This window comes from Lentzea fradiae (assembly GCF_900100955.1).
In the GTDB taxonomy this organism is placed as follows: Bacteria; Actinomycetota; Actinomycetes; order Mycobacteriales; family Pseudonocardiaceae; genus Lentzea; species Lentzea fradiae.
Window position 1 is genome coordinate 168,596 of the sequence record NZ_FNCC01000011.1, and the last position, 56,055, is coordinate 224,650.

Below are 56,055 nucleotides of genomic sequence, written 5' to 3' on the forward strand. Positions count from 1 at the left end.
CTCACCGTGCGTCAGGACGCGGCGTTGCTGCTCCACGACCGGGGTGCCGACCAGGACGACGTGGTCGCGCACCTGCGCAGGTGGCTGCTGGTGCCCGAGCGCCGCGCCCGGCAGATGGTGCGCTTCCTGGCCGACCCGCTGTGGCGCGCGTACACCACGACCTACGTCGAAGGGGTCCGTCTCGTCAGGGCCTGGCTGGACGTCCGCGCGCCGGGAGAAACGCTCGACTCCCGGTACCTGAGACTTCTCGACGAGCCGCTGGTGCCCGCATCGCTTGAGAAACAGGTCAGGGACGGACTTTCCTGGCTCTCGGCCAACGCCCACGAGAACAGCATCTGACCAGCGAATACACGGCTGCGGTCACGTTTCGTTCTTCTTTCGGGGAGATGACGAGTTCGGATTCACCTGTGTGGCTTCGTGCCGTTGGGGCACTTCCACAGGTAACTTCGAAACCGGCGGGACGCGACCACTGCGGACCGCGCAGGGAGGCTCTGATCGTGGCAGACGACGTCGCGAGGGGGCCGGCACCCGGCCCTCGTGGTCGACCTGCCTGACGCCGCACGGCGGAAGGTGAGACGACCGATCAGGGTTGTGCCTGGCCCAGCGAGGAGCGGACGCGGGTGCCGCGTTCGTGAGGGAGTTGCCGTGAACGCACGACGTCCCGCGAGCCGTTCCTCAGGCTCATCGCGCAGTTCTTCTTCCTCCCGGCGCAAGTCCGCCGCACCGGCCATCACGACATATGTGCTGGACACGTCGGTACTGCTGTCCGACCCCCTCGCCGCCACCAGGTTCGCCGAGCACGAGGTCGTGCTCCCGCTCGTGGTGATCAGCGAGCTGGAGGGCAAGCGCCACCACCCCGAACTGGGCTGGTTCGCGAGGGAGGCCCTGCGCCTGCTCGACGACCTGCGCTTGCGGCATGGTCGCCTCGACTCGCCGATCCCCATCGGGGATCTGGGAGGCACCTTGCACGTCGAGCTCAACCACTCCGACCCGGAGGTGTTGCCATCAGGTTTCCGAACGGACTCCAACGACGCCCGAATCCTCGCGTGCTCCCTCAACCTCGCTGCTGAGGGGCGCAACGTCACCCTGGTGACCAAGGACATGCCGCTGCGGGTCAAGGCCGGTTCGGTCGGCCTGCCGGCGGAGGAGTACCGGGCGCACGACGTCACCTTGTCCGGCTGGACCGGGATGTCCGATCTGGACGTTCCGCAGTCCCTCGTGGACGGCCTGTTCAAGGAGAACGTCGTCGACCCGGCCCAGTACGAGGGCCTGGAGCACATCGCGGAGCTGCCCTGCCACACCGGACTCCGGTTGCTGGCGGGCACGTCGAGCGCTCTGGGCAGGGTGACCGCGGACAAGCAGATCAGGCTGGTGCGCGGGGATCGGGAGGCGTTCGGACTGCACGGGAGGTCCGCTGAGCAGCGGATCGCGCTGGACCTGCTGCTCGACGCCGATGTCGGCATCGTCTCGCTGGGCGGACGTGCGGGCACCGGCAAGTCGGCACTGGCGCTGTGCGCCGGTCTCGAAGCGGTGATGGAACGCAGGCAGCACCGGAAGGTCGTGGTGTTCCGGCCGCTCTACGCGGTCGGCGGCCAGGAGCTCGGGTACCTGCCGGGCAGTGAGAACGAGAAGATGGGGCCGTGGGCGCAGGCGGTGTTCGACACCCTCGGCGCGCTGGTGAGCCAGGCGGTGCTGGAGGAGGTGCTGGACCGCGGGATGCTCGAGGTCCTGCCGCTCACCCACATCCGCGGCCGCTCGCTGCACGACTCCTTCGTGATCGTCGACGAGGCGCAGTCGTTGGAGCGCAACGTGTTGCTGACCGTGCTGTCCCGCCTGGGCAGCAACTCGCGGGTGGTGCTGACGCACGACGTGGCGCAGCGCGACAACCTGCGGGTCGGCCGGCACGACGGCGTGGCGGCGGTGATCGAGAAGCTGAAGGGCCACCCGCTCTTCGCCCACATCACCCTGACGCGCTCGGAGCGGTCGCCGATCGCGGCTCTCGTCACGGAGATGCTGGAGGACTACGCCTCGTAGGTCCTCTGTGAACGAGACCGGCCCCGCGCGGCTTCCGTTGCGCGGGGCCGGTTTTCACGCTAGTCGAGCGCTCGCTTCATGAACCCGCGCAGGCCGAGGCCGCCGAAGCCCGCGATGGCGACGACGAGAACGAGCAGCACGACCGGCAGCGGCATGTGCGGCACGTCCGGCACCAGCTCCGCGCGCATGCCCTCGCTGACGTACGTCAGCGGGTTGAGCGCGCAGACCACCTTGAACCACAGCAGGTCGTCGCTCAGCGACCGCCACGGAAACTGCGCGGATCCCGTGAACAGCAACGGGGTCAGGATCACCGCGAACATCACGTTGACCCGCCGCGCCGGCACGGACGTGCCGATCACGAGCCCGACCGAGGCTCCGGCCAGGCACCCGAGGACGATCACCAGCAGGGCTCCGGGAATGCCGGACCACGCCCAGGAGACGTCGAGCATCACGAACCCGACGGGCACCATGAGCACCGCCGCGACGAAGCCGCGGACCGCGCCGAACACGATCTTCTCCACCCCGACGAGCGGGATGGACATCGGTGCGAGCAGCCGGTCCTCGATCTCCCGCGTCCACGAGAAGTCGAGCACCAGCGGCAGCGTCGTGTTCTGCAACGCGCCCAGGAACCCGTTCATCGCGATGATGCCGGGCAGCAGCACCTGGGCGAAGTCGTCCTGCACGTACCCGATGTCCCCCAGCACCTTCGCGAAGATGAAGAGGATGAAGAACGGCTGGATGATCACCTGCGCGAGGAAGCTCGGCAGCTCCCTGCCCGTGACGAACACGTCGCGCCACAGGATCGCCCGGAACGTCGTCAGCTGGCTCATCGCAGCTCCCTGCCGGTCAGGTGGATGAAGACGTCCTCCAGGCTGGGCTTGCCGATCGCCACGTCGCTGACGACGACGTCCAGGTCCCGCAACACGTTCAGCACCGCGGGAAGCGTGACCGCGGTGTCCGCGTCGGTGTAGACGCGGAACATGCCGCCCACCTCCTCGACCCGCTGCACGTCGTCCACTTCGGACAGCACCTGGACGATCTTCTCCGGCTCGTGGCCGTTCGGGCTCACCGTGACGCTGACCGTGTTGGCGCCGGGCAGGCTGCGGGTGAGCTCGGCCGGGGTGTCGAGGGTGAGCAGCTTGCCGTGGTCGACGATGCCGACCCGGTCGCACAGCTTCGCGGCCTCGTCCATGTCGTGCGTGGTCAGCACGACCGTGACGCCCTCCTCGTGCAGGGCCGTGACGCGTTCGTGGACGAAGAGCCTGGCCTGCGGGTCCAGGCCGGTGCTCGGTTCGTCCAGGAACAGCACCTTCGGGCGGTGCATGAGCGCGCGAGCGATCATCAGCCGTTGCGCCTGGCCGCCGGAGAGCGTGTCCACGAGCGCGTTCTGGTGGTCCCGCAACCCCATCCGCTCCAGGATGTCGTCGGCGAGCTTCTTGCGTTCCGCGGGCCCGATGCCGTGGTAGGCCGCGTGGAACAGCAGGTTCTGCCGCGCGTTGAGCGAGCGGTCGAGGTTGTTGCGCTGCGGCACGACGGCGAGCAGCTGCCGTGCGCGCTTGGAGTCGGCGACCACGTCGACGCCCTCCACGAACGCCTGCCCGCCGCTGGGGCGGACCCGCGTCGTCAGCACGCCGACCGTCGTCGTCTTGCCCGCGCCGTTCGGGCCGAGCAGGCCGAACACCTCACCGCGGCGGACGGTGAAGCTCAGTCCGTCCACCGCTGGTTTTTGCCCGGATTTGTAGACTTTGCGGAGATCTCTCACTTCGACCGCGTCGTCCATTGGTCACCATCCCCCTGGCAGGGGCCGCCCCTCCGCGAAGCCAGCCGCCGACTGGATGCCGAGAACAGCCCTGGTGTGGAACTCCTCCAACGAGGTCGCGCCGGCGTAGGTGCAGGCCGAGCGAACGCCGGAGGTTATCGCATCGAGCAGGTCCTCGACGCTCGGGCGGACGGGGTCCAGGCGCATCTTCGACGTGGAGATGCCCTCCTCGAACAAGCCCTTCTTGGCGCGGTCGAAAGCGTTGTCGCTGCGCGTCCTCGCCGTCACGGCGCGCTTGGACGCCATGCCGAACGACTCCTTGTAGAGGTTGCCGCGCTCGTCGCGCTGGAGGTCGCCGGGAGACTCGTAGGTGCCCGCGAACCAGCTGCCCACCATGACGCTGCTCGCCCCGGCCGCCAGCGCCAGCGCGACGTCACGCGGGTGCCGCACACCGCCGTCGGCCCAGACGTGCTTGCCGAGCTTGCGCGCCTCGGCCGAACACTCGGCGACAGCGCTGAACTGCGGCCGTCCGACGCCGGTCATCATGCGCGTGGTGCACATCGCGCCCGGCCCGACACCGACCTTGATGATGTCCGCACCGGCCTCGACCAGGTCCCGCACGCCTTCCGCGGTGACGACGTTGCCCGCGGCGATCGGCACGTGCGGGTCCGCCTCCCGGACGGCCCGGAGCGCGGTGATCATCTTCTCCTGGTGCCCGTGGGCGGTGTCCACGACGAGAACGTCCACACCGGCCTTCAGCAACGCCTCGGCCTTCGCCCGCACGTCCCCGTTGACCCCGACCGCCGCGGCGATCCGCAGCTTGCCGTCGTCGTCCGTGGCGGGCTTGTAGACCTCGGCCCGCAGCGCCGTCAGCTCGGTCAGCACACCGCTGAGCCGCTGCTGCTCGTCCACGCCGAGCGCGATCCGGTGGGTGCTGTGGTGGAGCTTCTCGAAGACGTCCTGCGGCTTCGTGCCGAGAGGCAGCTTCAGCACGTCGGTGTTCATCACGTCGCCGAGCCGTGCGAACCGGTCGACGCCCGTGAGCGCCGCCTCGTCGACGACCCCGAGGGGCCGCCCTCCGTCGTCGACGACGACCACCGCGCCGTGAGCCCGTTTGTGGATGAGGTTCCACGCGTCCGCCACCGCGTCGCCCGTGGTGAGGGTCAACGGGGTGTCCCAGACCGGATGCCGCTCCTTGACCCACGCGGTGATCTCCGCGACCGCCTCGGTCGGCACGTCCTGCGGGATGACGACGATCCCGCCGCGCCGCGCGATGGTCTCCGCCATCCGCCGCCCGGCCACCGCCGTCATGTTCGCGACGACGATCGGGATCGTGGCCCCGGTGCCGTCCGAGGTGGAGAGGTCGACGCCGAACCGCGACTCCACGGCACTGCGGCCGGGGACGAGGAAGACGTCGTCGTAGGTCAGGTCGTAAGAGGGTCGATGCCCTTCGATGAACCGCACGTGCTTTCACGATACGCGCGAGTCGGCCGGTGGGCTCTACGGTTTCCAGACGTAGGCGGTGGTCGTGGTGACCGGGACGAACCCGAGGCGCTCCAGGATCGGCCTGCTGTTCTCGGTGGCGTCGACCTGCAGGTACTTGACGCCCCGGTCGAGCGCCACCCGAGCTCGGTGCGCGACGAGCGCGCGGTAGATGCCCCGGCCGCGGTACTCCCGGAGCGTGCTGCCACCCCACAGGCCGCCGAACTCCGTGCCCGGCACGACCTCCAGCCTCGCTGAGGAGACGATCCGGCCCTCCGCCGTCTCCGCCACGACGACGACCGTGTTCGGATCGTGCTTCTTGTCGATGAGGTAGCCCGCCAGGTAGTCGACCTCCATGCCGAACGCCTCACCGGCGGACGCCACCATCTTCTCGATGTCGCCCTCGGCCTTCGTCTCCCGCAGGGTGATGCCGTCCAGGTGGACAGGGGCGGTCATCTCCTCGGCCCTGCCGATGAGGACGGTCTCCGGGCCCTCCGCCTCGAACCCCGCCGCCAGCAGCTGGTCCGGCAGGTCCTCCGGGAGGTCGTGGCCCCAGGTCTTCCACTCGAACGGCTGGTTCCTGGCGGCGAAGAACGCCTGCTGCCTGGCGATCAGGCCGGCCAGCTCCTGACCCGTGATGCCGAGGGTGGGCGGGCCCGCCACGAATCCCCGCCTGCTCGGCCAGGCGAGGCGGTGGACCGGGCCGTCCCGGTCGACGGTGGCCTCCGGGTCCGGGGAGGTCCACTCGGCGGGGCGGGCCTGGTGGTCGAAGGCGTGGAGGAGTGCGGCGGGGTCGGTCATGGGACGGACGGTATGGGCTGGTCAGGCGGGGAGCACGCCAATTTCGGCCGGGGTCGGTGTCGGCCTGGGGCGTGGTGGGGGCGACAGGGCGGGCACGGCCGGGCGAGGTGGCAGCCCTTCGGGGCAGGTGATCGGTGGGGACCCCTCGGGCTGGCGCGAAGGGTGGTGGCCGCCGCGCCTCGCCACCCCACCGGCCACGGCCCGGCCGACCGCCGGTCACGTCTCCGCTGTCCGGTCACGCCTCCCCGGCCGACGCCGTCGCCCCCTCCTCCGACTCCGCGACCGGGCGGGCCGCGGGCAGGAGGGCCCTCACCTCGTCGATCGTCGTCGCCTCCGACGGGTCCTTGTCCGGGCGGTAGCGGACGACGCGGGCGAAGCGCAGGGCCACGCCGCCGGGGTAGCGCGGGGAGACCTGCACGCCGTCCAGCTCGATCTCGATCACCAGCTCGGGGCGGACCGTGACGACCCAGTCGTTCTGGTCCGTCGCGATCTCCTGGAGGGCCTTGGTCTGCCACTTCAGCAGCTCGTCGGTGAGGCCCTTGAACGTCTTGCCGACCATCACCGGCGGGCCGCCGTCCGGGTCGCGGGCGCCCAGGTGCAGGTTCGACAGCCAGCCTCGGCGGCGACCGCTGCCCCACTCGACGCCCAGGACGACCAGGTCGAGGGTGTGGACCGGTTTGACCTTCTGCCAGGCGCGGCCTCTGCGGCCCGCCGCGTAGGGGGAGGCCAGCGACTTCACCATCACGCCCTCGTGGCCCGCGTCGAGGGACGCCTTCACCACCTCGGCGGCCTGGTCGGGGGTGGGGTCGAGGACGCCGGGGATGACGTGGGCGCCCGCTACGCGGCGGAGGGCGGCCAGGCGGTCTCGCAGGGGGTTGTCGAGGAGGTCCTCGCCGTCCAGGTGGAGGCAGTCGAAGAAGTACGGGTGCAGGAGCAGCTCGCGTTCGTCCTGCGCGCCGAAGCGGCTCATCGTCTCTTGGAACGGCCTCGGCCTGCCCTCGTCGGTGAGCGCCAGGGTCTCGCCGTCGAGCACGACGGACGTGCACGGCAGGCCGCGGACCAGGTCGACCAGTTCGGGGACGGTCTTGGTGATCTCGCGCAGCGTGCGGGTGTAGACGTGGACCTCGTCGCCGGAGCGGTGGACCTGGATGCGGGCGCCGTCGAGCTTGTGCTCGACCACGCAGCCGCCCAGCTCGGCGAGCGCCTCGTCCAGCGACTCCGCCGGGGACGCCAGCATGGGGCGCAGCGGGCGGCCCACCTCCAGGCGGAACGCCTCCAGCGCCTCGGCGCCGCCCTCCAGGGCCGCCGCCGCCGTCTCGGGCAGGCGGCCGGACAGCATGAACGCGCGGCGGACGGTCTCGCCCGGCACGTCGGCGGCGGAGGCGATCGCGTCCAGCATCACGCCTTCCAGCGCGCCCTGCCGCAGCTCGCCGGTGAGCAGGCGCCGCAGGAAGTCCTGCTCGGCCTCGGTGGAACGGGCGAACAGCGCCGTCAGCAGGTCTGCTCTGCGTTGCGCGGAGCCCTTGCCGGACGTGCCGGCCACCTCGGCCAGCGCGGCGTCGACCTCGGCGACCGTGAGACCGGCCGCCGGGGCGGGCGGCACCGCGAGGTCGAGGATCGTGCGCCAGCCCGTGCCGATGCGGCCCTGGCGGGGCGTGCCCACCAGGAACGACACGACCGCGAGCACGACGTCGCCCGCCGCCGGGCGCAGGAGCGCGGACAGCGCCTTGACCTTGGCCAGGCGCGACCGGGTGGCCGCCACCGCGGCTGACGTGTCGACCACTTCGGAGAAGAGCACGAACTCATGGTGCACCCGAGCACTGACATTTTCTCGAGACGCGGGCTAGGCTGGCCGGACCAGTCGGTCTACCCGGGGGTCCGGATCGCCATGCGCGCACTCGTCGCTGCCGCCCTGCTCTTCGCCGCCGTTCTCACGGGTCCCGCCACCGGCGACCGCGAGCACATCCTCGGCGACGTCGACACCAGCTCCAAGCGCGAGCACATCCTCTGAAGCGCTGCGCCGGAGGTCCTGCCCCGCCGTCATCCGCCACGCACACGCTCGTGTGTCATCCGCCAGTGGTCCCCGCCTCCTCTGCGTGACGCGGCTTTCTCACGCGGGAGCCCCGCGTACCAACTACGCGGACGAAGGGTCCCCGCGTGCGGCAGGGAAAACACAGAGGAGAGTTGTGAGTGGGGCGGGGCGTTACGGACAGTAGTGCTGGAAGCGGGCTTGGACCGCGTCGGCGATCTCCTTGACCGCTTCGTGCAGGCGGTCGGGTGAGAGCGACGCGTATCCCACCACCAAGCCGGGCCACATCGGCGTGCGCGTGTACTGGGCCAACGCCCACACGTGCACCCCTCGCTCCTCAAGCTTGCTCTTCAACGCGAGGTCGTCCGTCCCGTCCGGCATGCGCAGTACGACGTGCAGCCCGGCTGCCACGCCGACGGCCTGCCATCCCGGCAGATGCTCCGACACGGCCTCCAGCAACGCGTCACGCCTCTTCCGGTAGAGCGCGCGCGTTCGCCGCAGGTGCCGGTCGTAGCCGCCCGTCCGCAACAGGTGCGCGAACGCCGCCTGCGGGATCGTGGCGGTGCCCATGTCGTTGTACTGCTTGCGTTGCACGATGTCGTCGCGCAGCCGTTCCGGCACGACGAGCCAGCCGAGGCGCAACGCGGGTGCGAGCACCTTGCTCGTCGTCCCCTGGTACACGACGTGGTCGGGTGCGAGTGCCTGCAACGCGCCCAGCGCGGGCCGGTCGTAGCGGTGTTCGGCGTCGTAGTCGTCCTCGATGATCAACCCGTTCCGCTCCCGCGCCCATTCCACGAGCGCGCGTCGTCGTTCCGGGTGCAGCACCACGCCGAGCGGGAACTGGTGCGCGGACGTCACCATCACCGCACGGCAGTCCGTTTCGGACAGAAGATCGACCCTGATCCCCTTGTCGTCCACCGGGATCGGCACGGGTGTGAGGCCGTGTGCGCGCAGCAGGCTCTCGCCGCCGACGTGGCTGGGGTCCTCGATGGCGATCTTGCCGTCCAGCAGCCGCGCGGTGAGCTGCAACCCGTCGGCCGAGCCGTTGGTGATCACCGCGTCCTTCGCGACGACTGCGCGCACGCGGGCGAGGTAGTCGACGATCTCCTTGCGCAGCCCCAGAAATCCCGCAGGGTCGGGGTACGCCAGGTCGTCGTCGGGCAGCTCGGCCAACGCGGCCCGGTGCGCGGAAACCCAGTCGGCGCGCGGGAAAGCGCCCAGCGCGGGCAGGCCGGGACGCAGGTTGTAGCGCCACCGCCGCGGCGGCTCCGGCACCCCGGACACACCGGCGGGGCCGAGGCTCGCGACCGTCGTCCCCGAGCCCCTGCGCGACGTCAGGTACCCCTCGGCGACGAGCTGCGTGTACGCCGACGTCACCGTCCCGCGGGCCACCCCGAGCTGGGCCGCGAGGTCCCTGCTCGACGGCAGCCGCGTGCCCGGCACGAGCCGCCCGTCGCGGATCGCCCTGCGCAGCTCGGCCTCCACGCCGCGCCGCCGCTGGTGACCCGGCAACAACAGCTCGCGAAAAGTGGTCCAGTTCGAGGACATGGAAGTGGAGCTTAAAACTGGACCAGTCAGGCGTGAAGCTCGGAACCATGAAACTCGGGGTGGCCGCGGGAGCGACAGCGGCAACGATCGTCGGCGCGTCGGTCCCGATCACGGGAATGCTGGAGGGGTACCCGGTCCTGACCGGTCAGGCGATGCGCTACGCACTGGGCGCGGCCGTGTTGTTGCTGGTCGCACGGCGTCTGCCCATCCCGTCGTGGCGCGACGTCCCGCCGCTGCTGGGCGTGGTGGTGTCGGGCATGCTCGGCTTCAACGCCCTGCTCATCGCCGCGCAGCAGTACGCGGAACCGGGCTTCGTAGCCGCCGTGATGGGCGGCTCCCCCATCGTGATCGCCCTGCTCTCCCGCCGGCGCACCACGTCGGCCCTGGTGGGTGCCGTGGTCGTGGCGGCGGGCATCGTGCTGTTGTCCGGCGGCGGTTCGTGGCACGGCCCCGGCCTCGTGCTGGCGTTGCTCACGATGGCGGGCGAGGTGGGCTTCACGCTGTTCGCCGTCGGTGTCGTGCGCCGGCTGGGTGTTCTCGGCGTGGCCACCTGGTCGTGCCTGCTCGCCACGGCGATCGGCGCGGTCGCCGGCACGTTCGTCGGCGGCTGGCAGGTCCCGGACGCGCGGCAGGCGTCCGCGCTGGCGCTGCTCGCGGTCGTGGTGACCGCACTGGCGTTCGGGCTCTGGTACTTCGCCGTGAACCGGCTGGGTTCCGACCGCGCAGGAGTCCTGATCGGCCTCATGCCGGTGGCAGGTCTGGCCACGTCCGTGCTGCTGGGCGCACAGAACCTCACGGTCGTGGCCGTCCTCGGCGTCACCACCGTGACCCTCGGCTGCGTGATCGGCCTCCGCAAGCCACCCGCACCGCAGGAGCCGCCCGTCCCCGCACACGCGACTCCGCCGCACGCGGGGTCCCTTCGTACTGTCACATAGTACGAAGGGACCCCGCGTGCGGTGCGGCGTCACGTGAGGTCGGGCCCCTGCGAGCGCAGGTCGTCGACCTTCGCCATCGCTTCCCGCAGCTCACCGAGCCACGTGTCCGCGTGCTCACCGACCAGCCGCACGGCCCACGCCAGTGCGTCGGCACGAGACCGCGCGACGCCCGCGGCCACCAACGTGTCGAGCACCTGGCGTTCGGGCTGGCGCAGCCGCGTCATCACCGGCACGGCCAGGTGCGTGAACAGCTCGCGCGTGCCGCCCTGGACCGCACCCCAGGCGACCTTGCGGCCGTAGCGGTGCTCGGCCTGGCGGGCGATCTCGATGCGCTCGTCCCGCGTCTCCTCTCGCCAGCGCGCGATGCGGCCCGCCTCGGCCGCGGCGCGTGACGCGTCGTCGAACTCGCCCTCCAGATCGGGCAACGTGCCGACGACCGTGATCTCCTCGCGGTCCACCGTCAGCTCCGGCGCACCCGTGAACCAGCCGTCGGGCAGCCGGCCCGCGAACCACGCCGCCGCGTCGTCGGCCGGTGGCAGGTCAGCCTGCTGCCACCCGCCTCGTCCTCGCCATCCTCGTCCCATCACGACCACCCCTGATTACATGATTACGTCATTACTGACGCTACGCCTGCAATCAGTCAGAGGGTGTTCGCCGTCAGTGAAGTGACCAGCGCGTCCACCGACGCCACGGGCCTGTCGCACACGTATCCGCGGCACACGTACGCGACAGGGGCCTCGTCCAGCAAAGGACGGTCTTCGAGCAACGGCGCGGACGACGGCTCTCCGGCGACGACGACGCCGCCTCCCGGCACATGCGCGATCGCCGCCGCCCACAGGTCCGCACGGCGCGGGTCGTCCCCGACACCCACGACGGCCACCTGCAACGGACCGGCCACCAACGTCTCGGCGACCGTCAGCCAGTGACCGGCGAACCGGGGTGCGCGCGTGGCCAGCAGCCCGGCCCGCGTCACGGCCGCCGACGCCGCGTCCAGGTACCGCGACGAACGGTCGGCGCCCGCCAGCAACGACGCCGTGAGCAGGGCCGAGGCCAGCGACGACGCACCGGACGGCGACGCGTTGTCGGTCGAGTCGGCCGGCCTGCGCACCAACGCCTCGGCGTCGTCGGCGGTGTCGTAGTAGGCGCCCGGCGTCTCCGGGACGGCGAACCGGGCCAGCGCCGTGTCGAGCAGCCCGCACGCCAGGTCGAGCCACCGGACCGAGCCGGTGACCTGGTGCAACGACAGCAGGCCGTCGGCCAGGCAGCCGTAGTCCTCCAGCACGCCGAGCGACGGCCCGGCCACCCCGTCACGCGAGGTGCGCAGCAGCCGGCCCTCGACGAGGTGCACCGAGGCGAGCAGCGACGCGGCCTCCGCCGCCGCCGCGATCCACTCGGGTTCACCGAAGAACGCGCCCGCCTCGGCCAGTGCCGCGATCGTCAGGCCGTTCCACGAGGCGATCACCTTGTCGTCCCGGCCCGGTTGCGGCCGTCCGGCCCGCCGGGCCAGCAGCTCGGCCCGCACGTCCTCCCCCGGCTCCGACACGAACCGCAGCGTCGACTTGCCGTCCTCGAAGTTGGGTTCCTCGGTGACACCGAACGCCGCGGCGGCGTCTCCCAGCTCCTCGTACGTCCACACGTACGTGAGGCCCTCGACGCCGTCGGTGTCCGCGTCCAGCGACGCCGCGAAACCCCCCTCGGCCGTTCGCAGCTCTCGCAGCAGGAACGCCGCCGTGTCCCTGGCGACGCGCTCGTAGCGTTCGGAAGCCGTGACCCGCGTCAGGTGCGTGTAGAAGCGCAGCAGCAAAGCGTTGTCGTACAACATCTTCTCGAAGTGCGGCACGACCCACGACGCGTCGACGCTGTACCGCGCGAACCCGCCGCCGAGCTGGTCGTACATGCCGCCGTTCGCCATCGCGTCGGCCGTGGAGGTCGCCATCGAGATCGCCTCGACCGACCCGGTGCGCTCGTGGTGGCGCAGCAGGAACTCGACGACCATCGACGGCGGGAACTTCGGGGCGTTGCCGAACCCGCCGTTGCGCCGGTCGAACTCACCCAGCAACGACACCACCGCGCCCGCCAGCGCGTCGGAGTCCACAGTGGACGGCGGCAGCGGCGCGGCCTGCCTGGCGATCTCGTCGACGACCGCGGAGGCCGACTGCAGGACCTCCTCACGGCGCGTCGTCCAGGTGGCCGACACCGCTTCGAGGAGCTGCGGGAACGACGGCATGCCCGGCCGCGGCGACGGCGGGTAGTAGGTGCCCGCGTGGAACGGGCGCTGGTCCGGCGTCAGGAACACCGTCATCGGCCACCCGCCGTGCCCGGTCACGGCCTGCGTGACCTCCATGTAGACGGCGTCGACGTCCGGACGTTCCTCGCGGTCCACCTTCACCGGCACGAAGTGCTCGTTCAGGTAGGCGGCGATGTCCGGGTCCTCGAAGGACTCGTGGGCCATCACGTGGCACCAGTGGCAGGCCGCGTAGCCGACGGACAGCAGCACCGGGACGTCACGCCGCCGTGCCTCCGCGAACGCCTCCTCGCTCCACGGCCACCAGTCGACCGGGTTCTCGGCGTGCTGCAGGAGGTACGGGCTGGTGGCGTCAGCGAGCCGGTTCGTCATGCCGTTCACACTAATTGGGGCGCGCGGAGGGCGACTCTCGATCAAACTCGGACGGGTGTTGCTCACCATGACCACGACGCACCAGCCGGCGACCGATCTCGGTCACCTGCTGCACAAGCACCCCGGCCGGGCCCAGTCCTTCACGACGAGCTCGGGCGTCGCGCACGTCTTCTACCCGAAGGCGACGCACGACGAATGCACGGTCGCCCTCCTGCTGGAGGTCGACCCCATCGCGCTGGTGCGAGGTCCTGGCAGCACGCTGACCCAATACGTCAACGACCGGCCGTACGCCGCCGGTTCGTTGCTCACGGTCGCCCTCGGCACCGTCTTCCGCACGGCCATGAGCGGCCGCAGTGACAGCTTCCCCGAACTGGCGAAGACGCCGATCCCGCTGGTCGTCCGCATCCCCGCGCTGCCGCACGGGCTCGCGGAGCGGTTGTTCACGCCGCTCGGCTGGACGGTCGAGACGACGGCTCACCCTGATTCGCGCTACGGCGACGTCACGCTGTCCGGCACGCTGCGGGTCAGTGACGCCCTCAAGCACCTGTACGTGCTGCTGCCCGTCCTCGACGGCGGCAAGCACTACTGGGTCTCGGCCGACGAGGTCGACAAGCTGCTCAAGGCGGGTGACGGCTGGCTGGCCGCGCACCCGGACAAGGAGCTCATCACCACCCGCTACCTGGTCCGCAGGCGCCCGCTCGTCACGTCGGCGCTGGAACGGCTGGCCGAGGTCGACGGGGTGGAGCCGGAGGAGCTGGACAACGCGCTGGCCGAACCGAAGATCTCCCTTGCGGCGCAGCGCAAGGACGCCGTCATCGAGGAGCTGCTGCTGGCACGGGCCAAGCGGGTGCTCGACCTCGGCTGCGGGAGTGGCGCGTTGCTGCGCGCACTCGCCGCCGAGCCGCAGTTCACCGAGATCCAGGCGGTCGACGTGTCCGCGAAGGCGTTGCAGGAGGCCGGACGCGGGCTGGACCGGCTGGGCGAACGCCAGCGCGACCGGATCACGTTGCGGCAGTCGGCCCTGACGTACGCGGACCCGGCCCTCGCCGGATACGACGCGGCCGTGCTGCTGGAGGTCGTCGAGCACGTCGACCCGTCGCGCCTGCCTGCGCTGGAGCACTCGGTGTTCGTGGTCGCGAGGCCGCGCACGGTGCTGGTGACCACGCCGAACGTCGAGTACAACGCGCTCTTCGAGACGCTTCCGGCAGGCCGGATGAGGCACTCCGACCACCGCTTCGAGTGGACCAGGGCGGAGTTCGCGCAGTGGGCCGCGGGCGTCGCCGAGCGCTGCGGCTACACCGTGCGCCACGTGCCGATCGGTCCCGAGGACCCCGAGCGCGGCGCACCGACCCAGATGGCCGTCTTCAGCACGAAGGACGTGAAGTGATGGAGCTGAAGATCCCGGACCTGTGCCTCGTGGTGCTGGTCGGCGCCTCCGGTTCCGGCAAGTCCACGTTCGCGCGCAAGCACTTCCTGCCCACGCAGGTGCTGTCGAGCGACTACTTCCGCGGCCTGGTGTCCGACGACGAGAACAACCAGTCGGCGTCCGCGGCGGCGTTCGAGGTCCTGCACCACGTGGCGGCCAAGCGGCTGGAGGCCGGGCGCGTCACCGTCATCGACGCGACCAACGTGCAGCCGGAGGTCCGGGCGCAGCTGGTCGAGGTCGCCAGGAAGGCGAACGTCCTGCCGGTGGCGATCGTGCTCGACCTGCCGGCCGAGGTGTGCTTGGCGCGAAACGCTCAGCGCCCGGACCGCGACTTCGGCGCGCACGTCGTGAAGCGGCACCGCGCGGCGCTGCGCCGGTCGCTCAAGTATCTCGGCAAGGAGGGCTTCAAGCGCGTGCACGTGCTGCGCTCGCAGTCCGAAGTGGACGAAGCGACGATCGGGTACGAACGGCTGCTGAACGACCTGCGGCACGAGACCGGCCCGTTCGACGTGATCGGCGACGTGCACGGCTGCCGCGCGGAGCTGGAGGAACTGCTCACCGAGCTCGGCTACGCACTCGTCCGCGACGAGCAGGGCCGGGCCGTCGACGCGGTGCCGCCGGACGAGCGCAAGGCCGTGTTCGTCGGCGACCTCGTGGACCGCGGCCCGGACACTCCCGGCGTGCTGCGGCTCGTCATGGGCATGGTCGCCAACGGACACGCGCTCTGCGTGCGCGGCAACCACGAGGAGAAGCTCGTCCGCGCGTTGCAGGGGCGCAAGGTCACTGTGCGGCACGGCCTGGAGAAGTCGCTGGAGCAGCTGGAACACGAGACGGAGGAGTTCCGGCGCAGGGCGCTGAAGTTCTGCGACGGCCTGATCGCGCACTACGTGCTGGACGGTGGCAACCTCGTCGTCGCGCACGCCGGTCTGCCCGAGCGCTACCACGGCCGTGCGTCCGCTCGCGTCCGCAGCTTCGCGCTGTACGGCGACACGACCGGCGAGACCGACGAGTTCGGGCTGCCGGTGCGCCTGCCGTGGGCGAACGACTACCGCGGCGCGGCGATGGTGCTCTACGGCCACGTTCTCGTGCCCGAGGCGGAGTGGATCAACAACACCATGTGCCTGGAAACGGGTGTGGTGTTCGGCGGGAAGCTCACGGCGTTGCGCTACCCGTCACGGGAGATCGTGTCCGTGAAGGCGCACCAGGTCTGGTACGAGAGCAGCTCGCCGTTCCCGCCGAAGCCCGTCGGACGGGCCCCGGACGTGCTGGCGCTCACCGACGTCACGGGCCTGCGCCGGATCGAGACGTCGCTGCTGGGCGCCGTCACGGTCCGCGCGGAGCAGTCGGCCGGCGCGCTGGAGGTCATGAGCCGGTTCGCGATCGACCCGCACGACCTGCTGTACCTGCCGCCGACGATGGCGCCCACGGCGACCTCGCAGCGCGACGACGTGCTGGAGCACCCGGAGGACGCCTTCGCCGAGTACCGGTCGGCGAAGGTCTCGCAGGTGATCTGCGAGGAGAAGCACATGGGCTCACGCGCGGTGTTGCTGGTGCGCAAGGAAGGCGGCGCGATCTACACGCGCACCGGACGTGCGTTCTTCGACGGCGCGCTGGGCGACGAACTGCTCGGTCGCGTCCGGTCGGCGTGCGCCGGGCTGTTCGCGAAGTTCGACACGGACTGGCTGCTCATCGACGCCGAGCTGATGCCGTGGAACGCCAAGGCGTCCGGGCTGATCCGCGAGCAGTACGCGGCGGTCGGCGCAGCGGCGAACGGTGCCTTGCCCGTCGCCGTCGAGGCCCTGGAAACGGCCGCTGCCCGCGGCATCGACGTCACGGACCTGCTGACGCGCACGAAGCAGCGGGCTGCGAACGCCGCCGCGTACAGCGCCGCCTACGAGCGCTACTGCTGGCCGGTCGACGGCCTGGACGGCGTGCGGATCGCGCCGTTCCAGCTGCTCGCGGCGGAGGGACGGACGTTCCACGACCATTCGCACCTGTGGCACCTGGAGACGCTCGCGGAGCTGGACGGACCGCTGTTCCAGCGGACGCGGCACCTGGTGGTCGACGTCACGGACCCCGAGCAGGTCGCGGCGGGCGTGCGGTGGTGGGAGGAGCTGACGGCGGACGGCGGCGAGGGCATGGTCGTCAAGCCGCTGGCGAACCTCGGCGGCCGGGTCCAGCCGGGCGTGAAGGTGCGCGGGCGCGAGTACCTGCGGATCATCTACGGCCCGGACTACACGCTGCCGCACAACCTCGCACGGCTGCGCGACCGGCGGCTGGGCCGCAAGCGCGGCCTGGCGCTGCGCGAGTACGCCCTGGGCATCGAGGCGCTGGAACGCGCCGTGCGCGGCGAACCGTTGTGGCGCGTGCACGAGTGCGTGTTCGGCGTGCTCGCCCTCGAATCGGAACCGGTGGACCCGAGGCTGTGATCCTCGAAGCCGTCGCCGGTTCGCGGGCGAGACGGCCTGCCTAGTCCTTCTTCTCGGACTCCGCGGGCGCCGCCTTGGCGTCCGCCGGGGCGTCCGCGGGCTCGTCGAACGACGCGGGCAGCTTCTTGAGGTGCTTGTTCATCGACTTGACGAGGAAGAACACCGCGATGAAGAAGACGATCAGCAGGACGAGGCCGACCGGGGAGGACTTGCCGAAGTCCTCGCCCTGGCCGCCCTTGTCGTTGTTCGTGTCCGACGGCTGCACGGCGACGAACGCCACCGTGCCGCCGAGGTCGAATTCAGGGGAGAGCACCCCTAGACCTTAACTCCGGTGAACAGGTCGTCCTCCGGCAGCGTCGAGTCCACCCGCGAACGGACGAGCTCGTACTCCTCGGTCGGCCAGATCTCCCGCTGCAGGTCCATCGGGAGGGCGAACCAGCGGCTGTTCGGGTCGATCTGGGTGGCGTGCGCCTTCAGGGCCTCGTCGCGGACCTCGAAGTAGTCGGCGCACTCGACCCTGGTGGTGACGCGGTCCATCACGTCGGGGCGGTCGGTGCCCCAGTTCGCGAGCCACTCCGAGTACGGCGACTCGAGGCCGCGGGACTCCAGCGCCTCGTGGAAGGCGAGGATCTTGGCACGCGAGAAGCCGTGGCCGTAGTAGACCTTCGGCGTCTCCCACACCTCGCCCAGCGACGGGTCGAACTCGGGGTCGGCGGCGGCGTCCAGCGCAGCCATCGACACCTCGTGCGTGCGGATGTGGTCCGGGTGCGGGTAGCCGCCGTTCTCGTCGTAGGTCACGACGACGTGCGGGCGGAACTCGCGGATGACCTGCACGAGCGGCGGTACCGACTCCTCCAGCGGCACGAGGGCGAAGCAGCCCTCGGGCAGCGGCGGGAGCGGGTCGCCCTCGGGCAGGCCGGAGTCCTTGAAGCCCAGCCAGCGGTGCTGGATGCCGAGGATCTTGGCGGCGGTCGCCATCTCCTCCCGGCGGATCTCGATCATGTTCTCGAGCACGTCCGGCTTGTCCATCGCCGGGTTCAGGATGCTGCCCGCACCACCGTCGGTGCAGGTCACGACCATCACGTCGTGCCCTTCCGCGATGTAGCGGGCCATCGTGGCCGCGCCCTTGCTCGACTCGTCGTCGGGATGTGCGTGCACTGCCATCAGGCGCAGCTTGTCGGCCATGACCCCCGTGGTCCTCCTGTGTGAGCGGTCCTGCGACACTCAACAACTGAACGTCGGTCACCATTGTTCCCCAGACGCCGAGGAGGGCGCGGACATGGCACAGCGCACCCTTCCCGAGGGGCGGTACGGCACCAAAGCCACCGGCCAGCCCACCAGATGGGCGCGGTGGGCGTTACTCGCCGTAGCCGTCGCGTTCGGTGTCCTGATCGCTTTCGTCGCCTACCGGAATTGGGGCACAAAGCCGATCGAAGCGGAGCAGACGGCGTTCACCCTCCTCGACGACGAGCGGGTGGAGGTCACTTTCCAGGTTTCCCGCGATCAACCGGAGCGACCCGCCGTCTGCATCATTCGGGCCCGATCCAAGGACGGGGACGAAGCGGGCCGGCGTGAGGTTCTCGTTCCCCCGGGAAATTCGGTCGTCGTCGAGACAACTGTTGTCCGCGCCTCGAAGCCGCCGGTCACCGGCGAAGTGTTCGGGTGCTCCTACCAGGTTCCCGCCTACTTGTCCACGACCTAGCGGCCAAGCGGGTGATCTGCGGTTTAAACGGCGAGATTCGGGAACAAATCGCCGTCGATGAACGTTGTCCGCGTGTTACTATTGCCGCTCAAGCACGGCCCCGGCGCGGGCCGTGTTTTTCCGTTCCGGGCCCCCGGCTCGGGAACTATCTGGCGCACACGTGTGCGCCGGAGCAAGACGAGGAGTTGGTGACCGTGAGCGACACCCAGGTGACCTGGCTGACCCAGGAGGCCTACGACCGGCTCAAGGCTGAGCTGGACGAACTCATCGCGTACCGCCCGGTCATGGCTGCCGAGATCAACGCTCGCCGCGAGGAGGGCGACCTCCGCGAGAACGGTGGCTACCACGCGGCCCGTGAGGAGCAGGGCAAGCAGGAGGCGCGGATTCGCCAGCTGCACGAGCTGCTCCAGGCCGCGAAGGTCGGCGAGGCCCCCACCACGAAGGGTGTCGCCGCGCCGGGCACGGTGCTCACGATCCGTTACGAAGGTGACGACGAGACGGAGACCTTCCTGCTCGCCACGCGCGAAGAGGGCGCGCACGGCGAGATGGAGGTCTACTCCCCGGTCTCTCCGCTCGGCAAGGCGCTCAACGGCGCGAAGGACGGCGAGACCGTCGAGTACGAGCTGCCCAACGGCAAGCTCCAGAAGGTCACCCTGATCTCCGCCGTGCCGTACGGCGGCTGATCGAAGACGACGTTGTCGAAGGGGCGGTCACCGCGGTGACCGCCCCTTCACGCGTTCCAGGAGCGGGCGCACCCGCGGCGGCACCGGCGTGGACAGCGCGATCGACGTCGACAGCCTGCGCACGTGCGGGACGTCCACGATGTGGTCGACGACGCGCTGAAGGTCCGCGTTCGACCGGGCGACCATCCGCACGAAGAGGTCTCCCTGGCCCGTCGTCGCGTGCACCTCGCACACCTCGCTGATCGCGGCCAGGCCCTCGCACACCTCGGCCCGCCGCCCCTGCGCGATCTCGACGACCGCGAACGCCGTCAGCCCGTAGCCCATCGCGCCGAGGTCGAGCGCCGGCGGGAACCCGGTGAGCACCCCTCTCTCCGTGAGCCGGTCCAGCCGGGCCTGCACGGTGCCCCGCGCGACGCCCAGCCGCCGCGAGCATTCGAGGACGCCCAGGCGGGGCTCGTCCGTCAAGAGCAGGAGCAGCTTCGCGTCGAGTTCGTCCACGGTCTGGTCAGAGTGCTCACTCTGCTGATCGTTGGTCATAGATCACTGTACAAATTGTCCAGTGAAATCGTCGACTATTGCTCACCCTGCTTAGGCGGATTCATGCTGTGAAGCATGACGCAGCAGCTTGACGACGTGAGCTACGACCAGCTCAGGCAGCTCGTGGGCTTGGTCGACTACGACGCGACCAAGGACCCGTTCCCCGTGCGCGCCATGGACGCCGTGGTGTTCGTCGCGGGCAACGCCACGCAGACCGCGTGGCTCTACCAGGTGGCGTTCGGCATGGAGCTCGTGGCCTACGCGGGCCCCGAGACCGGCCAGCGCAGCCACAAGTCGTTCGTGCTGAAGTCGGGCTCCGCCCGCTTCGTGATCCACGGCGGCGTCACCCCCACCTCCGAGCTCCTCGACCACCACCGCCGTCACGGCGACGGTGTCGTCGACCTGGCTCTGGAGGTCGGCGACGTCGACCGGTGCATCGAGCACGCCCGCAAGCAGGGCGCGACCGTGCTGGAGGAGCCGCACGACGTGTCCGACGAGCACGGCACCGTCCGGCTCGCGGCCATCGCCACGTACGGCGAGACCCGCCACACGCTCGTCGACCGCAGCAAGTACACCGGCCCCTACCTGCCCGGCTACGTGGCCAAGTCCTCGACCGTCAAGCGTCCGGAGGGTGCCCCGAAGCGCCTGTTCCAGGCCGTCGACCACTGCGTCGGCAACGTCGAGCTCGGCAAGATGGACTACTGGGTCGAGTGGTACAACCGCGTCATGGGCTTCGTGAACATGGCGGAGTTCATCGGCGACGACATCGCCACGGACTACTCGGCGCTGATGTCGAAGGTCGTCTCCAACGGCAACCACCGCGTCAAGTTCCCGCTGAACGAGCCGGCGATCGCGAAGAAGAAGTCGCAGATCGACGAGTACCTGGAGTTCTACGAGGGCGCGGGCGTCCAGCACATCGCGCTGGCCACCAACGACATCATCGCCACGGTCACGGCCATGCGGGACGCGGGCGTCGAGTTCCTGGAGACCCCGGACTCCTACTACGACGACCCGGAGCTGCGCGCCCGCATCGGCGAGGTCCGCGTGCCGATCGAGACGCTCAAGCAGCACCGCATCCTGGTCGACCGCGACGAGGACGGCTACCTGCTGCAGATCTTCACCAAGCCGATCGGCGACCGGCCGACCGTGTTCTACGAGCTGATCGAGCGCCACGGTTCGCTCGGCTTCGGCAAGGGCAACTTCAAGGCCCTGTTCGAGGCGATCGAGCGGGAGCAGGAACGCCGCGGCAACCTCTGATGGCGTTCCCCCGGTAAGGTGGTTTCACGGGGGACACACATCGTGGGGAGGTGGCATGGCGCTCGCTCAGCGCGTGGCCGCGGTCGTCCCGCTGCTCGCAGCCGTGACCACGGCGGTGGCACTGACCGGCGCGGCGTTCTTCACCGTGGCCCACGCGGGCTGCGACGAGGCCGGCCGCTTCGTCCGCACCGGCGGGTCGATCGAGTTCGTCGGCGGCTGCGTGAACGGCGCCGACCTTCCGGCGGCACCGGTGACAGAGGCCGGGGTCGAGGACGTCGACAGGTTCAGCGGCTCCCAGAAGCCGTAGTCAGACCGCACGCGGGGCCCTTTCGTACTATCACACAGTACGTAGGGGCCCCGCGTGCGTCTCAGCCGAGGGCCGCGAGCAGGTCGGCGACCAGGTCGTCGCCGGACTCGATGCCCACCGAGACGCGGATCAGGTCCGCCGGGACCTCCAGCATCGACCCGGCCGTCGACGCGTGCGTCATCCTGCCGGGGTGCTCGATCAGCGACTCGACGCCGCCGAGCGACTCGGCCAGCGTGAACAGCTTGGTGCGGGCGCAGACCTCCAGCGCCGCCTCCTCGCCGCCGTCGACGACGAACGACACCATGCCGCCGAACCGGCGCATCTGCTTGGCCGCGACGGCGTGGCCGGGGTGCGACTCCAGGCCGGGGTAGATGACCTTCTTGACCCGCGGGTGGCGGGTGAGGGCCTCCGCGACCAGCTCGGCGTTGTCGGAGTGCTTCTCCATGCGCAGCTCGAGGGTCTTGATGCCGCGCAGGGTGAGGTAGGCGTCGAACGGGCCGGGCACCGCGCCCGCGCCGTTCTGCAGGAACCCGAACGCCGCGTCGACCTCCTCGTCGGAGGTGATCAGGGCACCGCCGACGACGTCGGAGTGGCCGCCGACGTACTTGGTGGTGGAGTGCAGGACGACGTCCGCGCCCAGCTCCAGCGGGGTCTGCAGGGCCGGGGAGGCGAACGTGTTGTCCACGACCAGCTTCGCGCCGGACTCGTGGGCGACGGACGCGATGGCCGCGATGTCGCCGATGTTCAGCAGCGGGTTGGTCGGCGTCTCGATCCAGATCAGCTTGGTCTCGGGGCGCACGGCCGCGCGGATCGCGTCGACGTCGGTGACCGGCGCGGGCGAGTGGGTGACGCCCCACTGCGAGAAGACCTTGTCGATCAGCCGGAACGTGCCGCCGTAGGCGTCGTTCGGGATGACGACGTGGTCGCCGGGCTTGAGGAACGTGCGCAGTGCCGCGTCGGTCGCACCCATGCCGGAGGAGAACGCCCTGCCGTACCGGCCCCGTTCGAGCGACGCCAGGCAGGTCTCCAGCGCGCGGCGGGTCGGGTTGCCGGTGCGGGAGTACTCGAAGCCCTCACGCAGCCCGCCCACGCCGTCCTGGGCGTAGGTCGAGGTCGCGTAGATGGGCACGTTCACCGCACCCGTGGTCGGGTCCGGGTCCTGACCGGCGTGGATCGCCCTGGTGGCGAAGCCGTATGGGGTGCTCATGTTCGAAGGGTACTCACCCATCTGGCCGTCGCGGGGAGTAGTCCAAGCAGTGAGCTGGCCAGGGCGAGCACGAGCGCGAGCATCACCAGGTCCTGCACTCCGGCGGCGTGGAAGAACACGTGGGGCGTGACGAACCCGGTGATCCCGATGAACGTGAGAGCGAGCAGGACCAGCAGCAACATCGTCCCGGCCACGGTCATGATCCGCGCCGCGCCCACCCGCAGGCACAGCAGCACGCCACCGGAGAGCAGCAGCACGACGGCGAGGCCCTGCAGGCCCACCCCGAGCCACAGCCAGAACGCGTAGAAGGCGAGCACGAAGAACCGGCTCAGCTCGATGACCTGCAGGATCATCCCGACCAGCAGGACCAGACCGCACGCCAGCGCCAGCAGACCGCCGAGCACACCCGTCGCACCGCTGGGCCGCGCGGGAGACGGGCCAGCCCCCGGCCACTGGGCAGTGACCGGGGGCTGGAACGGCTGCTGAGGGTTCACCAGCCCTGCTGCTGGCCGCCGTAACCCTGCTGCGGGGGCTGGCCGTAGCCGCCCGGCTGCTGCTGCGGGTAACCGCCGGTGCCCGGCTGCTGCGGGTAGCCACCGCCGTAGGGCGAGGCCGTCTCCGGGGCGTTGACCACGATCGACTTCATGATCTTGTCGGCCCAGGTCTGCTTCTTCGGCTCCCACAGCGGGGCGAAGTAGCCCGCGTAGCAGGGCAGGCCGTCGACGATGTGGCACAGCTGGCGCACGAACGTCGTGCCACCGCCGAGCGGCTGGCCGGTCTCCTCGGAGATCAGCTTGATCTTCGCGATCTTCTTGCCGATCGACTGGCCGGTCTGGCCCTGCTTGATGATCGAGTTCCAGATGACGAACCCGATGTAGGCGAGGTAGACCAGGAAGCCGAGGAACGAGATCCCGGGGGCGTCGGCGCCGATCGCGATGGCGGTGATGATCCAGACCAGGATCCCCGTGACGGCCGCCGGTGCCGCGAAGTCGATCAGGAAGCCGACGAAGCGCGAGCCCCACTCGGCGTACCCGGTCGGAGGCGGCGGCGCCATGCCGGGCGCGCCGTAGCCGGGAGCGCCGCCGTACCCGGGCTGGCCGTACGGCGAGGCCGCCGGCTGACCGTAGGGGTTCGACTGCGGCGCGCCGTACGGCTGCTGCTGTTGCTGCTGCGGCTGGCCGTAGGGCGAGGCCGCCGGCTGGCCGTACGGGTTCGACTGCGGCGCGCCGTACGGAGGCGGCTGCTGGCCGTAGGACTGCTGCGGCCCGGCGTACGGGGGCGGCTGCTGGGCGGGGAACCCGCCGGAGCCGGGTCCCTGCGCCGGGAAGCCGCCGGAGCCGGGCGCCGAGGACGGCGTCTGGCCGGGGCTGACGACCTGGGTGGCGTCCGCGTTCTGCTGCGGTGCGGCAGGAGCCTGACCAGGCGAGACGACCTGCGTCGCGTCCGGGTTCGGGGTCGCCGCGGTGGGCTGCCCACCTCCCGGCACGACCTGCGTGGCGTCCGAGCTGGGCTGCTCCTGGTGCGGCTGACCGCCGAACTGGTTTCCTGGCGGCTGCGGAGCGTTCATCCGGTTTCCAACCCCCTTGGCTGGGCCGTGTACGAGTGAGTCTTCATGATTCGGGGCGTCACGCTATCCGACGCGGGTACCTCTACGCTCAGCGACCAGCCAAGAAGCCCAAAATGTCCTGACGGGTGACGACGCCGGCGGGCTTCCCGTCCTCCAGGACCAGCGCCGCGTCGGCGTGTGACAGGGCGTTCATGGCGATGCCGACCGGCTCACCGGCGCCGAGCGTCGGCAGCTGCGGCGACATGTGCTTGTCCAGCCGGTCCGAGAGCTGCGCCTTGCCGGTGAACAGCGCGTCGAGCAGGTCGCGCTCGTTGACCGCGCCCGCGACCTCGGCCGCCATGACGGGCGGCTCCGCGTTGACGACGGGCATCTGCGAGACGCCGAACTCGCGCAGGATCGCGACGGCGTCACCGACGGTCTCGTTCGGGTGAGCGTGCACCAGGTCGGGCAGCACGCCGCCCTTGCGGCGCAGCACGTCGCCGACGGTCGCGCCGGTCGAGTCGGGCGGCAGGAAGCCGTAGGAGGCCATCCAGCGGTCGTTGAAGACCTTGGACAGGTAGCCGCGGCCACCGTCGGGCAGCAGCACGACGACGACGGCGTCCTCCGGCAGGTCCTTCGCGACGCGCAGCGCGGCGGCCGCGGCCATGCCGCACGAACCGCCGACGAGCAGGCCCTCCTCGCGGGCGAGGCGGCGGGTGACGTCGAACGACTCGGCGTCGGAGACCTCGACGATCCGGTCGGCGATGGTCTTGTCGTACGCCTCCGGCCAGAAGTCCTCGCCGACACCCTCGACCAGGTACGGGCGGCCGGTGCCGCCGGAGTAGACCGAGCCCTCCGGGTCCGCGCCGATGACCTGCACGGCGCCGTCCGAGATCTCCTTGAGGTACCGGCCGGTGCCGGAGATCGTGCCGCCGGTGCCGACGCCCGCGACGAAGTGCGTGATCCTGCCCTCGGTCTGGCGCCAGATCTCGGGGCCGGTCTGGTGGTAGTGGCTCGCCGGGTTCTCCGGGTTGGAGTACTGGTCGGGCTTCCACGCGCCGGGGATCTCGCGGACGAGCCGGTCGGAGACGTTGTAGTAGGAGTCCGGGTGCTCGGGCGCGACGGCGGTCGGGCACACCACGACCTCGGCGCCGTACGCCTTGAGGACGTTGCGCTTGTCCTCGCTGACCTTGTCCGGGCAGACGAAGACGCACTTGTAGCCCTTGCGCTGGGCGACCAAGGCGAGGCCGACGCCGGTGTTGCCGGACGTGGGCTCGACGATCGTGCCGCCGGGCGCCAGCTCACCGGACTTCTCGGCCGCCTCGACCATGCGCAGCGCGATGCGGTCCTTCACGCTGCCGCCGGGGTTGAGGTACTCCACCTTCGCCAGCACCGTGGCCTTGATCCCCGTGGTCAGGGAGTTGAGCTTGACCAGCGGCGTGTTGCCGACCAGATCGACGACGTGTTCGACGTACTCCACCGGTATCTACTCCCCTGCTCCCACACTCCGAGAATGGCGGGAGGAAGCGTAGCTCTAGTGGCTGCGGAGGTTGATTCGAACAGCGCATCCGACGATTCCGGGTGAAGGGGGTGGCGTGGATGACCGGACTGCGGACGCTGCGGGCGGTGGCGATGACCGCCGCGACACTCGGAGGTCTCTCCGGCGCGCTCGCCGGCCTGCTGAACGAGCAGGGCAGACGGGCCCGCGTGGCCATCGGCGTGCTGGAACACCTGTGGCCCGCGCCCGACGGCGTGTACGCCGACGACGGCCGCGACCCGCTGCGGCTGGCGGTGCTGGGCGACTCGATGGCGGTGGGCGTCGGTGTGACGCATCCCTCGCAGATGCCGGGCGTGTTGCTCGCCCAGGCGCTCGCCGAGGAGGCTGGACGGCCGGTGCGGCTCTCGACGTACGCCGTCAGCGGGTCGACGACGCGCGACCTGGTGCCGCAGGTCGACGCCGCTGTGCGGGACGAGCCGCAAGCCGCGCTGGTCATCATCGGGGCGAACGACGTGACGTCGCGGATCGGCGTCCGCGAGTCGGCCCTGCTGCTCGCCGAGCAGGTCGGCAGGCTGCGCGAGGCCGGGTGCGGTGTCGTCGTCGGCACGTGCCCGGACCTGGGGATCGTGCGGCCGATCCCGCAACCGCTGCGGGCGATCGGGCGCCGGTACAGCTTGCGGCTCGCGGCGGCGCAGACCGCGGAGGTCCGGCGGGCGGGCGGCGTGCCGGTGTCGCTCGCGAACCTGCTGGCGCCGGAGTTCCTGGCCCGGCACTCCGACATGTTCAGCTCGGACCGGTTCCACCCGAGCTCGATCGGCTACGAGGCGGCGGCGGGCGTGCTGCTGGCGCCGTTGTGCCAGGTCGCGGGGCTGTGGCCGGGCTGGGCCGCGGCACCGCTGCCCGTGCGGTCGGCGGCGGCGCTGGCGGTGCGGCCGTCCCGGCTGCCGGGGTGGCTGCAGAAGCGGCACGCGTGAGTTTCGGAAATCAACGTCACTCGCGGTGGCCGAGGTGAGCGGCCGTTAACTAGGCTCGGCGGCAACCTTGACTCTCAACGAGGAGTTTTGTGATGCCTGAGGCCGTGATCGTCTCCGCCGCCCGCTCCCCCATCGGCCGCGCGGGCAAGGGCTCGCTGAAGGACGTGCGGCCCGACGACCTCGCCGCGCGGATGGTGAAGGCCGCCCTGGACAAGGTGCCGCAGCTCGACCCCGCGCAGATCGACGACCTCATGCTCGGCTGCGGCCTGCCCGGCGGTGAGCAGGGCTTCAACATGGCGCGCGTCGTCGCCGTACTGCTCGGCCACGACACCCTGCCGGGCACGACCGTCACCCGGTACTGCGCGTCGTCGCTGCAGACCACGCGCATGGCCCTGCACGCCATCAAGGCGGGCGAGGGCGACGTGTTCATCTCCGCCGGCGTCGAGACCGTGTCGCGGTTCGCCAAGGGCAGCTCCGACTCGTGGCCGGACACGCACAACCCGGTCTTCGCCGACGCCGAGGCGCGCACCGCCTCCGTCGCCCAGTCGGGCGCCTCCGAGTGGGTCGACCCGCGCACGCTGGACGTCGTGCCGGACATCTACGTCCCGATGGGCCAGACCGCCGAGAACCTGGCGCTGCTCAAGGGCGTCTCGCGCAAGGAGATGGACGAGTTCGGCGTCCGCTCGCAGAACCTCGCCGAGAAGGCCATCGCCGACGGCTTCTGGGCCCGCGAGATCACGCCCGTGACGCTGCCGGACGGCACCGTCGTCTCGGCCGACGACGGTCCCCGCGCCGGCGTGACGTACGAGGCCGTGTCGCAGCTCAAGCCGGTCTTCCGCCCGGACGGCCGGATCAACGCGGGCAACTGCTGCGCCCTGAACGACGGCGCCGCGGCTCTGGTGATCATGTCCGACACCAAGGCCCGCGAGCTCGGCATCACGCCGCTCGCGCGGATCGTCTCGACCGGCGTCTCCGGCCTGTCGCCGGAGATCATGGGCCTGGGCCCGGTGGAGGCGTCGAAGCGGGCGCTCGCGCTGGCCGGGCTGTCGGTCTCCGACATCGACCTGGTGGAGATCAACGAGGCGTTCGCCGCGCAGGTCATCCCGTCCTACCAGGACCTCGGGATCGACATCGACCGCCTGAACGTCAACGGTGGCGCGATCGCCGTCGGCCACCCGTTCGGCATGACGGGCGCGCGGATCACCACCACCCTGATCAACTCGCTGCAGTTCCACGACAAGCAGTTCGGTCTCGAGACCATGTGCGTCGGCGGCGGCCAGGGAATGGCGATGGTCATCGAGCGGCTGAGCTGAGCCACCATCACAAAATCTGCAAATTGAAGCCTGCAAGTAGCTTTGCTTCACCCGAACGGAGCTACTCGCAGGCACCCTTTCCGCCGATGACACAAACGTCATCCAATGGCGTCATCAGGCGAGGGGAAGTCCGTCCCTACCGATGAACAGGAGGGGCCGGACATGCCGTACGTGTGGTGGCAAAGCGAGTACGACCTGCAGTGCCATGCTTTTTCCCTGGACCAGACCGAGGGTGCGCGCAGCTTCTACGAGGCCGTCTGCGCGCACTCGGTGCCCGACGAACGGGTTTCCCGTTCGCAGGCGGGCGCTCTCTGCACACCCTGCCTGATCAAGGTGGGCACCGAACTGCCCGACGCGCGCTGGCGCGTTTAGCCGCGAATTCGCCACGAAGCGGAATTCACCTTCGCGCGTTCGTCTCCGGAAACGCCGGAGGGGCGCCCCGCCGCAGCGGAACGCCCCTCCGTCGAACACCCGGACGTCAGTCCGAGTTGAAGTACGACAGCAGGCGCAGGATCTCGGTGTACAGCCACACCAGGGTGACCGTGAGACCGAACGCGATCTGCCACGCGAACTTCGCCGGGACGCCGGCGCGGATCGCCTGGTCGGCGGCGTCGAAGTCGATCAGGAAGCTGAACGCCGCGAGGCCGATGCAGACGAGGCTGAAGATGATCGCGAGCGGGCCACCGTCGCGCAGGCCGAGGCCGCCGTCGGTGAAGAAGCTCATGATCAGGTTGAAGAGCATGAGGACGCCGACGCCGATGATCGCGCCGACGATCCACTTGGTGAACTTCGGCGTGACGCGGATCGCGCCCGTCTTGTAGACCACCAGCATGCCGGCGAAGACGCCGATCGTGCCGATGATGGCCTGGCCGATCACCACGACACCCTGGCCGGGGTTGCCCGTCCACCTGTCGACCATCGAGCCGATGATGCCGCTGAACGCGCCGAGGAAGATGCCCTCGACCGCCGCGTAGGCGAGCACGAGCGGCGGGCTCGGCATGCGCTTGAAGGTGATGACGAGCGCGAGCACCAGACCGATGATCGCGGCCGGGAACAGCAGGGCCCACGCCTGCATGAGGTAGGTGACGACCGCGGTGGCCGCGACCACGGCGAGCGTGATGCCCGTCTTGGTGACGACGTCGTCGATCGTCATCGGCCGCTCGCTGGTCAGCGGCGGCGGAGCCTGCTGGTAGCCGGCCTGTTCAGGCTGGCCGAAGCCTGCGTAGCCTCCGTACCCGCCGCCTGTCGGCAGGTTACGGAAAGCCGGGTTGCTGCTGGAGCGCACCTGGTCCTCCTGGGGCGTTGCTTTACGCCGTCACGGGGTACAACGAGCACGCTCTGTGCCAGGTTCCCCGTCGGGTAAAGGCGACTTTACCCCTGCCGACGATCACACGTGGGCGAACGCCCCTCCAACTCCGGAGCGTTATCAACCTGCGGCGTGTCGTCGCGTGTCCCGGCCAATTCCTGTAACCGGCGTCACATCCTGATCACGGTCACACGTTAGGTGACATGAGACTTCAGCCTCGTGGCGGCTTGTTTCGGATGGGGCGGAACGACAAGCTCGCACGGGATGGTCGGGCAGGTCAGAGGGGACCGAATTCGAAATGGGCTGGAAACGTCTGGCCGCCGTGGCGATGGTCTCGGGGCTCGCGCTCCTGACCGCCCCCGCGACGGCGACCGCAGTCGGCGTCAAGGGCATCGGCCACAACGCGTCCGGGCTCCAGCCCAACGCCACACCGGGCAGCGAGTGGCACGGGTCGTACGTCTGGCAGGACAAGCACGTCTGGTGCGTGCAGTACGCCCTGCCCGCACCGGACAGCAACGTCGGCTACAAGGAAGGCGACGCGCTGCGCACCAAGGCGGGCAAGGACCTCGCTCCCGAGATCGCGGCGAACATCTCCTACCTGCTGCTGCGCTACTCCACGACGAAGTCGCCGGACGAGGCCGCCGCGCTCGCGCACCTGCTGCACAGCTGGACGTCCGCGCCGGACGGCGAGGTCCGCCTCGACACGACCGACCCGAAGTACCTCGCCTACGACGCCGCCTTCTACGCCGCGCGCCTGCCGCAGTCCGTCATGGACACCGTCGCGCGCATCAAGGCCGACGCGGAGGCCAACCGCGGGCCGTGGACGCTCAGCGCCGCCGCGCCGAAGGAACCGCTGGTGATCGGGACCGAGTCCACCTGGACGCTGTCCCTGGTCAAGGCCAACGAGAAGGGCGTCACGAACGCGCCCATCGCCTTCACGCTGACCGACGCGCAGCTCGCCGACGGCAGCACGAGCGGCACCGCCACCACCGGCGCCGAGGGCGAGCCGGCCGTCGTGAAGATCATCCCGACCGGCGAGAAGCCGTCGATCGCGGCCGTCGCGGACTCCCCCGCCGACCGTCCCGTCGTGCACTTCCCCATCCAGACCGAGAACATGCAGCGCATGGTCACGACGGGCGGCGAGAAGAAGCTCAGCGCGAACGCCGAGGGCCAGGCCAAGACCGCGCCCGGCGCCGTGAAGATCACGAAGATCGACTCCGAGACCAAGAAGTCGATCGCGGGCGTCGCGCTGCGCGTCACGGCCGCGGACAAGACGTCGGCCGCGAAGAAGCAGGACGACTCGGACCTGGTCGGCACCGACGGCAAGCCGCTGGTGCTGCAGACCGGCCAGGACGGCACGGCCGAGATCCCCGACCTGCGCACCCCGCAGGAGATCTGCCTCGTCGAGGTCGCCGCGCCGCAGGGGTACGAGGAGTTCTTCGACGTGCAGGCACCGCCGTCCGCGTGCGGCACGCTCGCGGCCGGGCAGACGCTCGCGCTGGAGATGGTGAACAAGCCGAACAAGCCGGTCGTGCCGAGCACGATCCCGGCGGGCACCGAGGGGCAGACGCCGGTCGCGACCGCGTCGTTCGACACCCAGCTGCGTCCCGGGCTGATGCTCGGGGTGGCCGGACTGGTGCTGGCCGGTGCCGCGCTGGCAGGCTTCCTGGTGTGGCGCAGGCAGTGAGTCCCAAGGCGTTCCTGACCGGCGCGCTGGTGGCGGGGATCGCCGCCGCCGGCGCGCTGGTGGGCACGTCCGAGGTGGAGGTCGTTCCCGGGCGCTCCGTCGCGGCCGAGATCCCCGTCGTCGGCCCCGGTCCCGTGGCGGACAGCCTCAGCACCGGCCGCGGCGCCGATCTCACCGGTCTGGTGGGCGGCGCGAACACCGAGAAGGCGAAACCCGCCGACCCGCCCGCGCCGCAGGAACAGCAGCAGTCCGCGCCGCCCAAGGCCAGTCCCGGTTCCGTGCGGCTGCCCGCCGGTGGCTCTGCCACGCTGGTGCGCAAGGAGGTGCGCGACGGCGTGCTGCCCGTGCCCGACGGCATCGGCGAGGCCACCTGGTGGGGCACCGGCCTGGCCGCCGAGGAGGGCGCGACGGTCCTCGCCGGGCACGTCGACTGGAAGGGCGCGCGGGGCCCGTTCGCGGAGCTGTGGCAGGCGCAGAACGGCCGTGAGGTCGTGATCGCCGACGACGCCGGCACGGAGTTCCGGTTCCGCATCAAGCAGATCGAGACCGTGCGCAAGGAGGAGCTGCCCGCGCGCGCCGTCGAGTTCTTCGGCCCCCGCGGCCCGCACCGGCTCGTGCTCGTCACGTGCGGAGGCACCTGGGTGGGTGGCCAGCAGGGTTACGAAGCCAACCGCGTGGTGATCGCCGAACCCGTTCGGTGACGAAGCAACCCGTTCGGGTGACTAGTCGTCTCCCTAAGTGTGAAGCGCTGGGGATGGCTGACCACGGGTGTGGCATTGGCTTTGGTTCTGGTCCTCGTGATGACCATCGGGCACGACGAGGACGCGGAGAACCAGGCACAGGCCGGCCCGCTGCCGACGGCACCCCGGTTGCCCGCGCCCAAGGACACCGGCCCCACGCCCACCGTCCCCGCTCCCACGCCGGAGCAGCTGGCCAGGCAACCCTGGATGCACAAGCTCGCTCCCGGTGAGAAGCCCCCGCAGTTCGTGCTCTTCTCGTTCGACGGCGCGGTGTCCGAGAAGCACTGGAACAAGGTCCTGCCGATCGCCAAGGCCAAGAACGCGCGCGTGACCGGACTGCTGTCCGGCGTCTACATGGTGTCGGACCAGGACAAGTCGCAGTACCAGCCGCCGGCAGGGCTCAAGCGCGGTCTCTCCGACATCGCGTTCGGCGGCAGCAGGCAGGACATCGCGCACCGCATCGGCTACCTCAACCGGGTCATCGAGGACGGCCACGAGATCGGCACGCACTACAACGGCCACTTCTGCTCCGGCGGCAGCCAGCCGTCGGTCGACAAGTGGGACACCAAGGCGTGGAACGACGAGCTCGACCAGTTCGCCCAGATCGTCGACAAGTCGCGCGCCTCCGGGCTGAAGCTGCCGGAAGGCGCTGTCCGGGGTGGACGGACGCCGTGTCTGGAAGGCAACTGGGACCAGGCTTTCCCCGCGATGGCCGCGCACGGGCTCGTCTACGACACCAGCCAGGTGGCGCTCGGCGTGCAGTGGCCGTTCGTCCAGAACGGGGTGTGGGAGTTCCCGATGCCCGAGGTGCGGGTTCCCGCGCTGGGCAGGCAGGTCGTCATGATGGACTTCAACCTCTGGTACGCGCTCAACGGCGCGAAGGAGGAGCCGGAACGGGCGGACGAGTTCGCCCAGATCGTGTTCAACACCTACAAGTCGGTGCATCGGGCCGCGCTGGACGGCAACCGCGCGCCGATGGTGGTCGGCAACCACTTCAACGAGTGGAACGGGTCGGCGTTCTCGAACGCGATGGAGCAGTTCCTCGAGTACGTGTGCGACAAGCCGGAGACGGTGTGCGCCACGTACACCGAGGTGATCCAGTGGATGCAGCTGCAGGACCCCGCGGTGCTCGCCCAGCTCCGCGGGATGCCCGCAGCACGCAACTGATCCGTCAGTCCTCGAACCGTCAGCCGTCGGTCGAGACGATCCGGTCGTCCGTCGGGCCGGGGAAGCCGTTGGTGTCCTGGTTCGACGTGCCGAACCACAGGGTGCCGTCCGGCGCCGAGGCGATCGCGCGCACCCGGCCGTAGCGGGTGAACAGGGCCTGCGGCGTGCCGAGGTCCGTGCCGTCGACCGGGATCTTCCACACCCGCCTGCCGGTCACCGCGCCGACGTACAGCGCGTCGCCGTGGACGTCGATGCCCGTCGGGCCCGCCAGGTAGTTGGGCCACGTGATGACCGGGTTGGTCATGCCGGGTTCGGAGCAGGTGCCCTCGCAGGTCGGCCAGCCGTAGTTCTTGCCGGCCTCGATGCGGTTGACCTCGTCGGTCCGGTTGTTGCCGAACTCCGTGGCGTAGACGGCGCCGCCGACGAACGTGATGCCCTGGGCGTTGCGGTGGCCGATCGAGTAGACGACGCTGCCCTCCCGCGGGTTGCCGGGGGCGGGCTGGCCGGTGGCGTCGAAGCGGAGCACCTTGCCGCCCAGCGAGTCCCAGTCCTGCGCGAGGGCGGTGTCCTGGGCGTCGCCCGTGGTGGCCCACAGGTAGCCGTCCGCACCCCACTCCAGACCGCCGCCGTTGTGGAACTTGGCACGCGGGATGCCGGTCACGATCGGCTCCGGCGTCCCGCCGAGCTGGAGCTTCGCGACCCGGTTGTCGGTGTCGGTCGTGTAGTAGATGAAGACGGAGTTGTCCTCCTCGAACGTCTTCGACACGGCCAGGCCGAGCAGGCCGCCCTCACCGCCGGTCGTCCTGGCCTCCTCGACGACGTCGAGCTCGGTCACGGTCGTGCCGCTGATCTTCTTGATCTTGAACGTGTCCCGTTCGGTGAAGATGCCGCTGCCGTCCGGCAGGAACTCGATGTCCCACGGGATGTCGAGGTTCGTGGTGAGGGTCCGCTCGGCCAGTGGAGAGGGGTCGTCCGGGGCCGAGGAGGCCGGGGTGACGCAGAGGCCGGCTGCCACGGCGGTGCAGGCTGCCACGGCCGCGATGCGACGAGCACGCATGTGCTCTCCTTCTGTCCGCTCGTAGAAATTGGGCTTCGGCGGCGGAGTTGCAGGGCGTGGTTACCCAATCACACTTCGCAGTAACCACAAAAGGTCATCCGACGTGTCGTGTCGAAAATCGACTTCTCTTCGTCGAATCACGAGGTGGGCGGCTCTGTCACCCGATGATTTCAGGGAACTCCCTGTACGGTCTGGACCTCCGCCGTGCGGAGCACCTACCGTGGGACCACCGCCGCGCCTCACGGAAAGCGCTTGCACGCCCGCTCGGGCACGCAGGCAGGACACCCGAGGAGATGCGCATGAACGCTGCCGTCACCCCCACCGAGCCGAAGCTCCCCGAGGTCAGGCGCGAGTGGGTGAAGCCGGACTTCCGCGACTTCGAGACGCCGATGGAGGTCACCGCCTACGCGGCCCGCGGCTGACGTCAGGCTCCGCGCCGGGGTCTCCCGCCGGGAGGCCCCGGTTCCCCCTCCCCTCGAAGCAGGAGATCCGAGCTGATGACGGCCGTCGCCCCCGAGGAGTTCGTCGGCGAGCTGCGCGCACTCGCACCCCGTTACTGGGACAGCCACCCGTTCCACCTGCGCATGCACGCCGGTGAGCTGTGCAAGGACGAGCTGCGGCTGTGGGCCGCGAACCGCTGGTACTACCAGCGGTGCATCGCGCAGAAGGACGCCGCGATCCTCTCCAACTGCCCGCTGCCGGACGTCCGCAGGCAGTGGCGCGACCGGATCGTCTGGCACGACGGCACCCGGCCCGGCGAGGGCGGCGCCGAGAACTGGATCCGCCTCGCCGAGGCCGTCGGGCTGTCCCGCGAGGAGGTGCTGGACGAACGCCACGTGCTGCCGGGAGTCCGGTTCGCGGTCGACGCCTACGTGAACTTCGCGCGCACCCGGCCGTGGGTCGTCGCGGTCGCGTCCGGGCTGACCGAGATGTTCTCGGGTGCGTTGATGCGCAAGCGTCTGGCGGCGTTGCGGGAGCAGTACCCGTGGATCGCCGAAGAGGGCTTCGCGTACTTCACCCACCGCATCCAGGCCGTCTCCGGCGAAGGACAGGCCACTGTGGACATCGTGGTCGAGCATTCCGTGACGCGGGAACAACAGCTGGAGGCCATCGCCGCGCTGTCGTTCAAGTGCGACGTGCTGCGCGCCTTGCTCGACACCGTCGACTACTACGCGGGCAAGTCATGACCGGTGCCGTTCCACGTCTGCGGCGCGGCGTGAAATGCACCTACGACCAGGTCCGTTCCGCACACGTCGTGCTGTTCCCCGAGGGCGTGCTGGTGCTGAACGAGACCGCGGCCTCCGTCGTGTCGTTGTGCGACGGGGTCCGATCGGTCGGCGACATCGCCGCGGCTCTGTCCGCCGAGTACGACGGCGTCGAACCGGACGACGTGGCGGCGCTCGTCGCCCGCCTGGCCGAGCGGAGGGTGGTGGACGTCGATGGCTGAGGCCCCGTTCGGCCTGCTCGCCGAGCTGACGCACCGGTGCCCGTTGCAGTGCGGCTACTGCTCGAACCCCGTCGAGCTGGTGCGCCGCGAGGCCGAGCTGCCGACCGAGGACTGGCTGCGCGTGTTCGACGAGGCACGGGCGCTGGGCGTGTTGCAGATCCACCTCTCCGGCGGCGAACCGTTGCTGCGCAACGACCTCCCCGCACTCGTGACGCACGCGTCGAGCCTCGGCTGCTACGTCAACCTGGTCACGTCCGGCGTCGGGCTGTCACGCGACCGCCTGCAAGACCTGGCCTCACGCGGCGTGGACCACGTGCAGCTCTCGTTGCAGGACGCCACCCGTGCCGGCAACGACCGGATCGCGGGGATCAAGGCGTTCGACCGCAAGGTGGAAGCCGCCGGGTTCATCCGCGACCTGGGCCTGCCGCTGACCGTGAACACCGTGCTGCACCGCCAGAACCTCGACAACGTCGCCGGGATCATCGCGGCGGCCGAGGAGATGGGCGCCGACCGCCTGGAGCTCGCCAACACCCAGTACTACGGCTGGGCCCTGCGCAACCGGGCGGCACTGCTCCCGACCAGCACCCAGCTCGCCGCCGCCGCCCCGGTCGTCACCGCCGCCCAGGAACGCCTGCGAGGCCGCATGGAGATCGTCTACGTCATCGCCGACTACCACGAGGCCCACCCGAAGCCGTGCATGTACGGGTGGGGCGCCCGCCAGCTCACCGTCGCGCCCAACGGCGACGTCCTCCCCTGCCCCGCCGCCACCGTGATCTCGACGCTGGAGATCGAGAACGTGCGTGACTCGTCGTTGCACGACATCTGGCACTCCTCCCCGTCGTTCGGCGCGTTCCGGGGCTTCGAGTGGATGAAGGACCCGTGCCGCTCGTGCTCGCGCAAGGAGGTCGACTTCGGCGGCTGCCGCTGCCAGGCGTTCCAGCTCACCGGCGACGCCGCCGCCACCGACCCCGTCTGCTCCCTGTCGCCCGACCGCTCCACAGTGGACCTGATCCTGTCCGCGCCCGCGGCCACCACGATCACGATGCGGAAGATGTCGTGAAGGCCGTCCTGCTCGGCACCGCGGCCGGTGGCGGCTTCCCGCAGTGGAACTGCGCCTGCGCCCTGTGCGCGCGGGCCCGTTCCGGCGAGCTGCCCTCCCGGTCGCAGGACTGCCTGGCGATCACCGGCAACGGCACCGACTGGTGGCTGGTCAACGCCTCCCCCGACCTCCGCACCCAGATCGCGGCGTGCCCCCTCCTCGCGCCCGGCCCCGGCCCCCGCGACACCCCGATCCGCGGCGTGCTGTTCACCGACGCCGAGCTCGACCACACCCTCGGCCTCCTGACGTTGCGCGGCGGCACCGGCCTCACCGTGCGGGCCCCCGCCGCCGTGCTGCACGCGCTGCGAGACCAGTTCGACCTGCGCACGGTGATCGACGGCTACGCCCCGCTGACGTGGCGCGACGACCCGTCCTTCTCCTTGGACGGCCTCCACGTCACCGCGATCCCGATCAGCGACAAGCGCCCGAAGTACGCCCGTGCCTCCACAGTGGACGGCCCGTGGGTGGTCGCCTACCGCTTCACCGACGAGACCACCGGCGGCGTGCTCGTCTACGCCCCCTGCCTGGCCTCGTGGCCGGACGGCTTCGACGAGGTCGTGGCCGGCGCCGACTGCCTCCTCCTGGACGGCACCTTCCACGCGGCGTCCGAGATGGGCTCGGCCACCGGCAGCCCGTCCGGCCAGGCCGCGATGGGCCACCTCCCGATCACCGGCAGCCTGCCCCTGCTCCGCCGCTTCCCGTCCGTCCGCCGCCTCTACACACACCTCAACAACACCAACCCGGTGCTGGACCCGTCATCACCCGAAGCAGTGACACTCCGCACGGCGGGTGTCGAAGTGCCGTTGGACGGCACGATCGTCGAGCTGTAGCACGATGTCCTGGTGACTCCCGAAGATCTGCTGGTGCTGGCCGAACAGTCCTGCGTGGACGCTGCGAAACTGCTGCGCGAGGTCAGCGTCGACGTCGAGCTGAAGGGCACGTTCGACCAGGTCAGCAGCGCGGACCTGGAACTGGAGCGGTTCCTGCGAGCCGCCCTGACCACAGGCGCCCCCGGCTCCGCCGTCGTGGGCGAGGAACTGGGCAGCTCCTCCGCCCACATCACCTGGTACGTCGACCCGATCGACGGAACCCGCAACTTCGTCCGCGGTCTCCCCCTCTCGTGCATCTCGGTAGCCGCCGCCATCGACGACACCCTGGTCGCGGGCTGCGTCCTCGACCCGTTCCGCGACGAGCTCTTCACCGCGGCCTCCGGCGTGCCCTTCCAGGTCCGCTCGACCGGCCTGACCATCCCACCCGGCGCGAGCCCGCGCCCGTTGGTGCTGACCGACATCCCCCTGCCCGGCAGCCCGTACACCGGCGAGATGGACCTGCTGACCGACCTGCTCGTCATCGCGGACGTCCGCCGCGTCTACTCGACCGCCCTGGCCCTGGCCTGGGTGGCAGCGGGCAGAGCGGACGCCGTGACGAACCTGGGCGTGCACCCGTGGGACGTGGCCGCAGGCGCCGTGCTGGTCCGCGAGTCCGGCGGCACGTACACCGAGATCGGCTCCAACGGGTTCGTCGCGGGCCGAGGCGAGATCGTCGACTGGCTCGTGGACCGACTGGAAGGCATCGTCTCGTGATCGATCTCAACGGCCGGGTGGTCCTGGTCACCGGCGCTGGCGGCACCATCGGGGCGGGCATCGCCACCCGTTTCGAAGCCGCGGGCGCGTTTGTCGTCCGCCACCGCGGGCGCGTGGACGGTGACCTGCGCACCGACGCTTCTCGGGTTGTTTCGGAAGCGGTTTCGGTTCACGGCCGCCTGGACGCTGTCGTGAACAACGCTGGGGTTCAGCCGGTGGAACCGTTGCCGTCCTTGGGTCTTGAGCAGTGGCGGTCCGTTGTGGACACCAACCTGACGGGGCCGTTCGCTGTCACGCAGGCTGCCGTCTCTCATTTGCCCGCGGGTGGCTCGATCATCCACATCGCGTCGATCGAGGGGACCCATCCCGCGCCGGGTCATGCCCATTACGCGGCTTCCAAAGCGGCGCTGATCATGCATGCACGTGCGGCTGCTTTGGAGTACGGCTCGCGTGGCATCCGCGTCAACACGGTGTCGCCCGGCTTGATCGCGCGTCCCGGCATCGAGGCCGGGTGGCCGGAGGGGGTGGCTCGGTGGCAGGCCGCGGCGCCGTTGGGGCGGCTGGGCACCGCTGAGGACGTTGGGGACGCTTGCGTGTTCTTGGCCAGCGATCTGGCCCGGTGGATCACCGGGCACGACCTGGTGGTGGACGGCGGGGTGACCGCCCGCCCGACCTGGTGATCACTCCCCGACGAGGTACCGGTACGAGATCGGCGTCAGGGCGGGCACGTTGACCTGCCACGGACGGATCACCCGCAGCTCGCCGCCCGAAGCCGTCGGCGGTGAGACCGTGCGGTCGAGCACGATGCCGCTGACGATCATCAACGCGTTGGCCGGGTACTTCTCCAGGTGGAGGTCGACCTCGTTCTTCGTCAGCACGATCTCGGACTCTTCTGTCCAGGTCGTCGTGGTGCCCTTGACCTCGACGTACAGGTGTTCCTCCGCCCGTTTCGCGTCGAGGTCGTAGGACTTCGTCGCCCCGACGTCCTTGACCCGGTAGCCCTCGCTCTTGAGATGCTCCGTCGCCACGTCGACGGCACGCCGCTCGATCGCCCGCCGTTCGTCCGCGCTGAACCGGAGCCCTCGTCGCTCTCTGCCGGCCGTGCGTTCGGCCTCGACTTCCGCGTCGACGACTTCGGGCGCCGTTTCACCCGGCACGTCGAGGGCGTGGTCCACGATCTCGTACAGCTCGCCGAGGACACCGACGAGGAAGGTGAGATCGTCGGCAAGCACTTCGTCGGAGGGCAGATCCTCCAACACGTACTCGAAGGCCACGACGTTGCCGTTCTCGTACGCGGGCCCCAACTTCCGGCCGCGCGCCTGAAGATCGATCTTCGTGACCAGATCCGGCCGCTCCGCCAACCGCGCAGCCAACCGTTCCCTCGCCCACTCCGCCCTTCGATGAAGCTCCTGCACCGGCCGAGCGGGGTACGCGGTGTTCTCCCACCGCGTCGCTCCCTGCATCAACGACAGGTAGACGCGATCACCCCGCGCAGCGAACAGGTAGACGACGTACCACCCTTTGGTGGCAGAGTCCGAGCGGCTGACCGAGTACACCCGAGCCCAGGGGATCTCGGCCTTCCCGCCGGTGGCGTCCTTCGCCTGCACGTCCCAGTCGCCGATCCCGACCGGCGCCTCCCGCGTGACGGCGGGCAACCGTTCCCGCAGCCAGTCCGCCACGTCGCGGCGCATCAGATGGCCGCGCCGCTCCATCTCGGGGGTGTTCCGAGAGCTCCACTGGCGCTGGAGCAGAAGGACTTCACGCAGAAGCTCACGCACGGGGCAACCACCTCACGACAAATGCGATCAGTGATCACAACATCGCACGGCAGCCCTCTTGTGTGTCACCCAACCGAGGACCGTTGCACAAATCTCGAAGTCGCCCCGGAACGCATGCGGTCCGTGATGCACAACACACCCAGCCATGATCACCCGCCCCGGCGTGCACCCGAACGATGAGCATGATCAACTTCCGGTCACTCTCCGACTCCTGCGGCGACGCCTCCAGAAGGCTGGAGACACGACCGAGAACATGCCCGAAGGCCATGACCGGACACCCGAAACACCAGGTCAGACCCACTATCCTGGTGCGGATGCAGTTGGTACCCCCGACGGGATTCGAACCCGTACTGTGATCCTTTTAAGGGACCTGCCTCTACCGATTGGGCTACGGGGGCGCGGTGAGCCTAGGGCTTGATCGTCGGCTTGTGTGAGCGGATGGTCGTTTCTCGCCCAAGCGGCCCAGCGAATTGGACTAGAGCGAGCAAGCGCCTAAGCGTCGAACGGACCCGAACATCAGCGGGACCTCCCCGCGCCGAGCAGTTCGTGGAAGCGCTGGGCGACCCAGTCGTGCACGGCGGTGGAGACGGCGTCGTCGTCCGCGCGGTGTTCGAACCAGCGCCAGTCGCAGTTCACGTTGATCTCCAGGAACACGTGTTCCGTGCCGGTCACGAGGAGGTCGAAGGCTGCCACCTGCACGCGCCAGTGGCGGGCCAGGGCCAGGAGGCGGTCGGAGAGGGACGCCGGGACCTCGGTTCGGGTGACGCGGACGGCGTCGGGGTCCACCCAGAGCTGGGCCGGGTCCAGTTTGTCGACCTGGTAGGCGATGCACTGCTCGCCGACGACGAAGACGCGCAGTTCCGTGTCGGACGGGACGTACTCCTGCACGATCACCGGCGCGGGTTCCGGGGCGTCGGAGGCCCTGGAGGTTTCCAGGGGGCGGGGGAAGAGGCCGTGCTGCACGCCGGGGCGGGGTTCGAGGAGGTGCCTGCCGGCCGTTTTGACGATGCAGCGGCCTCCGCCGGGGCGGGTGCGGCCCGGGCGGGTCGTCACGGCTGTGCGGGGGATGCTGAGGCCGAACGCGGCCGCGTCGGAGAGCTGGGTGAGGCGGTCCAGGTGGGTCGAGAAGCGCGACGGGTTCACGTGGGCCCAGTCGGAGCGGGACGACAGCCAGTTGGCCACTGAGGCCCACTGGTCGACGGCGTAGGCGCCGGCGAGGGTGCCCGGCTCCACGGGGACCGCCGAGAGCTCGAAGTGGCGGCGCCACACCAGGAGGGGGCGCAGGAGCCAGCGGTCCAGCTCGATCAGGGGCTGGTCGGTGTAGACGGACAGCGGGAGGTCGATGCAGCGGTCCGCGTCGATGCGGGCCATGCGGATGCCGCGTTCGGCCAGGGCTATGGAGAGCTCGTTCATCTCCATGTCGGCGGCGCGGGCCAGCACGAGGACGCAGGGCTGGGGGTTGCCGTCTCCCTCGTCGACCATGCCCAGGCGGTGGACCTGCTCCTGGAAGTCCAGGCACTTGGGCGGCGAGCGGAAGAGGTAGTCCTGGCCCTGCAGGAGGAGCGGTCTGGCAGCCTCGGACGGGGCGCTGGGCACCCGTCCGTCAGCTGACCTGCTCAATCGTCCTTCTTGCTGCGGAAACTCTGCCCCGCCTGCGCGTACTCCGCGGCGTACTGCGCCAACGCGGGGTCCTCGATCTCACCACGACGAAGCTGTGCGGCCAGCTCCTCGAGAGACATCGGGATCACCTCTCTCCCCACATGGCGAATCACGCATTCAGGTGATGCACCAGCCGTAGTCTCGGCAACACGTAACGCAATGTCAAGGCAGCCTCAGCAGCTTACTCCGATCGGGGGCTCAAGTTCGGCCTTAGGGCAAAAAAGTGCCCCGAATGAGGGTGTCATCCGGGGCACTCAGTGACGCACAGAGAGTGAGATCAGCTCTGCACCGCGCGGTCGAAGTCCGACTTCGGGTCGTTGATCTGGCCCAGCGCGACGATCTCGCGGCCGTAGAACAGGGCCTGCGTCCAGTCCATCAGGACGCGGAGCTTGCGGTTCACGGTCGGCATGAACATCACGTGGTAGCTGCGGTGCATGAACCACGCCGGAACGCCCTTGAAGCGCAGGCCGAACACGTCCGCGACGCCCTTGTAGAGGCCGAGGCCCGCCACCGAGCCGAGGTACTTGTGGAAGTAGTCCTTCGGCTTCTGGCCGCGCAGCGACGCGACGATGTTCTTCGCGAGCAGCTTCGACTGGCGGATGGCGTGCTGCGCGTTCGGCACGCACGTCGCCGTCGGGTCCTCCTCGATGCGCGAGAGGTCCGGCACCGCGGAGCAGTCACCGGCGGCCCACACGCCGTCGAGGCCCTGGACCTGCATGGCGGCGGTGCACCGGACGCGGCCGCGCTCGTCGAGCGGGAGGTCCGTGTTGCGCAGCACCGGGTTCGCCTTCATGCCGGCGGTCCAGATGATCGTGTCGGAGTCGAACTCGGTGCCGTCGTCGAGGACGACGTGGCCGTTCTCCAGCGACTTCACGCGGGTGTCGAGGTACATCTTGATGCCGCGCTTCTCGAGCGCCTCGACCGTCCACGCGCCGAGCTTGGCGGAGACCTCGGGCATGATCCGGCCGGCGGCCTCGACCAGGACCCAGTTCATCTCCTCGGGCTTGATGCCCTCGTAGTACTTGAGCGCATACCGCGTCATGTCCTCGAGCTCGGCGAGAGTCTCGATGCCCGCGAAGCCGCCGCCGATCACGACGAAGCTCAGCAGGCGCTTGCGCAGTTCCGCGTCGTTCGTGCTCGCGGCCTGGTCCAGGCGCGACAGCACGTGGTTGCGGACGTAGATCGCCTCGCCGATCGTCTTCATGCCGATGCCGACCTCGGCCAGGCCGGGGATCGGGAGCGTGCGGGAGATCGCACCCAGCGCGGAGACGAGCACGTCGTACTCGATCTCCTCGACGTGACCGTCCGACAGCTCGGCGGTCACGATCTTGCGCGAGTGCTCGATCTTGTTCACGCGGCCGGTGACGACGTGGCAGCGCTTGAGCACCTTGCGCAGCGGAGCGACGACGTGGCGCGGCTCGATCGAGCCGGCCGCCGCCTCTGGCAGGAAGGGCTGGTAGGTCATGTGCGGCTGCGGGTCGATTACCGTCACGGACGCTTCGCCGGAGCGCAGTTTCTTCTGCAGTCCGAGCGCCGTGTACATGCCGACGTACCCACCGCCGACAATGACAATCCGAGTGGGGTGCGACTTCACAGCAGCCATACACACATGGTCGCACCACGACCCCATTTTTCGCGCGTCCGGAGGGGCCGTTGTGACTACCGTCGCCAGGTGATGCGGGACACGATCCGCGCTGACCTGGCACTTGAGCCGCAGTTGAGGTGTTCCCGCTGAGAGGACCGATTCAGATCCTCAGCGCGACGACGCCGATCACGACCGTGAGAGCGCCCAGTCCGAGCACCTCGACCACCCCGATCGAGGTACCTCCCGGGACGACCGCCGCGAACGCCGCGACACCGAATGAGATCAGTTGGACAATGGCGAACCGGCGGGCCGGTGCTTTCACCGCCGCGGGTTCGATCTTCGTTTTCAACGGAACGACCGCGGCGAGCGCGGACGTCACGTGAATGAGGTGTAACGCGGGGATCAACAACAGCACTCCGAGCCTCACCGGAGGCCCGTCGGCGAACGCCGTCGTGACCGCCGCGTACCCGATCAGCAACGCCGCTCCCGCGCTTCCCGGCATCAGCGCCGTCAGCGCGGTGAGCGCCGCGACGACTACCAGCGGCACGACCGAGCGGGCCTCCAGGTACAGGACCGCCGCCACGGGCAGGGCGGCGAGGACGATCGCGAGCCGCATCAGCATCCGGCCGTCACCCGCACCCCGTGCTCGGCCATGCGCCGCAGCCGCAGCCGGTGCTCCGCGGCGATCAGCTCCGCCGCGACCTCGCCCCACGGCGTCTCCGGATCGGGACGCAGCGGCAGCGGGAGCGTGTCGACCGCCAGCACCACGTGACCGTGCTTGCGCGCCTGCACGGCCAGTTCGGCGATCTGGTCGTCGAGGAACGGCGACAGCAGCACGACCACGGCACCGTGCGGGAGCTTGCGCAGTGCCACGGTCGACGCCCACCCGGCGGCCTGCACGCACACGACGAGCTGCGTGCGGATGCGCATCAGTTGCCGCCTCCCCACGCCGGACCGGACGTTGAGCTGCGGCCGGCTCAGGTCCGTCAACGCGACCCGGTCGCCCTGCCGGAGGTACCCGGCGGCCATCGACGCGGCGTGCCGCACAGCGCGGTCCAGGCTGCCGTCCGGACGTGTCGTGGCGCCGCGGTGGGGTGACGACCACTCCGCGACGTCCGCGCTCACGTCCACGCGCGTGTCGAGGGCCAGCACGACCTCCGCGTCCGACTCGGCGTGCCGTTCGCGGACGTGGACCGTGCCGGTGCGGGTCGTGACGCGCCAGTCGATGCGGCGCAGCCGGTCCCCCGGCTGGAACGCCCTGATGTCGCGCAGCTCCGTCGAGTCGCCCGGCCGCGGCGACCGGTGGCTGCCGACCAGGCCGCCGGGACGTGGCGGCAGCGGACCGGCCGGGTGGTGGTCGACCGGCGGCAGGATCGTGCGGGCGTGCTCGACGCCGACGACCGGCCCGTAGACGTGCAGGCCGTCCGGTCCGGCGAAGAGGTGGTCGAGCCGCAGGTCGACGCCGGGTCCCCAGGCGTCCCGGCGGACCTCCACGGGCAGATCTGGTGAGTGCGCGGGCACGGCCTTCACGCCACCGGGCAGCTTGACCACCGCGATCTCGGCGTCGGCACCGTCGACGTGCGCGACGGTGTGCACGACACCGGCGCCCGCCCCGCGCGGCACCGGGCGGACGCTCACCGTCGGCGTGCCCTTCGGCTTGTGCGTGAGCAGCACGGACAGCACCAGCGGCACGCCGAACAGCACGAGCTCCGCTTGGTGCAGGAACAGCCCGGCGGCGACGAGACCGACGCCGAGCCAGACCGCGCGCGAGTACGCGTCGGTGGGGTGCCAGTGGGCGCCGTGCGACTGGGCCAGCGCCTCCCTGATCTTGTCGGCCCTGCTCATGAGCTGGGCGGTCCCGAAACCCTGCCGAGCAGGTCGGTGACGACCTGCACCCCGGTCACGCCGGACGTCCACGTCTCGGGCTTCAGCACGAGCCGGTGCGCCAGCGTGGCGACGGCGCACTCCTTGACGTCCTCCGGTGTCACGTACGCGCGTCCGTCCAAGGTGGCCAGCGCACGCGCGACGAGCACCAGCGCCTGGGCACCCCGCGGCGACGCGCCGACCTCGACGGACGGGTGCTGCCGCGTCGCCACGGCCAGGTCCACGCAGTACCGCAGGAGGTCGTCGTCGACCGTGGTCCGCTCCAGCTCGGCCTGCAGCTCGGCGAGCCGTCCCGGCGCCAGCACCGGCGGCACCTCCGCCTCCTCGCGCTGCCGGGCGATCCGCCGCCGCAGGACCTCGACCTCCTCCTCGGCGGGCGGGTAGCCGATGTCGAGCCGCACCAGGAACCGGTCGAGCTGCGCCTCGGGCAGCGGGTAGGTGCCCTCGTACTCGACCGGGTTGGACGTGGCCAGCACGTGGAACGGCCTGGGTAGCGCGAACGTGCGGCCCTCGACCGTGACCTGGCGCTCCTGCATGGCCTCCAGCAGCGCGGACTGGGTCTTGGGCGGCGTGCGGTTGATCTCGTCGGCCAGCAGCAGCCCGGTGAAGACGGGGCCCTGGTGGAACTCGAACTCGCGGTTGCCCGGGTCGTAGAGGAACGACCCGGTGACGTCCGCGGGCAGCAGGTCCGGCGTGCACTGCAGGCGGCGGAACTCCAGGCTGAGCGCCTGCGCGAGCGACCGCGCGATCAGCGTCTTGCCGAGCCCCGGCACGTCCTCCAGCAGCACGTGCCCGCCCGCCAGCACGGCCGCGAGCGCGAGCCGCACCGTCCGCGTGCGCCCGACGACGACCTTCCCGATCTCGTCGAGGACGGCCTTCGCCTCCAGTTCGATGCTCACTCGACCCTCCTGAGCCGTTCCGCGAGGTCTTCCGGGTCCGGCAGCGCGTCCGCGTCGATCCCGAGCCGCGCGAACCGGGCGCGGAACCGTTCCTGGTAGCGCCGCTGGTCCTCGGCCGCCTCCGCCAGCCGGCCGGCGAGCGTGCTGGCCTGGGCGGTGCTGATGGTGCCCGGCGGCGTCGGTTCCGCGCTCCAGACGACGTCCGTCGCCCGCGGCGTCCTGCCGACCAGCAGCGCGAACGCCGTGAGCGGCACGGCCAGCGCCGCGGCCCACGGCGGCGACGCGCCGAGCCACCAGATGACCACCCCGGTGACCACGCCGATCACCAGTGCCAGCACCGTCTTCACGCGAGCTCCCGGATGATGCGGCCCAGCTCCCGTCGCGCCTCGTCCGCCTGCTCGCGCGTGACGTCCTCGTGCCCGAACCGGGCGCGCTGGTAGAGGTCCTTGAGCGTGCTCGCGTCCACGCCGAGCTTCGCGGTGAACTCGGTGGGCGTCTGGTGCGGTGCGCGCGGCTCGGCGGCTTCGAGGGCGAGCCAGGCGGCGATCACGGCGTCCCGCGGCGGCCGTCGCGGATGCTCCGTGAACTCCCGCAACGCCTTCTCGACGCGCCGCACGACCGGGACCGGCGCCACCTCGTGGCCCTCGATCTCGACGCCCCGCACACCGCGGCGCCGCCACCGCGGCACCTCGACGGCCAGGAGGATGCCGGCCAGTCCGAACAGGACCAGCCCGACGAGCACCAGCAGGAACACCGTGAACGGCACGGCCACCACGTCCGGCAGGTCGTCGGGGAGCGCGAGGTCCGGCGCGGGTGCGTTGTTCTCCGGCGGCGGGCGGTCGTCCAGGCGGTTCACCAGGGTGACCGGGGACGTGCCCCTGGCCGCGACGACGACCAGCAGCAACGCCGCCACCGCCACCCCGGCCCGCCACCACCTCATGCCGGTCAGCCTCGCACGGTTCCGCCCCACCGGAACGATCATTTGGCTAACTTGCGGGGGTGGCCTCGACGGACGTCTTCATCAACTACCGCGGGGTCGACGCCGACCACGTGCCCCAGCTGCTGTTCGAACGCCTGTCCCGCACGTTCGGGCGGCGCCGGGTGTTCCTCGACAACATGACGATCGGGGCGGGCGAGGACTACGTGGTCAGCCTGCTGGAGGGGGTGCGGTCGGCGAAGGTGCTGCTGGCGGTGATCGGACCGAACTGGTTCGCCACCGACTCCGCCGGCCGCCGGTTGGTCGACGACCCGGACGACTGGATCCGGCGCGAGCTGGTCACGGCCTTCGCCCACGGCGTGCGGGTGGTCCCGGTGTTCACCGACGGCGCCACGCCGCCGCGCCCGGAACAGCTTCCGGCGGACATCAGGCAGCTGGGCAGGCAGAACGGTCTGCCGCTGCGCCGGATCCGCTCCGGCGAGGACCTCGACGCGATCGTGCGGGCGGTGTCCACGCACGTCCCGTCCCGCCGTCGCCGCCTGCTCACCGTGCTGGCCGCCGTGCTGGTGGTCGCGGTCGCGGCAACGCTGGTCCCGCTGCTGCTGCGGCCGGACGGCACCACCTCTGCTCCCGGACCCGGCACGCCCGTAAGCACCACGTCCGTGACCACCACGACGTCCACGACCGCTGAAGCCACGACCGTCGAGGCGACGACCACGAAGGCCACCACCACGACCACTTCCGAGCCGCCCGCCGCCGGAACGTGGTGGGAGGGCACGCTGACCCTGGACGCGGACACGTTCACCACGGGCTGGTCGCTGGACTCCTCACCGCCGCAGCGCTGGCCGTTGGGCGACCTGGGGCTGTGCTCCGGCGACTGCGGCGGTACTGCCGTCGCGGGTGTGGCCTTCGCGCCGTGGATCGGTGCCGCGCCGCCGGAACGGGCGCAGTGCGTGGACCGGCTGAACGCCAATCCCGGTGTGCGGCGGCTGCCCGTCCGCGCCGGTACGCGGGGGTGTCTGGTGACCGAGGGGCGGCGCATCGGACGGTTGGAGGTCGTCGGGATCGACGGGCCGGGCAAGATGCGGATCGCGGTCACGGTCTGGGAGACCCCGTCTGGCTAGACCGTCGAAGTCGCTCAGACAGCGAGCAAGACGGACTGAACGAGTTCCGCTCGGCGTGTTCCGCAAATCCAAGTGTTCCGCGTGTCGCGGAACACTTGGATTTGCGGAACACCGCTTCGGCGGACGCCTCGTCGTCACGTTCGGGTGACGTGTGACGCCGGGTTTCAGACGACCGCGACGGCCCGCCGGAGCACGTCCTGCAACATCTCCTGCGTCAGCCGTCCGGTGTAGGTGTTGTGCGGCGACACGTGGTAGCACCCGAACACCCGCAGCCCGCCCATCGACACCTCCACTCCGTGCCCGAACTTCGGCCGCTCCTCCCCCAGCAACGGCAGGAACGCCTTCCACCCGAACCCGCCGAGCACCACCGCGGAACGCAGGTGGGGCATCAGCGAGATCTCTTCGCGCAGCCAGTGCGAGCACCGGTCCCGTTCCTCGGCTGTCGGCTTGTTCTCCGGGGGCACGCAGCGCACGGGCGAGGCCATGCGCACGCCGTACAGCTCCATCCCGTCATCGCGGGACGTGGCCTCCGGCTGGGAGGCGAGGCCCAGCTCGTACAGGGCGCGGTAGAGGAAGTCGCCGGACGGGTCGCCGGTGAACATCCGGCCCGTGCGGTTGCCGCCGTGGGCGGCGGGGGCCAGGCCCACGATCAGCAGCGTGGCGTCCATCGGGCCGAAGCCCGGTACCGGCTTGCCCCAGTAGTCCCAGTCCTGGAAAGCCGCCCGTTTGGTCGCGGCGACCGACTCGCGCCACGCGACCAGGCGTGGGCACGCTCGGCAGGCCGTGATCCGTTCGTCGAGTTCCGTAGTGTTGCTCCCATGTCCGAGGAGAAGACCGAAGAGAAGCCCTCGTCTCCGTCCGATGACCTTGTCACCACCCAGCACAGCATCACCGTCAAGGGCCGCGAGCTGAACTACACCGCGACCACCGGGCGTGTCGTGCTGCGGGAGGAAGTGCTCAAGGACGGCGTGTTCGAGGGCCACAAACCCAAGGCCGAGGTGTTCATCACCGCGTACACGCTGGACGGCGCGGACCCGCTGAAGCGGCCCGTCACGTTCGCGTTCAACGGCGGCCCCGGCTCGGCCAGCGTGTGGCTGCACATGGGGCTCCTCGGGCCGCGCCGGGTGCTCAGCGGCGACGTCGGCAACCTCACGCCCCCGCCGTACGGGATCGCGGACAACGAGGAGAGCCTGCTCGCCGAGAGCGACCTCGTGTTCATCGACCCGGTGTCCACCGGGTACTCGCGGGCCGTCGAGGGCGAGAAGCCGGGCAGCTTCCACGGCTACCAGCCCGACATCGACTCGATCGCCGAGCTCATCCGCCTGTGGACCTCGCGCAACGGCCGGTGGATGTCGCCGAAGTTCCTGTGCGGCGAGTCCTACGGCACGCTGCGCGCGGCCGGTCTCGCCGAGCACCTGCAGAAGAAGTACGGCATGTACCTCAACGGGCTCATGCTGATCTCCTCGGTGCTCGACTTCGCGACGCTGGAGTTCAACGAGGGCCACGACCTGGCCTACACGCTGTTCCTGCCCACGTACGCGGCCATCGCGCACTACCACGGCCTGCACGGCGACCGTCCGCTCAAGGAGGTGCTCGCCGAGGCCGAGGACTTCGCGGTCCGCGACTACCCGTACGCCCTCGCGCGCGGCAACCGCCTGTCCGATGTGGAGCGTGCCGCCACGATCGAGAAGCTGGCCAGGCTCACCGGTCTCACCGAGGAGTACGTGGACGCGGTCGACCTGCGCATCGAGCACATCCGGTTCTTCACCGAGCTGCTGCGCCGCGACCGCAAGACCGTCGGCCGCATCGACGCCCGCTTCACCGGCTGGGACACCGACTACGGCCGCGAGGGCATCTCGGCCGACCCGTCGATCGACGCGATCGTCGGCCCGTACTCGGCCACGCTGAACCACTACCTGCACGCCGAGCTGGGCTACTCCAACGACCTGCCGTACGAGGTGCTGTCGCGGGTCATCGAGCAGTGGTCGTACAAGGAGTTCGAGGGCAGGCACGTGACGACGGCGGGCAAGCTGTCGGCGGCGATGAGGGCGAACCCGCACCTCAAGGTGCACGTGGCGTTCGGCTGGTACGACGGCGCGACGCCGTACTTCGCGGCCGAGCACCTGCTCGCGCACCTGCAGATCCCGAAGGAGCTGACGGCGAACATCGAGTCGGCCTACTACCCCGCCGGCCACATGATGTACGTGCACGAGGAGTCGCGGATCCAGCAGTCCGAGGACCTCACGAACTTCGTGCGGAACTCGTCCAACACGTGATCCTGGACCTGACCGACGACACCGTCCTGCACGAGCTGTGGACGGTGCAACGGCTGGCGTACGCCGTCGAGGCCGAGCTGATCGGCTTCGACGGCATCCCGCCGCTGCGCGAGTCGCTGGAAGACCTCGGGGCGTGCGGTGAGACCTTCCTCGGGCTCTACGACGAGGAAGGTCTCGTGGGCGCGGTGTCCTACCAGCTCGACGGGTCCACCGTGGACATCTGCCGCCTGGTCGTGCACCCGCGGGCGTTCCGGCGCGGGGTGGCGTCGAAGCTGCTCGACGCGCTGCCGGACGGGCCGCAGACGGTCAGCACGGGCAGCAAGAACGAGCCGGCGCTCGCGCTGTACCGCAAGCGCGGGTTCGTGGAGATCGGTGAGCGGGTGGTGGGGCCCGGAGTGTCCATCACCGACCTGGCCAGGGAGCCGCTCTGATCGTGCCGTGTCACGGCGCGTTCCACTGACGAGGGGCCGTGTCCGTGGACACGACCCCTCTCACCGAACGCAGAACGACCAGGTCAGACGACCGCGCGCTCCTCGGCGAAGTGGCACGCGGCCGGGTGGCCGCCGTTGCGCGGCACCAGCTCCGGCACCTCGGTCGCGCAGATGTCCTGCGCCTTCCAGCACCGCGTGCGGAACCGGCAGCCCGAGGGCGGGTCGATCGGCGACGGCACGTCGCCGGTCAGGCGGATGACGTCGCGGCGGCCTCGCTGGGTCGGGTCCGGCACCGGCACGGCGGACAGCAGGGCCTGCGTGTACGGGTGCATGGGGCGCTCGTAGATGTCGTCCTCGGTGCCGATCTCGACGATCTTGCCGAGGTACATCACCGCGACCCGGTTGGACAGGTGGCGGACCACCGACAGGTCGTGCGCGATGAACAGGTAGGAGAGCCCCATGTCCTTCTGGAGCTCGCCCAGCAGGTTCATGACCTGCGCCTGGATCGACACGTCCAGAGCGGACACCGGCTCGTCGCACACGATCACCTTGGGCTTGAGCGCGAGCGCGCGGGCGATGCCGATGCGCTGGCGCTGACCGCCGGAGAACTGGTGCGGGTACCGGTTGACGTGCTCCGGGTTGAGGCCGACGATCTCCAGCAGCTCCTGGACCTTGCGCTGCCGGTCGCCCTTGGGCGCGACCTCGGTGTGGATCTCGTAGGGCTCGCCGACGATGTCGCCGACCGTCATGCGCGGGTTCAGCGACGTGTACGGGTCCTGCAGCACGATCTGGATGTCGCGGCGCAGCTTGCGCAGCTCCGCGCCCTTCATGCCGAAGATGTCGCGGCCCTCGAACCTCGCCACGCCCGACGTCGGCGGTTCCAGGCGCATCAGCACCTGGGCCAGCGTGGACTTGCCGCAGCCCGACTCGCCGACGACGCCCAGCGTCTCGCCCTTGTTGAGCGAGAACGAGACGCCGTCGACGGCCTTGACGTGGCCCACGGTGCGCTTGAACAGCACGCCGACGCGGACCGGGAAGTGCTTGACGAGGTTCTCGACCTCGAGGATGGGCTCAGCCACGAGCGACAACCTCCTCCGCGATGTGGCACCGGCTGGTGCGGCCCATGCCGAGGTCGTGGACTGCCGGGACCTCGGTGGGGCAGCGGTCGAACGCCCGCGGGCAGCGCGGGTGGAACGGGCAGCCGGACGGGATGTTCGTGAGCGACGGCGGCAGGCCCTTGATCGTCTTGAGCTCCTGGCCCTTCAGGTCGAGCCGGGGCAGGGACTCCAGCAGCGACTCCGTGTACGGGTGCCCCGGCGCGCGGAACAGCTCGTAGACGTCGGCGTGCTCGACGATGCGGCCCGCGTACATGACCGAGATCCGGTCCGCGACGTCGGCGACGACGCCGAGGTCGTGGGTGATCAGGATCATGCCCATGTCGCGTTCCTTCTGGATCTCCGCCAGCAGGTCCATGATCTGGGCCTGCACGGTGACGTCCAGCGCGGTGGTGGGCTCGTCCGCGATCAGCAGCTCCGGGTCGAGCGCCAGCGACATCGCGATCATCGCGCGCTGCCGCATGCCGCCGGAGAACTGGTGCGGGTAGTCCGAGACGCGGCCCTTGGCGTTCGGGATCTTGACCTGGTCGAGCAGCTCGATAGCGCGCTTGCGGGCGTCCGCCTTGGACATCCCGCGCCGCACGCGCAGCTGCTCCTCGATCTGGAACCCGACCGTGAACACGGGGTTCAGGGCGGACAGGGCGTCCTGGAAGATCATGGCGATGCCCGCGCCGCGGACCTCGCGGCGTTCGTCCGCCGACTTGGTCAGCAGGTCCTCACCGCGGAACTTGATGGTGCCCTTGGTGATGAACGCGGGCGGCATGTCCAGGATGCCCATGATCGTCTGCGCGGTCACGGACTTGCCGGAGCCCGACTCGCCCAGCACGGCGAGGGTCTCGCCGGCCGACACGTGGTACGAGACTCCGTTGAGCACCTTCGCGACGCCGTCGCGGGTGCGGAATTCCACGTGGAGATCCTCGACCTCCAGCAATGGCTGAGTCACAGGATTCCCCTATCGGGACTTGGGGTCGAGGGCGTCGCGCACGGCGTCGCCCAGCATGACGAAGGCCAGCACGGTGATCGTGACGAAGCCCGCGGGGAACAGCAGCATGTGCGGTGCCGACTGGAAGTAGTCGCGGGACTCCGAGATCATCACGCCCCACGACACGACCGGCGGACGCAGGCCGATGCCGAGGAACGCGAGCGTCGCCTCGGCGCCGATGAAGGCGCCCAGGGCGATCGTCGCGTAGACGAGGACGGGCGCGACCGTGTTGGGCAGCAGGTGCCGGAACACGATCCGCAGCGGCGAGGCACCCAGGCCGCGCGCCGCGCGCACGTAGTCCTGCTGCTTCGCCACGAGCGTCGCCGACCGCATGATGCGCATCGCCACCGGCCACGACAGCACGGCGATCGAGAGCACCACCTGCGTGATGATCCGGACCGCGCTGGGGTTCTCGTTCGGCGCGTTCAGCGTTGTCAGGATGACGATCGCACCGAGCACGAACGGCACGCCGGCGAAGATGTCGCCGAACCGCGAGAGCAGCGAGTCGATCCACGTCTTCGCGTAACCGGCGATGATGCCGATGATCGAGCCGATGAGCACGGTCAGCAGCGTCGCGAACAACCCGACGAGCAGCGACGCGCGGGCGCCGTGCATGGCGCGGGCGTAGACGTCGTAGCCCTGGAGGTCGTAGCCGAACCAGGCGTCACCGGACGGCGACTGCAACGACTTGTCGAGGTCGGCGTGACGCGGGTCGACCGACGTGAAGAGCGTCGGCCAGATCGCCATCAGCACGATGATCGCGATGATGACCAGCGAGACGATGAACGTGGGCTTGCGGCGCAGCTCGCCCCACGCGTCGCTCCAGAGCGAACGGGGCTTGCGCTGCTTCTGCGAGGAGTCGTCGAGGTGGCTGGCGTGGTCGACACCGGCCGCCGCGGACGCCTCGAGTCCGGCTCCACCGGACACGGATCCTGGGTCACTCATAGCGAATCCTCGGGTCGAGTACGGCGTACAGGAGGTCGACGAGCAGGCTCATCAACAGGTACACCAGCACCAGCAGGGTCACGATGCCCGTGACCATGACGCCTTCCTTCTCCTGGATGCCGCGGAAGATCAGGCCGCCGATGCCGTTGATGTTGAAGACGCCCTCGGTGACGATCGCGCCGCCCAGGAGGCTGCCGAGGTCGGTGCCGAGGAACGTGATCACCGGGATCAGCGAGTTGCGCAGCAGGTGGACGCCGACGACGCGGCTCTGCGGCTGGCCCTTCGCGTTGGCCGTGCGGACGTAGTCGGCGCGCCGGTTCTCGACGATGCTCGACCTGGTCAGGCGGGCCACGTAGGCCATCGAGAGGCTGCCGAGCACGAAGCCTGGCAGGATCAGCTCGCCGAACGTCGGGTCGGAGCTGACCGAGGTGTCCATCAGGTCGAAGCCCTGCGGACCCAGGTAGAGGCGCAGCACGAAACCGGTGACGAAGACCGGCAACGAGATCAGGAACAGGGTCGAGACCAGGACGAGGTTGTCCAGGAAGCCCGACTTGCGCAGGCCGGTGAGGACACCGGCGATGATGCCGATGACGGCCTCGATGATCAGCGCGATGATGCCCATCTTGAGCGTGATCGGCCACGAGGTGGCGATCTGCTCGCCGACGGAGACGCCGTTGAAGGTGGTGCCGAAGTCACCGGTCACCAGGTTGCCGAGGTACTTGAAGTACTGGATCAGCAACGGGTCGTTCAGGTTGAGCTTGTCGCTCATCTCGGCCACGTAGGCCGGATCGCACGGCCGCTGGCCGCACTTGCCCGCGAAGGGGTCCTGCGGGATCGCCCAGACGAGGGCGTAGATCAGGAAGGTGGTCCCCAGGAAGACCGGTATCAGCTGCAGCAGACGGCGCAGCACATAGCGACCCATGAGGTCGGCTCCTTGCGTGGTGGGGGGTGCCCGGGATCCTGGAACACCGTTCCGGCCCCGCGCCCGTAACGCTCGAGGGACGCGGGGCCGGACGGTTGTTCAGAACTCAGGTGGTCGGCAATCAGCCCTTGACCCGGATCGACTCCAGGACGGCCTGACGCTTGAACGACATCTTGGCGTCGATCAGGTTCTTCGAACGGCCGCCGATGCCCTTCTCGTTCCAGGTCGGCATGGAGGGCAGGTCCCTGGCGATGATGTCCTCGGCCTGCTGGTAGAGCTTGATCGCCTCGTCCTCGTTGGCCGTGCTGTCAGCCTGCTTGAGCAGCGCGTCGACCTCGGGGTTCGAGTAGTTCGAGTCGTTGGACGACCCACCCGTGCGGTACAGCGGGTTGAGGAAGTTCTCGATCGACGGGTAGTCGGCCGACCAGTCGGAGCGGCTCATGCCGGTCAGCTGCTTGCCGTCGACGATCTGGCGGAACGCACCGAAGTTGGTGGCGCCGACGAACTCGCACTCGATCTCGAGGGCCTGCTTGATGCTGTTGCACGCGGCCTCGAGCGGCTCCTTGCGGCCACCGTCCTGGTTGGACTGGATGGTGAGCTTGCCGGTGAAGCCGGACTCCTTCAGCAGCTCCTTGGCCTTCTCCGGGTTGTACTTGCAGTACTCACCACAGGTGTCGGCGCGGTAGCCCTTGATGCCGGGCGAGACGAAGCTGGTGGACGGCACGTACGAGCCGGCCAGCACGGTCTTCGTGATCTGCTCCCGGTTGATGGCCATCGAGACGGCCTGGCGCAGCTTCACGTTCTTGAACGCGTCGATGTACTGCGGGAACGCGATCGCGCTCTGACCCAGCAGGTTCGCGGTCACGACCTGCTCGCCGAGGTCCGCCTTGTACTTCTCGCCGACCTTGGCCGACGGGGGCAGGGCCTCCATGAAGTCCAGCTTGCCGGACACGAGGTCCTGGTAGGCGGTCTCCTGCGAGGAGTAGATCTTGTAGTCCAGGGTCTTGAAGTGGACCTTGTCCTCGCCCTGGTACTCGTCGAAGCGCTCCATCTTGATCAGCGCGTTCGGCGTGCGGGAGACGAACTTCAGCGGGCCGTTGCCGATCGGCTTCGCCTCGGCCGCCTTCGGGTCCGCGAAGAACGAGTCGGCCATCGGCGAGAACGGCGTGTAGCCGATCATCGTCGTGAAGACCGAGGTCGGCCCGTTGAGGGTGACCTTGAACTCGTAGTCGCCGGTGACCTCGAGGCCGGACATCTTGTCCTTGGCCGGCTGGGCGTTCTCGTCGGACGGGTGGACGTCCTCGAAGCCCTGGATCACGGAGAAGAACGACGCCGCCTGCTGGGCGTT

At 70.0% G+C, this 56,055-nt stretch carries 58 protein-coding genes and 1 tRNA gene (2 of these 59 only partly in view); 26 read left to right on the top strand and 33 right to left on the bottom strand.

Features of this window, described 5'->3' with window-relative positions:
• Both BLT23_RS26325 and phoH2 read left to right on the top strand, forming a co-directional pair.
• Positions 1-339, top strand: partial view of a DUF885 domain-containing protein gene (locus tag BLT23_RS26325; RefSeq protein WP_090053419.1) — the end only. Its footprint begins 912 nt before the window's first position; only the last 339 of its 1,251 coding nucleotides appear in the window; its start codon lies off the left edge, out of view; it ends in the stop codon at positions 337-339.
• Between the two features lie 402 nt (positions 340-741).
• A complete protein-coding gene (phoH2, locus tag BLT23_RS26330; RefSeq protein ID WP_342713702.1) occupies positions 742-2,034 on the top strand; it encodes an RNA 5'-3' helicase PhoH2 in 1,293 nt (430 codons plus the stop codon).
• Positions 2,035-2,093: 59 nt separating this feature from the next.
• On the opposite strand, the gene BLT23_RS26335 is transcribed toward phoH2, so the two are convergent.
• The 5 genes from BLT23_RS26335 to BLT23_RS26355 all read right to left on the bottom strand — a co-directional run bounded on the left by BLT23_RS26335 (position 2,094) and on the right by BLT23_RS26355 (position 7,874).
• Positions 2,094-2,864 (bottom strand): ABC transporter permease, encoded by a 771-nt coding sequence (locus BLT23_RS26335; RefSeq protein ID WP_090053423.1) that lies wholly within the window; start codon positions 2,862-2,864, stop codon positions 2,094-2,096.
• Positions 2,861-3,814 (bottom strand): ABC transporter ATP-binding protein, encoded by a 954-nt coding sequence (locus BLT23_RS26340; RefSeq protein WP_090053425.1) that lies wholly within the window; start codon positions 3,812-3,814, stop codon positions 2,861-2,863. Before BLT23_RS26340 ends, BLT23_RS26335 begins: the two co-directional genes overlap by 4 nt.
• A 3-nt stretch (positions 3,815-3,817) precedes the next feature.
• Positions 3,818-5,257 (bottom strand): GuaB1 family IMP dehydrogenase-related protein, encoded by a 1,440-nt coding sequence (locus BLT23_RS26345; RefSeq protein ID WP_090053426.1) that lies wholly within the window; start codon positions 5,255-5,257, stop codon positions 3,818-3,820.
• Between the two features lie 36 nt (positions 5,258-5,293).
• Positions 5,294-6,076: a GNAT family N-acetyltransferase gene (locus BLT23_RS26350; protein ID WP_090053428.1), complete on the bottom strand. Its 783-nt coding sequence runs from the start codon at positions 6,074-6,076 to the stop codon at positions 5,294-5,296.
• 235 nt (positions 6,077-6,311) lie between these two features.
• Positions 6,312-7,874, bottom strand: coding sequence for an ATP-dependent DNA ligase (locus BLT23_RS26355; RefSeq protein ID WP_090053838.1), 1,563 nt, complete (start codon positions 7,872-7,874; stop codon positions 6,312-6,314).
• 90 nt (positions 7,875-7,964) lie between these two features.
• Here BLT23_RS26355 and BLT23_RS42100 point away from each other — a divergent pair, with 90 nt between their 5' ends.
• On the top strand, positions 7,965-8,087 hold the full coding sequence (locus tag BLT23_RS42100) for a hypothetical protein (RefSeq protein ID WP_281248897.1): 123 nt from the start codon (positions 7,965-7,967) through the stop codon (positions 8,085-8,087).
• A gap of 192 nt (positions 8,088-8,279) precedes the next feature.
• Here BLT23_RS42100 and pdxR read toward each other — a convergent pair whose 3' ends face one another.
• Positions 8,280-9,653 carry a MocR-like pyridoxine biosynthesis transcription factor PdxR gene (pdxR, locus tag BLT23_RS26365; RefSeq protein ID WP_090053432.1) on the bottom strand — a complete coding sequence of 458 codons (1,374 nt, stop codon included), beginning with the start codon at positions 9,651-9,653 and terminating at the stop codon, positions 8,280-8,282.
• Between the two features lie 47 nt (positions 9,654-9,700).
• On the opposite strand from pdxR, the gene BLT23_RS26370 reads away from it, so the two are divergent.
• Positions 9,701-10,588 carry a DMT family transporter gene (locus tag BLT23_RS26370; RefSeq protein WP_090053840.1) on the top strand — a complete coding sequence of 296 codons (888 nt, stop codon included), beginning with the start codon at positions 9,701-9,703 and terminating at the stop codon, positions 10,586-10,588.
• A 29-nt stretch (positions 10,589-10,617) separates the two neighbouring features.
• Here the strand turns inward: BLT23_RS26370 and BLT23_RS26375 are convergent, their stop codons facing one another.
• A complete protein-coding gene (locus BLT23_RS26375) occupies positions 10,618-11,172 on the bottom strand; it encodes a hypothetical protein (protein ID WP_090053842.1) in 555 nt (184 codons plus the stop codon).
• A 56-nt stretch (positions 11,173-11,228) separates the two neighbouring features.
• Complete coding sequence (locus BLT23_RS26380) at positions 11,229-13,205, bottom strand: thioredoxin domain-containing protein (protein ID WP_090053844.1); 1,977 nt, start codon at positions 13,203-13,205, stop codon at positions 11,229-11,231.
• A gap of 55 nt (positions 13,206-13,260) precedes the next feature.
• Between BLT23_RS26380 and BLT23_RS26385 the strand changes: the two genes are divergently transcribed.
• Both BLT23_RS26385 and BLT23_RS26390 read left to right on the top strand, forming a co-directional pair.
• Positions 13,261-14,592 carry a 3' terminal RNA ribose 2'-O-methyltransferase Hen1 gene (locus BLT23_RS26385; RefSeq protein WP_090053434.1) on the top strand — a complete coding sequence of 444 codons (1,332 nt, stop codon included), beginning with the start codon at positions 13,261-13,263 and terminating at the stop codon, positions 14,590-14,592.
• Positions 14,592-17,060, top strand: coding sequence for a polynucleotide kinase-phosphatase (locus BLT23_RS26390; protein WP_090053436.1), 2,469 nt, complete (start codon positions 14,592-14,594; stop codon positions 17,058-17,060). The genes BLT23_RS26385 and BLT23_RS26390 overlap by 1 nt, the downstream gene beginning before the upstream one ends.
• Positions 17,061-17,100: 40 nt before the next feature.
• Here BLT23_RS26390 and BLT23_RS26395 read toward each other — a convergent pair whose 3' ends face one another.
• Both BLT23_RS26395 and mca read right to left on the bottom strand, forming a co-directional pair.
• Positions 17,101-17,373: a hypothetical protein gene (locus BLT23_RS26395; protein WP_425434413.1), complete on the bottom strand. Its 273-nt coding sequence runs from the start codon at positions 17,371-17,373 to the stop codon at positions 17,101-17,103.
• A 2-nt stretch (positions 17,374-17,375) separates the two neighbouring features.
• Positions 17,376-18,245 (bottom strand): mycothiol conjugate amidase Mca, encoded by an 870-nt coding sequence (gene mca / locus BLT23_RS26400; protein ID WP_090053438.1) that lies wholly within the window; start codon positions 18,243-18,245, stop codon positions 17,376-17,378.
• 94 nt (positions 18,246-18,339) lie between these two features.
• On the opposite strand from mca, the gene BLT23_RS26405 reads away from it, so the two are divergent.
• Together BLT23_RS26405 and greA are read left to right on the top strand one after the other, a co-directional pair.
• Positions 18,340-18,762, top strand: coding sequence for a DUF4307 domain-containing protein (locus BLT23_RS26405; protein WP_090053848.1), 423 nt, complete (start codon positions 18,340-18,342; stop codon positions 18,760-18,762).
• Between the two features lie 185 nt (positions 18,763-18,947).
• Positions 18,948-19,445, top strand: a complete 498-nt coding sequence (greA, locus tag BLT23_RS26410; RefSeq protein ID WP_090053440.1) for a transcription elongation factor GreA — start codon at positions 18,948-18,950, stop codon at positions 19,443-19,445.
• Positions 19,446-19,472: 27 nt separating this feature from the next.
• Here the strand turns inward: greA and BLT23_RS26415 are convergent, their stop codons facing one another.
• Positions 19,473-19,982, bottom strand: coding sequence for an Lrp/AsnC family transcriptional regulator (locus BLT23_RS26415; protein ID WP_090053442.1), 510 nt, complete (start codon positions 19,980-19,982; stop codon positions 19,473-19,475).
• Between the two features lie 75 nt (positions 19,983-20,057).
• Between BLT23_RS26415 and hppD the strand changes: the two genes are divergently transcribed.
• A complete protein-coding gene (gene hppD / locus BLT23_RS26420) occupies positions 20,058-21,239 on the top strand; it encodes a 4-hydroxyphenylpyruvate dioxygenase (RefSeq protein ID WP_090053445.1) in 1,182 nt (393 codons plus the stop codon).
• A gap of 55 nt (positions 21,240-21,294) precedes the next feature.
• Positions 21,295-21,546: a hypothetical protein gene (locus BLT23_RS26425; protein ID WP_176946931.1), complete on the top strand. Its 252-nt coding sequence runs from the start codon at positions 21,295-21,297 to the stop codon at positions 21,544-21,546.
• Between the two features lie 61 nt (positions 21,547-21,607).
• Here BLT23_RS26425 and BLT23_RS26430 read toward each other — a convergent pair whose 3' ends face one another.
• The 4 genes from BLT23_RS26430 to BLT23_RS26445 form a co-directional block, all read right to left on the bottom strand.
• Complete coding sequence (locus BLT23_RS26430) at positions 21,608-22,753, bottom strand: cystathionine gamma-synthase (RefSeq protein WP_176946932.1); 1,146 nt, start codon at positions 22,751-22,753, stop codon at positions 21,608-21,610.
• The gene (locus BLT23_RS26435) at positions 22,750-23,247 is read right to left on the bottom strand and encodes a hypothetical protein (protein WP_143036047.1); all 498 of its coding nucleotides are present in this window, start codon (positions 23,245-23,247) and stop codon (positions 22,750-22,752) included. Before BLT23_RS26435 ends, BLT23_RS26430 begins: the two co-directional genes overlap by 4 nt.
• Entirely contained in the window at positions 23,244-24,320 is a 1,077-nt protein-coding gene (locus BLT23_RS26440; RefSeq protein ID WP_090053451.1) for an RDD family protein, read from the bottom strand. The genes BLT23_RS26435 and BLT23_RS26440 overlap by 4 nt, the downstream gene beginning before the upstream one ends.
• 88 nt (positions 24,321-24,408) lie before the next feature.
• Positions 24,409-25,779, bottom strand: coding sequence for a cystathionine beta-synthase (locus BLT23_RS26445; RefSeq protein ID WP_090053453.1), 1,371 nt, complete (start codon positions 25,777-25,779; stop codon positions 24,409-24,411).
• A gap of 119 nt (positions 25,780-25,898) precedes the next feature.
• Between BLT23_RS26445 and BLT23_RS26450 the strand changes: the two genes are divergently transcribed.
• From BLT23_RS26450 to BLT23_RS26460, 3 genes are all read left to right on the top strand, one after another.
• The gene (locus tag BLT23_RS26450) at positions 25,899-26,771 is read left to right on the top strand and encodes an SGNH/GDSL hydrolase family protein (RefSeq protein ID WP_090053850.1); all 873 of its coding nucleotides are present in this window, start codon (positions 25,899-25,901) and stop codon (positions 26,769-26,771) included.
• Positions 26,772-26,863: 92 nt separating this feature from the next.
• Entirely contained in the window at positions 26,864-28,084 is a 1,221-nt protein-coding gene (locus tag BLT23_RS26455) for an acetyl-CoA C-acetyltransferase (RefSeq protein WP_090053455.1), read from the top strand.
• Between the two features lie 162 nt (positions 28,085-28,246).
• Positions 28,247-28,456 carry a hypothetical protein gene (locus BLT23_RS26460; RefSeq protein WP_143036048.1) on the top strand — a complete coding sequence of 70 codons (210 nt, stop codon included), beginning with the start codon at positions 28,247-28,249 and terminating at the stop codon, positions 28,454-28,456.
• A gap of 106 nt (positions 28,457-28,562) precedes the next feature.
• Here the strand turns inward: BLT23_RS26460 and BLT23_RS26465 are convergent, their stop codons facing one another.
• Complete coding sequence (locus tag BLT23_RS26465) at positions 28,563-29,369, bottom strand: Bax inhibitor-1/YccA family protein (protein WP_090053459.1); 807 nt, start codon at positions 29,367-29,369, stop codon at positions 28,563-28,565.
• A gap of 319 nt (positions 29,370-29,688) precedes the next feature.
• On the opposite strand from BLT23_RS26465, the gene BLT23_RS26470 reads away from it, so the two are divergent.
• The 3 genes from BLT23_RS26470 (at position 29,689) to BLT23_RS26480 (ending at position 32,984) form a co-directional block, all read left to right on the top strand.
• Positions 29,689-31,077 carry an MSCRAMM family protein gene (locus tag BLT23_RS26470; RefSeq protein ID WP_090053462.1) on the top strand — a complete coding sequence of 463 codons (1,389 nt, stop codon included), beginning with the start codon at positions 29,689-29,691 and terminating at the stop codon, positions 31,075-31,077.
• Positions 31,062-31,778, top strand: coding sequence for a class F sortase (locus BLT23_RS26475; RefSeq protein ID WP_245744182.1), 717 nt, complete (start codon positions 31,062-31,064; stop codon positions 31,776-31,778). Before BLT23_RS26470 ends, BLT23_RS26475 begins: the two co-directional genes overlap by 16 nt.
• 69 nt (positions 31,779-31,847) lie before the next feature.
• Positions 31,848-32,984, top strand: coding sequence for a polysaccharide deacetylase family protein (locus BLT23_RS26480; RefSeq protein WP_245744222.1), 1,137 nt, complete (start codon positions 31,848-31,850; stop codon positions 32,982-32,984).
• A gap of 19 nt (positions 32,985-33,003) precedes the next feature.
• Here the strand turns inward: BLT23_RS26480 and BLT23_RS26485 are convergent, their stop codons facing one another.
• Positions 33,004-34,041: a PQQ-dependent sugar dehydrogenase gene (locus BLT23_RS26485; RefSeq protein WP_090053466.1), complete on the bottom strand. Its 1,038-nt coding sequence runs from the start codon at positions 34,039-34,041 to the stop codon at positions 33,004-33,006.
• A gap of 299 nt (positions 34,042-34,340) precedes the next feature.
• Here BLT23_RS26485 and pqqA point away from each other — a divergent pair, with 299 nt between their 5' ends.
• From pqqA to BLT23_RS26520, 7 genes are all read left to right on the top strand, one after another.
• Positions 34,341-34,463: a pyrroloquinoline quinone precursor peptide PqqA gene (pqqA, locus tag BLT23_RS40195; RefSeq protein ID WP_143036049.1), complete on the top strand. Its 123-nt coding sequence runs from the start codon at positions 34,341-34,343 to the stop codon at positions 34,461-34,463.
• A gap of 75 nt (positions 34,464-34,538) precedes the next feature.
• Entirely contained in the window at positions 34,539-35,228 is a 690-nt protein-coding gene (gene pqqC, locus BLT23_RS26495; protein ID WP_090053469.1) for a pyrroloquinoline-quinone synthase PqqC, read from the top strand.
• A complete protein-coding gene (pqqD, locus tag BLT23_RS26500; protein WP_090053472.1) occupies positions 35,225-35,488 on the top strand; it encodes a pyrroloquinoline quinone biosynthesis peptide chaperone PqqD in 264 nt (87 codons plus the stop codon). The genes pqqC and pqqD overlap by 4 nt, the downstream gene beginning before the upstream one ends.
• On the top strand, positions 35,481-36,548 hold the full coding sequence (gene pqqE, locus BLT23_RS26505; RefSeq protein WP_090053474.1) for a pyrroloquinoline quinone biosynthesis protein PqqE: 1,068 nt from the start codon (positions 35,481-35,483) through the stop codon (positions 36,546-36,548). Before pqqD ends, pqqE begins: the two co-directional genes overlap by 8 nt.
• A complete protein-coding gene (gene pqqB / locus BLT23_RS26510; RefSeq protein ID WP_090053476.1) occupies positions 36,545-37,417 on the top strand; it encodes a pyrroloquinoline quinone biosynthesis protein PqqB in 873 nt (290 codons plus the stop codon). The genes pqqE and pqqB overlap by 4 nt, the downstream gene beginning before the upstream one ends.
• 12 nt (positions 37,418-37,429) lie before the next feature.
• A complete protein-coding gene (locus tag BLT23_RS26515; protein ID WP_218133896.1) occupies positions 37,430-38,170 on the top strand; it encodes an inositol monophosphatase family protein in 741 nt (246 codons plus the stop codon).
• Positions 38,167-38,850 (top strand): SDR family NAD(P)-dependent oxidoreductase, encoded by a 684-nt coding sequence (locus BLT23_RS26520; RefSeq protein WP_090053480.1) that lies wholly within the window; start codon positions 38,167-38,169, stop codon positions 38,848-38,850. Before BLT23_RS26515 ends, BLT23_RS26520 begins: the two co-directional genes overlap by 4 nt.
• Here BLT23_RS26520 and BLT23_RS26525 read toward each other — a convergent pair whose 3' ends face one another.
• From BLT23_RS26525 to BLT23_RS26565, 10 genes are all read right to left on the bottom strand, one after another.
• Positions 38,851-39,948 (bottom strand): MrcB family domain-containing protein, encoded by a 1,098-nt coding sequence (locus BLT23_RS26525; protein ID WP_143036050.1) that lies wholly within the window; start codon positions 39,946-39,948, stop codon positions 38,851-38,853. It lies immediately after the preceding gene.
• A 321-nt stretch (positions 39,949-40,269) separates the two neighbouring features.
• Positions 40,270-40,346: transfer RNA gene (locus BLT23_RS26530), tRNA-Leu, on the bottom strand.
• Between the two features lie 118 nt (positions 40,347-40,464).
• Positions 40,465-41,568 carry an ATP-grasp domain-containing protein gene (locus BLT23_RS26535; protein ID WP_245744183.1) on the bottom strand — a complete coding sequence of 368 codons (1,104 nt, stop codon included), beginning with the start codon at positions 41,566-41,568 and terminating at the stop codon, positions 40,465-40,467.
• Positions 41,565-41,687, bottom strand: coding sequence for a hypothetical protein (locus tag BLT23_RS42105; RefSeq protein WP_269083663.1), 123 nt, complete (start codon positions 41,685-41,687; stop codon positions 41,565-41,567). Before BLT23_RS42105 ends, BLT23_RS26535 begins: the two co-directional genes overlap by 4 nt.
• A 197-nt stretch (positions 41,688-41,884) precedes the next feature.
• Entirely contained in the window at positions 41,885-43,210 is a 1,326-nt protein-coding gene (locus tag BLT23_RS26540) for an NAD(P)/FAD-dependent oxidoreductase (RefSeq protein WP_090053486.1), read from the bottom strand.
• Between the two features lie 142 nt (positions 43,211-43,352).
• The gene (locus BLT23_RS26545) at positions 43,353-43,814 is read right to left on the bottom strand and encodes a hypothetical protein (RefSeq protein WP_090053488.1); all 462 of its coding nucleotides are present in this window, start codon (positions 43,812-43,814) and stop codon (positions 43,353-43,355) included.
• Entirely contained in the window at positions 43,808-45,037 is a 1,230-nt protein-coding gene (locus BLT23_RS26550; RefSeq protein WP_090053491.1) for a DUF58 domain-containing protein, read from the bottom strand. Before BLT23_RS26550 ends, BLT23_RS26545 begins: the two co-directional genes overlap by 7 nt.
• The gene (locus BLT23_RS26555; RefSeq protein ID WP_090053494.1) at positions 45,034-45,975 is read right to left on the bottom strand and encodes an AAA family ATPase; all 942 of its coding nucleotides are present in this window, start codon (positions 45,973-45,975) and stop codon (positions 45,034-45,036) included. Before BLT23_RS26555 ends, BLT23_RS26550 begins: the two co-directional genes overlap by 4 nt.
• Positions 45,972-46,322, bottom strand: coding sequence for a hypothetical protein (locus BLT23_RS26560; protein ID WP_090053497.1), 351 nt, complete (start codon positions 46,320-46,322; stop codon positions 45,972-45,974). The genes BLT23_RS26555 and BLT23_RS26560 overlap by 4 nt, the downstream gene beginning before the upstream one ends.
• Positions 46,319-46,915, bottom strand: a complete 597-nt coding sequence (locus BLT23_RS26565; RefSeq protein WP_143036051.1) for a DUF4129 domain-containing protein — start codon at positions 46,913-46,915, stop codon at positions 46,319-46,321. The genes BLT23_RS26560 and BLT23_RS26565 overlap by 4 nt, the downstream gene beginning before the upstream one ends.
• Positions 46,916-46,974: 59 nt before the next feature.
• Here BLT23_RS26565 and BLT23_RS26570 point away from each other — a divergent pair, with 59 nt between their 5' ends.
• Positions 46,975-48,036 (top strand): toll/interleukin-1 receptor domain-containing protein, encoded by a 1,062-nt coding sequence (locus tag BLT23_RS26570; protein ID WP_090053503.1) that lies wholly within the window; start codon positions 46,975-46,977, stop codon positions 48,034-48,036.
• Between the two features lie 164 nt (positions 48,037-48,200).
• Here the strand turns inward: BLT23_RS26570 and BLT23_RS26575 are convergent, their stop codons facing one another.
• Positions 48,201-48,824 carry a uracil-DNA glycosylase gene (locus BLT23_RS26575; protein ID WP_245744224.1) on the bottom strand — a complete coding sequence of 208 codons (624 nt, stop codon included), beginning with the start codon at positions 48,822-48,824 and terminating at the stop codon, positions 48,201-48,203.
• A 30-nt stretch (positions 48,825-48,854) separates the two neighbouring features.
• Between BLT23_RS26575 and BLT23_RS26580 the strand changes: the two genes are divergently transcribed.
• Both BLT23_RS26580 and BLT23_RS26585 read left to right on the top strand, forming a co-directional pair.
• The gene (locus BLT23_RS26580) at positions 48,855-50,312 is read left to right on the top strand and encodes a S10 family peptidase (RefSeq protein WP_090053505.1); all 1,458 of its coding nucleotides are present in this window, start codon (positions 48,855-48,857) and stop codon (positions 50,310-50,312) included.
• A complete protein-coding gene (locus BLT23_RS26585) occupies positions 50,309-50,743 on the top strand; it encodes a GNAT family N-acetyltransferase (RefSeq protein ID WP_090053507.1) in 435 nt (144 codons plus the stop codon). The genes BLT23_RS26580 and BLT23_RS26585 overlap by 4 nt, the downstream gene beginning before the upstream one ends.
• Positions 50,744-50,826: 83 nt before the next feature.
• Here BLT23_RS26585 and BLT23_RS26590 read toward each other — a convergent pair whose 3' ends face one another.
• The 5 genes from BLT23_RS26590 to BLT23_RS26610 form a co-directional block, all read right to left on the bottom strand.
• Positions 50,827-51,822 carry an ABC transporter ATP-binding protein gene (locus BLT23_RS26590; protein WP_090053510.1) on the bottom strand — a complete coding sequence of 332 codons (996 nt, stop codon included), beginning with the start codon at positions 51,820-51,822 and terminating at the stop codon, positions 50,827-50,829.
• Positions 51,815-52,801 (bottom strand): ABC transporter ATP-binding protein, encoded by a 987-nt coding sequence (locus BLT23_RS26595; protein WP_090053513.1) that lies wholly within the window; start codon positions 52,799-52,801, stop codon positions 51,815-51,817. The genes BLT23_RS26590 and BLT23_RS26595 overlap by 8 nt, the downstream gene beginning before the upstream one ends.
• Positions 52,802-52,810: 9 nt before the next feature.
• A complete protein-coding gene (locus BLT23_RS26600) occupies positions 52,811-53,785 on the bottom strand; it encodes an ABC transporter permease (protein WP_090053515.1) in 975 nt (324 codons plus the stop codon).
• Positions 53,778-54,707 (bottom strand): ABC transporter permease, encoded by a 930-nt coding sequence (locus BLT23_RS26605; protein WP_090053518.1) that lies wholly within the window; start codon positions 54,705-54,707, stop codon positions 53,778-53,780. Before BLT23_RS26605 ends, BLT23_RS26600 begins: the two co-directional genes overlap by 8 nt.
• Before the next feature lie 121 nt (positions 54,708-54,828).
• A protein-coding gene (locus BLT23_RS26610) for a peptide ABC transporter substrate-binding protein (RefSeq protein WP_090053520.1) crosses the window boundary here: on the bottom strand, positions 54,829-56,055 show its 3' portion. 396 nt of this gene lie beyond the right edge of the window; only the last 1,227 of its 1,623 coding nucleotides appear in the window; the start codon falls outside the window, past its right edge; the stop codon is at positions 54,829-54,831.

Coding starts and splice junctions, on each gene's coding strand:
- BLT23_RS26335 (WP_090053423.1), bottom strand. CDS start 2,864: ATGAGCCAGCTGACGACGTTCCGGGCGATCCTGTGGCGCGACGTGTTC.
- BLT23_RS26340 (WP_090053425.1), bottom strand. CDS start 3,814: ATGGACGACGCGGTCGAAGTGAGAGATCTCCGCAAAGTCTACAAATCC.
- BLT23_RS26350 (WP_090053428.1), bottom strand. CDS start 6,076: ATGACCGACCCCGCCGCACTCCTCCACGCCTTCGACCACCAGGCCCGC.
- BLT23_RS42100 (WP_281248897.1), top strand. CDS start 7,965: ATGCGCGCACTCGTCGCTGCCGCCCTGCTCTTCGCCGCCGTTCTCACG.
- pdxR (WP_090053432.1), bottom strand. CDS start 9,653: ATGTCCTCGAACTGGACCACTTTTCGCGAGCTGTTGTTGCCGGGTCAC.
- BLT23_RS26370 (WP_090053840.1), top strand. CDS start 9,701: ATGAAACTCGGGGTGGCCGCGGGAGCGACAGCGGCAACGATCGTCGGC.
- BLT23_RS26375 (WP_090053842.1), bottom strand. CDS start 11,172: ATGGGACGAGGATGGCGAGGACGAGGCGGGTGGCAGCAGGCTGACCTG.
- BLT23_RS26380 (WP_090053844.1), bottom strand. CDS start 13,205: ATGACGAACCGGCTCGCTGACGCCACCAGCCCGTACCTCCTGCAGCAC.
- BLT23_RS26390 (WP_090053436.1), top strand. CDS start 14,592: ATGGAGCTGAAGATCCCGGACCTGTGCCTCGTGGTGCTGGTCGGCGCC.
- mca (WP_090053438.1), bottom strand. CDS start 18,245: ATGGCCGACAAGCTGCGCCTGATGGCAGTGCACGCACATCCCGACGAC.
- BLT23_RS26405 (WP_090053848.1), top strand. CDS start 18,340: ATGGCACAGCGCACCCTTCCCGAGGGGCGGTACGGCACCAAAGCCACC.
- BLT23_RS26415 (WP_090053442.1), bottom strand. CDS start 19,982: ATGACCAACGATCAGCAGAGTGAGCACTCTGACCAGACCGTGGACGAA.
- hppD (WP_090053445.1), top strand. CDS start 20,058: ATGACGCAGCAGCTTGACGACGTGAGCTACGACCAGCTCAGGCAGCTC.
- BLT23_RS26425 (WP_176946931.1), top strand. CDS start 21,295: ATGGCGCTCGCTCAGCGCGTGGCCGCGGTCGTCCCGCTGCTCGCAGCC.
- BLT23_RS26430 (WP_176946932.1), bottom strand. CDS start 22,753: ATGAGCACCCCATACGGCTTCGCCACCAGGGCGATCCACGCCGGTCAG.
- BLT23_RS26440 (WP_090053451.1), bottom strand. CDS start 24,320: ATGAACGCTCCGCAGCCGCCAGGAAACCAGTTCGGCGGTCAGCCGCAC.
- BLT23_RS26450 (WP_090053850.1), top strand. CDS start 25,899: ATGACCGGACTGCGGACGCTGCGGGCGGTGGCGATGACCGCCGCGACA.
- BLT23_RS26455 (WP_090053455.1), top strand. CDS start 26,864: ATGCCTGAGGCCGTGATCGTCTCCGCCGCCCGCTCCCCCATCGGCCGC.
- BLT23_RS26460 (WP_143036048.1), top strand. CDS start 28,247: ATGCCGTACGTGTGGTGGCAAAGCGAGTACGACCTGCAGTGCCATGCT.
- BLT23_RS26470 (WP_090053462.1), top strand. CDS start 29,689: ATGGGCTGGAAACGTCTGGCCGCCGTGGCGATGGTCTCGGGGCTCGCG.
- BLT23_RS26485 (WP_090053466.1), bottom strand. CDS start 34,041: ATGCGTGCTCGTCGCATCGCGGCCGTGGCAGCCTGCACCGCCGTGGCA.
- pqqA (WP_143036049.1), top strand. CDS start 34,341: ATGAACGCTGCCGTCACCCCCACCGAGCCGAAGCTCCCCGAGGTCAGG.
- pqqC (WP_090053469.1), top strand. CDS start 34,539: ATGACGGCCGTCGCCCCCGAGGAGTTCGTCGGCGAGCTGCGCGCACTC.
- pqqD (WP_090053472.1), top strand. CDS start 35,225: ATGACCGGTGCCGTTCCACGTCTGCGGCGCGGCGTGAAATGCACCTAC.
- pqqE (WP_090053474.1), top strand. CDS start 35,481: ATGGCTGAGGCCCCGTTCGGCCTGCTCGCCGAGCTGACGCACCGGTGC.
- BLT23_RS42105 (WP_269083663.1), bottom strand. CDS start 41,687: ATGTCTCTCGAGGAGCTGGCCGCACAGCTTCGTCGTGGTGAGATCGAG.
- BLT23_RS26540 (WP_090053486.1), bottom strand. CDS start 43,210: ATGGCTGCTGTGAAGTCGCACCCCACTCGGATTGTCATTGTCGGCGGT.
- BLT23_RS26545 (WP_090053488.1), bottom strand. CDS start 43,814: ATGCTGATGCGGCTCGCGATCGTCCTCGCCGCCCTGCCCGTGGCGGCG.
- BLT23_RS26550 (WP_090053491.1), bottom strand. CDS start 45,037: ATGAGCAGGGCCGACAAGATCAGGGAGGCGCTGGCCCAGTCGCACGGC.
- BLT23_RS26565 (WP_143036051.1), bottom strand. CDS start 46,915: ATGAGGTGGTGGCGGGCCGGGGTGGCGGTGGCGGCGTTGCTGCTGGTC.
- BLT23_RS26580 (WP_090053505.1), top strand. CDS start 48,855: ATGTCCGAGGAGAAGACCGAAGAGAAGCCCTCGTCTCCGTCCGATGAC.
- BLT23_RS26600 (WP_090053515.1), bottom strand. CDS start 53,785: ATGAGTGACCCAGGATCCGTGTCCGGTGGAGCCGGACTCGAGGCGTCC.
- BLT23_RS26605 (WP_090053518.1), bottom strand. CDS start 54,707: ATGGGTCGCTATGTGCTGCGCCGTCTGCTGCAGCTGATACCGGTCTTC.